The following is a 57,543-nucleotide window of genomic DNA, read 5'->3' as shown; positions in this document are numbered from 1 at the left end:
CCTGGTCGTACGCGAGCGGCAGCCAGTCGTAGATGACCTGGTCGTAGCCGCTGACGATCAGCAGGCCGACAGCCGCGACCAGTAGTGCCGTATACAAGAGCGTCCGTTCCTGATGAATCAGGAACAAAATGCAGGCATATAGACCGTGAAGCAGCAGGATGAAAAAAATGGCGACCTGAAATTGAATGGACAGCTCGCGCATGTGGGCAATGCTGGACTGCGCGCCGAACCGCACCGAGGCCAGCATGCCCCCTTCGTCGGCATCGTCAAAATTCGCGACCCGAATCAGCACCTCCAGCTCCGTCGCGCCTTCGTCGAAATACGTGGCCACATAAGAGGTCTTGAGCGGCACATACGTCGACGGCTCGGAGGACGGCTGTCCGCTGCTCCCCGCGAGCTGCCCGTTGATCTCCACTTCGGAGGCGCTCTGAATGCCGCTCAGCCACAGCGAGACCGGGCGCGCAAGCGGCTGGGTCCGGATGATGAGCCTGTACGTGCCGTAGCCATAAGCATGGTCTTCATCCGAGCGTCCTGGAGCATTCGTCCAGTTGCCCGGCACGGCGACGGTCTCGGCATCAGCGGGCCGCTCGTCCCTGGCATGCAGGAGCGTGCCGGGATAGAACTGCCACTGGCCGTCCAAAAAAAACGGAGGCGCATTCTCCAGCTCCACCTGCTCCATATGGACGATCCCATTCACGCTCGGCGTAGCCGGGGCCGTCTCAAATGCCTGCATCCATAGCCAACGCGCGCCTGCAAGCAGGCCGAGAAACAATAAAAAAAGGGCGCCGTATGTCAAGAACGCCAGCCCTTGCTTCGTGTGTTTGTGCTTCACTGTCGGTATCATCCATTCTTCCTTTGCTGCATCATGCTTTCAAGGCGCAATGCTCTGCCTCTAAATATAGAGGAAATCCAGCGACTCGACAAGTGAAGCGTCCGGTAAGAAGCATCACCAGTCCATACGATCGACGGCGTGCCGCATCTCCTCGTCCCGCAAGTGCGTATAGATCATTGTCGTTTGGATGGAGGCGTGGCCGAGCTGGTTTTTCAATTTCGGCACGTCATTATTCTCCAGATGATACCGGGTGGCGAACGAATGGCGCAGCGCATGCACAGTCAGCGAGGGCTTGCCGTAGGCGGCGGCGTACTGCTGAATGCGCTTCTCGATGGCGCGCGCCGTCAAGCGCCGGCTGTCCCCTTTGCGTCCGATGGCGGCGGCGACGAACAGACAGCGCTCCCGGCTTTTGGGCCGGTACCTGGCATCGCGCACGCGCAGATACTGATGGAGATCCGCCAGCGCCTGCTTGCTGAAATAAACGTACTGCTTCTTGTTGCCCTTGCGCGTGACGCGCACGTACGCACGCTCCAGATCGACATCCTCCAGGTCGATCCCGGCGACCTCGGACAAGCGCAGTCCCGAGCCAAGGATCAGCGATACAATTGCCGTGTCGCGTTCGCGGTTCAGCAGATGGAACTTGCGAATACGCGATTCGTGGGCATGCCGCTCGCCAAAGCCATGCATCACAAAGCGTCGGAATGCCTCAAATTCGGTCTCGCGCAATATTTTTCCGTCGATCGATTTGGCGAGCGTTTCCGGGCTTTCCTTGACCGCGTTCAAGTCCATCTTGGCCATGACATTGCGCTGAATGTACGGCTTGAGCTCGCGGGTTTCCGCGATATTTTGCAAATAATCGAACAGCGATTTGAGCGAGGAAAGCTTGCGGTTCACCGTCAGCTTGTGATTGCCGAGCGTGTATTCCAGATGCTGCAAAAATTGTTCCGCCTTGCGCACCGTGAGCGCTTCAAGCGTGTCCAATGCGATTTCGTCGCTGCTTGCCCCGCTCGCCTCTTGTCCGGCCAACCAGTCGAAAAAAATCAAATAATCGTGACAATAATTGAGCAGCGTCGTCGGCGCAAACGACCGTTTTTTCGTTTCGATGAATTCCGCCACATACCAAGGCAGTCCATTTAGCTTGCGCTCGATCCGCTGCATATACCGCATCCGCAATCCTCTGTCCATTTCGTCGCATGTCCCCTTGATGTCTCCGAATTGTTCCAAGGCTTAAATTACGTCAAATTATGATTTGACGTAATTTAAGTTCTAAAGCCTTCTCCTCATTGGAGACGGCCCTTGTGGGGTAACGCCCACGCTTTGTACAGTGTACCTCATTTTCCTTGCGGCGGGAATGGCCATTACAGCTCGTCGAGAAATTTGAGCGTGCGCACCATCTGGCTCGTAAAAGAATTTTCGTTGTCGTACCATGCCGCGATTTTGACGAGCGTATCGCCCCCCAACCCGGTGACCTTCGTCTGCGTACCGTCAAACAACCCGCCGTACGTCATGCCGATCACATCCGATGAGACAATCGGCTCCTCGGTATAGCCATAGGCGGCAGAGCGGACCTGCTTCATCTGCTGATTGACCTGCTCGGCGCTGACGACGCCTTCCACGACTGCGGTCAATTCGGTGAGCGAGCCCGCCATGACGGGCACCCTCTGCGACGTGCCGTCCAGCTTTCCGTCCAGCTCGGGAATGACTTGCCCGATCGCCTTGGCGGCGCCGGTCGAGGTGGGAATGATGTTCCCCGCCGCAGCGCGCGCCCGGCGCAAGTCGCTTTTGGCGTGGGGACCGTCAAGGGTATTCTGGTCGTTGGTGTAGGCGTGAATCGTCGTCATGAAGCCTTTGCGGATCGGCGCCAGCTCGTCCAGATAATAAGCCATCGGCGCGAGACAATTCGTAGTGCACGACGCAGCCGACACGATTGTGTCTTCCGAGGTCAGGCTGTGCTCGTTGATGCCGTACACGATGGTAGGCACGTCGTTGCCGGCAGCCGTGGAGATCAACACTTTTTTTGCGCCGGCCGTCAGATGCGCGGCAGCCGCGCTTTTCGAAGCAAAAAAGCCCGAGCTTTCCACCACGATATCGATGTTGAGCGACGCCCAGGGGAGCGTGCCGGGATCCTTATGCGCGTAGATCGGAATGCGCACCCCCTCCACAATCAAGTGATCGGCATCGTAGCCGACCTCCTTTTCGTAAGGGCCTTGCGTCGTGTCGTATTTCAGCAGATGCGCCAGCATTTCGGGACTGGTGAGATCATTGATTGCGGCAATCTCGTATCCTGCCTCCCGGAAAAGCTGTCGGAACGCCAGTCTTCCAATACGGCCAAAGCCGTTGATGGCAAGTTTGATGGTCATGGTAAACCACTCCTTTTCTAAAGCAATTGTCGTGTATAGGATGCATATGCAGCACACCTTGTTTAAAATTATAGCACCTGCCTTTTGTGATACAATGCAAGAAGTGAAGGATTTAACTATACAATTTGACAGGAGAAGGCCATGCCCCATTTTGACCGCTATAAAAACAGAAACGTGGACATCGAGTTTTCGGCAAACGAGGATTTTGAAGACCTGCCCTACCCGCATCGGCACAGCCTCGTCTTTGTCACACACGGCCAAATCAAAGCGCGCTTGAACGACCGTCCACTTGTCGTAATGGCTCCGGCCGTGCTCTGCTTGAATGCCGGGGATCGCCTGGAGGTTTTTCAAAAAACAGAAATTGCCGCGCAATCGTTTCGCTTCCACCCGGATTTCTTCGTAACCGCGCGTGTCATCGCATCCAATACCTACAAACCGAGCAATGTGAAAATGCAAACCGGTCTCTCTCTTTTTCAACGGGACAAGGAGCAGAGCGGCGTGCCGCCGATCACGGGCAAAGCCTTTCTGCAGCTGCGGGAGTGGTTTTTTGTGCTGGGCACAGAGGTGAACGCGCATAGCGACGCACTGTGGGTGTGCAGAATAAAAAAATATTTGATTCAACTGCTGCGCATGCTGGAGGACCTGAGCGAAGAAATTGCCCCCTCCCCAATCGATTCGGTGCTGGAATTGATTCACACCGACTACCCCAACAAGGTGACGCTGCAGGATTTAACGCAGTGTGCGCATTTGAACCGCAGCTCGCTCAACGAAACGTTTCAAAAGAAATACGGCTGCACCGCAATGGGCTATCTGCTGGCCTATAGGCTGAAGGTCGCGGGGGAGCTGCTGGTCCATACCGATATGACCTTGGACGATATCGCCCGATCCGTCGGTTTTCAGTATGACACCTATTTCATCAAACAATTCACGGCAAAACGGGAGATGTCTCCCACCGCATTTCGGAATACGTTCCGGAATGCACAATAGTCGCCAGCCGATTCGTCAAGCGGACGCCGATAAAGGAAGGAGGTAGAGAGGCCATGATCTTGGGACCGGAGCTACGAAGCGAAATGCAGGCGCTGGAGCTGAATAGCTGCCTCCTGTACCGGGAAGGCCGGCTGCTGGACACATATGAAGAAGCGCCCGGCGCCTCCGGCGAGCAACTGCCGATCAATTCGTGCACCAAAAGCGTGCTGTCGGCGCTCATCTGCATGGCCATGGCGCAAGGCCGCTTCCCTGCCCCGGAGACGCCGGTGATCGAATGCTTCGACTTCGGCTCCCGTAAGGCCGCCGCCAAAAACGAGCACGATTCGAGAGCGCAGATCACCGTCGAGCATTTGCTTACGCTGACCGCAGGCTTTCAATGGTCGGAATTCGGCGGCAGCAAGTCGTTCCCGACGATGACCCGATCGGCCGATTGGATCGAATACGTGTGGACGCAGCCGATGGCGAATGCGCCCGGCTCGAAATGGGTGTACAACTCCGGCGTCTCCCAGCTGCTGGCGCATCTGCTGCGGCAGGCCGTCGGCATGCCCGTCGCCCGTTATGCCGAGCGCGAGCTGTTCGGCCCGCTGGGCATCCGGCAGTATGCATGGAAGACCGACCCGCACGGCACGCATACGGGCGGATACGGCCTGGAGCTGTCGGCTCTGGACCTGCTCAAGCTGGGCCGGCTCTACTTGCAGAATGGGGTGTGGGAGGGCGATTCGCTGCTGCCCCGGTCACTGACGGACCATTCGGTCGCGCCTGCAATCGCGGTGTCCCCGCCCGAGCGCGGGTATTACGGCTGGCACTGGTGGGCGGACGCCGTGACGCCGGAGGGCGAGGACGCTGCGGCGAAGACGGTCGAGCCGCTATCCTACTTCTATGCGCGCGGCTACGGCGGGCAATTCGTCATCGTCGTGCCGAGCCGCGCGGCGGTCGTCGTTCTGACCCGCAGACCGCGCAAAAAAGGCGAGTCGCCGCACGAATGGTTTCGCCGGCGCCTCGCCCCTTTGCTGGTCTGAAGCGCGAGAAGCTTGATGCGCGTCAGACATTTGCATTCTCCGCAATTTCTTGTTGCTTCATTTAGGCTACATCTACGCCTCTTCGAACAAGCGCTCGCCTCTGTACAATCGCGACGCAATTGTGGCCGTATGCGGCAGCTCTCGCGCGCTCGGCGCATGCGCCGCTGCATAGCGGGCGCAAGCGATCAGACAAGTCCGCCTGGCCTGCTCGGCGAAGGCGTCGGTGCGCTGTTCCCAATACGCATATTCCGCTACGATCGCCTCATACAGCTGGAACGTATGGAAGTCCGCGTCCTCACGCAGCACGGCAAGGCCGAGCGTACCGAGCAGCGCCTGCGGATCCCGTCCGTCCTCCAGATAGGCGGCGACCCAGCCGGCTGCCTCGTCCACCTGCTGCCGGCGATCCATTAGCTCGAGCAGAGCATCCGGCTCCAGGCTGTGCCCGCCGCCCGGTCGCGGCTGTGGCGCCCGCGGCACGTTGAGGAAGCGCTCGTGGTAGAGCGCCATGGCGCCGTCGTACAAGGCCCGGCAGAGCAGCCGCTCCTGTGTGCGCCGCAAGCGCTCGTGCACCGCATGCGCATAAGTGAAGGTGTGCAGAACGGCTATCCAATCGCCGAATTCATTCTGCGTATGGAAGCGGGCAATCCGCTCGGCTGCCGCGAGCGCCAGCAGCTGGGCCAGCCGCTCGGGCGCCTCGCCGCTCTGCAGCAGACCGGTGATGCGGTCGATCGTATCGAGCGGACGGTCCCCCAGCAGCAGATCCACGAATTGTTGTTCGTCGAGCGCCGGCGCCGACGCGGCAGGCGCAGAGCTGTCGAGCTGTGCGAAGGCCTCGCGCAGCGGAGCGACGAGATCGATCGGAGCCTGCCAGTGATGCAGCTCCTCGCTGCGCGTCGGCGAGCCGATGAGCGGCACGAGCGAGGCGAGGATCGGTGCGGTCTGCTCGTCATCGAGCGCGGCCAGCGCTTCCAGCGCCTTGTTGTAAAAATCAAAGGTATGCCCGCCGTCCAGGTACAAATGGTCGGTCACCGCGATAAGCATCATATCGGCCAGCTGCTCGGCCGAAGCGCCGGCAGCAATGGCGGTGAGCAGTACCTTCTCTGCGCCCTGCGTATCGCGCACTTCCACGCAATTGCGATACCACGTCTGCAGGCGCGCCATCGATACGCTCGATTCGGGGAGCGCGCCCAGCAGATGCCGCGGCGCCCGCCCGGCGCTGGCTCTGGCGACATGCACCAGCCCATGGTACAGGGCGAGGATGCGCCCGGTGCGGTCCAGCTTGGGCAGCACGGCGCGCATCGCGGTCAGGATGGTCAGCCCGGAGCCCCAGCCGCTGCCCTGCGACGTGCCGAAGACGATGCCGATCTTGAAGATCTCGTCCGCCGGCACCTTCGCCTCCACGAGGCCCACCACCGCTTTGGCAATCACGATGCCGATATTTTGCTCCAGCCCTTCCCGCAGGCGCTGCTTGAGCTTCTCTGCATCCGGGACGCGCTTCGGCCCGGGGGACACCCAGACCTCGCCGTCCGCCACCTTGACCTCGTAGGTCGGCACATCGTCCGCCCAGGGGTCCAGCGTGCCGCCGCTGCGAATATCGAAGCGTGCATGATGCCAATGGCAGGTGAGCATCCCGTCGCACACGCTCCCCAAATGAAGCGGAAACCCCAGATGCGGGCAGCGGTTGTCGATGGCGCTGACTTGATCCTCGTGATAAAACACGGCGATGCCGCCCTTCACGACCTTGGCGCCCGCCTGCTTCAATTCGTCGAGCGAGCCTGCGCGGATCCAATCGCCTGTCGGCATGACGATCCCCTCCTCGTTCCGTTTCCTCTTATACTACCACACTGTGTCAGGTCTGGGCCATTGCGGCGACGGCCGGCGTCCATTCTCCCGTCGCGTACAGCAGCAGCCGATGCATCGCCCGCGTGCATGCGGTGTAGAGCAGCTTCGGATCGTCGGCCGGGCGGAACGTGTCGGCGGACGCGTCGTAGATGAGCACAGCGTCGAATTCGATGCCTTTGGCGAGATAGACCGGGAGCACGACGAGTCCTTCGCCGAGCTCGGAGGAGTCCTTGGCGATCAGGCGCGGCCGCAGGCCGTCCTGGCTGCGCAACACTTCATAGGCCTCGCGGCTCTCGGCCGCGGTCTTGGTGATGACGGCGATCGACGGATGTCCCTCGCGCTGCAGCGCTGCGATGTCGGCCAGGATGCGCGCCGCGCGCGCGGACGCGTCGGCGAGCCGGATGAGCTGCGGCTGCGGTCCGCTGCGGTCGAAGGGCACGACTCCCGCCGCTTCCGGCTGCAGCGCCTTGGTGAACGCCACAATCTCGCGCGTCGAGCGGTAGCTGCGCTCGAGCCGGATCACGCGCGTGTCCTCCGCGCCGAAGAGCCGGGCGAGCGGCGAGTCCGTCGCATCGAGCCGGGTCGTCTGCGTGAAGATCGCCTGCCCGAAGTCGCCGAGCACCGTCATGCGAGCGCGCGGGAACAGCTTGTGCATATAGGCGTATTGGAACGGCGAATAATCCTGCCCCTCGTCGACAAAGACATGACGCACCTCGCTGTTCGTTCGCACCCCCTCGATCAGCTCCTTGAAATACAGGTACGGCGTCGCATCCTCGTAGAACAACGCCTTGCGCGCGAGCTGCGCGGCGGTCTGGCGGCACACCTCGGCCCATAATTGCGGCAGCGCCGCGGCGCCCGTGCGCCGGATGTAGCCGGCCTCATCCTCGAAGAGCCGCGCGTACATGGCCGGCACATCGACAAAGGCCAGCTCGCGCACCGCCTTGCGCAGCGGCTTGAAGTGCTCCTTGGCGATCCGGCGGCTCAGCCACGCTTCCTCGCGCTCGGCGAAGTCAAAGTCCGCTTCGTCGCCGCGGCGCGGCCCGCCCTGCTGCTCGCGCACGGCCGCATAGCGCTCGGCCAGATCGAACGCCTCCTTGTCCTTGTGTAGCTCGCCGAACGCTTCGGCGTATACCTCCGGATCGAGCGCGTCCATCTCCTTGCGCACCCAGGACGACCCGCGCGCGCGCCGCTCGAGCCGCGTCAGCTCCTCCAGCAGCCACTGGCGCAGGTGATCGAGCCGATAGGACAGCCGCATCCCGGTATCATATCGGTCCAATTGCGTCTGCATCTGCTCGGCGGTGATCAGCTCCCGTCCATGCAGCGCAATCGGGACGAACGCGAGCCCTTCCGCGCCGAGCCATGCCGCGTAGCGCTGCAGATCGTGCATATACGCCTCGGACGACTTGAAGGCCATGCCCTGCTGGCGAGCCGCATAGCCCGGCTCGGCATGCGCGGTCAGCCCGTACTCCATCTGATCGAACGGATGCTCAGGCACCAGCGTGTCCCGCAGCCAGTAGTCGAGGTACTCCTGCCACGTCGTCTGCTGCATATTGTCCTCGCCGAGCTCGGGCAGCACGGTGGAGACATAGCTGTTGAAGATCGGATTGGGCGAGAACAGCACGATCTGGTCGGCGCGCAGCGTCTCGCGATGGCGATAGAGCAGGTAGGCCACACGCTGCAGCGCCGCTGAGGTCTTGCCGCTGCCGGCGGCGCCTTGCACGACGAGCAGCCGGCTCTGCTCGTCGCGGATGATAGCGTTCTGCTCGCGCTGGATGGTGGCGACGATGCTGCGCATCTGCGCATCCGCACCCTTGGCCAGCATGCGCTGGAGCAGCTCGTCGCCGATCGTGACCCCCGCATCGAACAGGCTGACGAGCTCGCCCTCGCGGATCTGATATTGCCGCTTGTGTGTGAGCTCGCCGTCTATCCGGCCGACAGGCGTGTCGTAGCCGGCGGGGCCGGGAGGATAGTCGTAATACAGCCCGGCAATCGGCGAGCGCCAGTCGTAGACGAGGAAGGTCAGGCCGTCATCGTCGACGAAGGCGGATACGCCGACATAGACCGATTCGATGTTGCCTTGTCCCTCCTCTGCGAAGTCGACGCGTCCAAAGTAAGGCGACGGATACAGCCGATTGAGCCCCTGCCACTCGCGCGTCAGCACCTGATGCGTGCGTTCCCGTTCGGACAGCAGCACGGCCTGCTGGCGAATCGTATAGAAGGTCTCGATGTATTCCTCGTCCGTGTTCGTATTGACGGTAACCTCATCCCAAAAGCGCTTCTTCATCTCCGACGCCTGATCCTGAAGTCCGGCGACCTGCGGCTCCAGCTCGGCCATACGCGCCTTCATTTTTTCTCTGACGCGGTCCAGCCGCTCCTGTTCGCGCTGCCACTCCTTGTTCTCCATCGATTCCAGCACGCTCCTCTCCCCCGTTCGGGGTACCGAATGATCTTTTTGAATTAAAATCTTGACAGCTTTCGTAGATGTGGCTTAGAATAAAAATAGAAGGATACGCACATGGCTCTTCAAGTCGCGATTCAATTTCTGACCTCCTTTCACGCTTTCGAAATTGATCGTTGACAGGTCGGCAGACTTCGGGTTATACTTGATGTAGGAAAAGAAAATAAACACCAATTTGACATGATTTTAATGGAGGAAATCCATTTTATCATGTGTTTTTTGCTTTGTAAATATTTTTTTGAATATATAGAATTCAAAATTCCAAAAGCTCCTCCTCTTCCCCGCTTGGCGGGTGGCGAGGGGGAGCTTTTTTACACCACGGACGAGTTGAAGCGGTTTGCTTTAGTGTGCTTCCGCGTTTATTCGTTCAAATACGTTTGCGCCCGGCTCTGCATCGCCTTCGTCACGGCTTCGGCGGTCTTTTCGCCCGCAAAATACGGAGCGGCTTCTTCTTGCATCATCTGCATGAGCCGTGGGTCGCTGTTGTAGAAGCGGCCAGGCTGCGAAGCCAAGCGAAAAATTTCCTCCTTTTGATCCTGCGAGAGCGCCGCCTTTTCCATAGCCGAGGTTCCGCCGAACGCGCCGTCGCTCTCTTTTTTGCCTTGGGCCGGGGCCAGAATGGCGTTCTCAAGCTGATGCTCCAGCGCCGCCTTGTTGAGCGGAAAGGACATGAACATCGCCGGGTTGGCTTGCATCTCTTCGGAAAGCAGAAACAGCAGAAAATCCCACGCCTCCGGTTTGACCTGCGATTTTTCGTTCAAGGCAAACACCATATTCGACGCAAACACCACCCCCTCCTCCGCGCCGTCGCCCGGCATGCGCAGCAGCTGTCTGCCGCTCTGCATCGTCTCCACCAGTTGCGAGGCCGAATAAAGCGTATCCGCGCGGAAAACGTCCCTCCCCTCAATCAAGGCGTCGTAGGGCTCGGAAACCGTCCCTGTCTCGAACATCGTCCTGATCGTCGTCAGCAGCTCGCGGAACGGCTCGGAATCAAAGTAGACCTGCTTGCCCGTCTCGTCGATATACGTTCCATATTCGGCTTGGACGATGCTCGTGAGCAGCGTGAGCGGATCGATGCCGGCCATGACCGCCAGATTTTCGCCAGGCGCTTGATCGACCAGCGCTTTGCCCGCATCGAGCAGCTCGCGCCAGGACCAATTCGCGTCGTCGCCGGCCTGCGCGGCTGCGTCCATGCCCGTGGTGATCGCTTTGATGGAGAATTGAACCGGCAGAACGAACGGCTTGCCGTCGGTTTTTGCGGCGTCGAATACGTTGATGAAGTAGTCCTCCTCCGCCAGCAGGCCGCTCTCCGCCATCCGCTCGCCGAGATCGGCGAACAGTCCTTTCTCGACATATCGATCCACATCCAGATCGCGGACCGCGATCACGTCCGCGCCTGCGCCGGACATCAGCTCGGTATTGATGGCCGCGCGGTACTTTTCCAGATCGGCGGGGTTGCGATTGCCCTCCAGTGAGAATGCCATCTGGTCCCCTTCCTTCGGCGTTGCAATGTATTCCTCAATGACGACGTCGGTGTCGGGATGCAGCGCTTCATAGGCTTGCTCCGCCTGATCGAGCCAGCCGATCGGGTCCTTCTCTGTCACGGCTATGGTGATCGTCGTTTTTTCGCCGGCGCCGGTCTCGTCGCCGCCGTTGTCGCCTGGAGCCTCTTCGCCACCGCTGCATGCGGTCAGCAGCAGACTCAGCGTCAAGGCCCCCGCCATCCCTCTTGTCCATTCCCGTCTTTTCATCGTCGATCCTTCCCTTCCCTTGAGCTGGTCTATTGTCTGATGCGATCGCCTTCGCTGAGCGGCTCGCTGCTTGCGGTGACGATCTCGTCCTTTTCGGTAATGCCGTTTGCGACGATTTGCGTCCACTGATCTGCTTCGCCGAGCGTGACGTAGCGCTTTTGAATGACGAATTGATTGCCGAGCGGACTTTTTCGCGCATCGACGAGATACACGTAATCGCCTTGTTGATCGTGATGCACCGCATCTTTGGCGATGGTCAGGCCGGCGTAGCCCGGGTCGCGCTCCCATGCCATCTCCACTTGCTCACCTCCCTTCAAGCGCGAATCGTGGATCAGGAAGGTCAGGACCTTGCGCGCGCCGGCGGACTCGCCGTCTCCTCCGCCGGCTCCGGGCATCGGTTCGCCGGCGTCCTCCACCTTCGCTACAGTCGCGGTCAAGTCGGCCGGCGCATCGCCGAGCAGCCGCTGCTCCACCGCTTCGCCGATCGTGACGTCACGGACCTGCTCCGCTTCCACCGTCAGCTGCCACTGCATGCCTTCGTCCCGATTGGCAATCTTCATGACCGGCTGGCCCGGCGTGCCCGGGCTGCCCGGCACGGCGTGGAGCTCGGTCACGATGCCGTCGCACGGGGCGACGAGCGCTTCGGGCGCGACCCGCAGCTTTTCCTTTAACCGCGCGATCGTGCGCGCCTGGATCTCCATGTCCAGTCGGAGCGACTCCATCTCCGTCCGCGCCGCTTGCTGCCCGTCCTCCGGCGCGCCGTCCCGAATCCCGAGCTTGTAGCCGAGCTCCAATTGCTCGAGCCGCAGCTGCTGCTGCTCGAGCCGCGCCTCTTCGTCGAGCAGCGCGTCGCGGTCCCCTGATGCGTCCAGCTCGACCAAGCGCTGACCCTCCTCCACCTCGTCCCCGACCTCTACCGTCACCGCATGCACCGGCCAGCCCGAAGCGTCGTAGATCGCCTCTTCCTTGCGCGGCTGCAGCGTCCCCGATCCTTCGACGGTGAAGGTCAGCTTTTGAAAAGTCGCGTTCTCCGTTTTGACCTTCGGCAGCGTTAGCTGCTGAAAGGTGTTCGAAAAAAAAGTGACAAGCGCCAGCACGCCAAAAAACAGCGCCGCAGCCAGTTGAATCCGTCGTTTGCGCTTTCGCTGCGCCGCTTCCGCTTCCATCGTCTTCTCCCCCTTCCTCTAGCCCTTGACGCCCGATAATTGAATGCCCTGGATCAAGTCGTTCTCGGCATAAAAAAAGACAAACAGTGCCGGCAGCATGTACAAGACCGCGGCGGCAAAGGCCAGACCCCGCTCATCCGCGTTGACGCGGGAGAGGAACACCGACAGCGGCTGCTTGTACGCATCGTGCAAAAACACAATCGGCTGCTCGACCATGTTCCAATAGTCGACGAACACCAGAATGAACAGGGCGGCCAGTCCCGGCCTGGTCATCGCGACGATAATGCGGAAAAAGATCGTGCCGTAGCCGGCGCCGTCCATCTTGGCCGCCTCGGTATAGGCGCGCGGGATCCCGATCATGAATTGCCGCACGAGGAATACGCCGAAGGCCGAGAAGATGCCCGGCAGCACAATCGAAGCGCGGCTGTCCAGCAGTCCGAGCCACTCCATCGCCAAGTAATTCGGCACGAGCGTCACCTGGAACGGCATCAGCATCGTGATCAGATACATCAGGAAAATGCTGTCTCTCCCGCGGAATCGAAATTGCGAGAGGGCATACGCAGCCATCGTCGCAATGGCGGTCTGCCCCAGCACAATCGGCACGACGAGGGCGACGGAATTCCAGAACATGAGCAAAAACGGCAAGCGTTCCAGCAGCAAAATCCGGTATTGATCGAGGCTGACCCGATCCGGAATCCATTTCACTTGCATCAAGGTGTCGCTATCCGTGCTGTAGTTGAACGCAATTTCCGACTCGCTCATGAAGGAATGGCTGATCGTCAGCAGGAGCGGCAGCAGCATGATCAGCGCCGCCGTGCCCACGATTGCGACAAGGATGAAAGTCGAAATGCGACGTCTCATGATCCTCTCCTCATTCGGTGTACGCCTGGAAGCGGCGCTCGATGCGAAGCAGCACCGCCACCAGCAGCACGATGCCCGCCGCCATCAAAAACGAGGCCGACGTCAGCTTCTGGTAATCCAGCGACTGAAACATATTGTTCATGTAGTGCTGCAGCATGTAAATGCTATCATGGGGGTAATCCCCGGCAATCAGATACGTCTCCCGGAACACCTTGAACGATTGGACAATCGACATCGTCAGGACAAAAAAGGCCGTCGGCGTCAAATACACCAGCGTGATCGAAAAAAATTGGCGCAGCCGCCCCGCTCCGTCGATGCTGGCCGCTTCGTAATAGGAGTCGGGGATGTTCTGAAGTCCGGCCAGAAACAGAATCATGTTGTACCCGGCCGTCTTCCACAGGAAGACCAGCATGACCACCAGCCGGGCCCATGGCGAATGCATCCAATCGACCGGCGCCCCGCCCCATCCGGCCACCAGGGCGTTGACTGCGCCCTGGGCGTCGAACAGCAGCTGCCAGAGCAGCACAATCGAGGCGACCGGCACGACGAGCGGCAGCACGAAGGCTGCGCGCAGGCCCGCGCGCAGCGGCAGGCTGCGATTGAGCAGCAGCGCGAGACCCAGAGCCAGACTCATCGCGAGCGGAACGCCGACCCCGGTAAAAATCGCCGTATTCGCCGCCGCCTTGCGAAAGGACGCGCTCTGCAGCAGCTGCCTGTAGTTGTCCAGTCCGACAAAAGTACCGTGCGATGGACTGTCGAGCAGGGAATATAAAAAGCCGGCTCCGAATGGAAAGAGGTAAAACACCGCGAATCCGATCAGGCTGGGCGTCAGAAACAGCAGCGCGACGGGCGTATCGGTACGAAACCGCCTCGTCCTCCGGTTGCGCAGCATCCGCAGCATCGTGCGACCTCCTTTCATCGCTGTCTGATCGGTGGTTGTCAATTGGTGACGCCTTGGTCAGACGCTAACCGCAACCATCATCGACTTCTTCTTGTTGGCTGCTCCATCACCCGATTTCTATCATAGCGGTCATGCATGAAAATGAAATGAAGGCCGTATGAATTCCAGGAGAATAAGCCTGCCAACTGGCGATTGCACACCATAGCGAGCTTCATCGTCCGAGAAGAAAAACCGGCAGGCGAGATGGCAGTAGCGCGAACAAGTCACGCTGCTGTGTGGGAGGGGCTGGGATGCGCACAACGCAGCATAAGCCGCTGCCCGAGGGCTAGCGGCTTGGCGGCGGGAAGGCGATGGTGAAAAGCACCCCATCCTGGTCGTTGCGAAGATCGTACGCCGCGTCATGCGCGTCCAATACATTTTTGACGATATATAGGCCGAGTCCGCTGCCGCCGGTGGTGCGGCTTCGCGACTTGTCGACCCGGTAGAAGGGTTCGAACAAACGGGGGATTTCCGACGTCTCGAGCTGCGCTCCTGCATTGTGCACGTGCACCTGCGCGGCGCCGTCGATCGATTCGGCGCGGATGCGGATGCGCTGCCCCCTGGTTGTGTAATAGGCCGCGTTGGCGATAATATTCGACAGCGCCTTGGCGAGCAGGCGCGCGTCCCCCGACACCGGCAGATCGGGCGCAATATCGGCTTCGATTGCAATGCCCTGCAGCTCGCAATAATACCGGATCGGCTCCGCCGCTTCGCGCAACAGCTCCGACAGATTGAGCGGCTTCATGAGCGGCTCGAAGCCCCGATTCTCGAGCTGCGAAATCTCCAAAATTTCGAAGACGAGCTTTTCCATCTGCTTGACGATGCGGTGGGTTTGCGCCAAATATTTTTCCCGGTCCCGGTAGGGACCTACGTTGTGGATCATGGCCTCGAGCTGTCCGGAGATAGCGGTCAGGGGCGTTTTGAGTTCATGGGAGAGCGTCGCGACGAATTCGCTGCGCAGCGCCTCTGTCTCCTCCTTGCGCTGAATATCGTCCTTGAGCGCCCGATTGGCCGTGGTCAGCTCCTGCATCGTGCGCTCGAGATTGACCGCCAGCCCGTTGAGCGAGCGGGAGATCTCGCCGATCTCATCGTCGGAGGCGTAGCGTGCGCGCACGCTGAAGTCCAGTCCCGCCATGCGCCTCGCCACCCGGCTCATCTCCACGAGCGGGCGTGCGAACATGCGGGCGTAGCTCGAAGCAGCCACAATGGCGAGCAGCAGAATAATGAGCGCCATATAAGGCGTCAGCTTGAGCAAGACCTCCGCTGCTTCGTCGATCGGCTGAAGCGAGGCGGCGACATTCATCGTATAGTCTTCGGCTTGGGCATGACCAGGCAGTACGACGTTTTCGCGCACCAGCATCTCCGGCGCCGCGCTTGTCTTTCCTCCCACACCGATCACCTGGTTCTCGTTCAGGAAGTCTGCCCCTGTCAGATCGGCAATCCAGACCTGGATGCCCGCGCTCGTTTCGGATGCCTGGAGGCTCACTGCCGGATGCAAGGGGCTTTCTTGCAGCGGCGAGGTCTGCTGCACCTTTTCGAATTCTGGGAAGATCAGGCTGCCGCTTGCGTCCCGGACCGTCACGCTCGCATTATGTTGAATCGCAAAATCGCGAAAGCGTATTTTGGCCGTTGCCCAATCGCTGCCCGGATACGCCTGAACCAGTTCGGCGATGCCCCGGTCCAGCTCGCTTTGCTTGCTGTGCAAGTAAAACGACGGCAAAATGAAATACAGCGTGCCGTACACAAGCAGCGCAAATGCGGTCAATACGGTGCTTGTTATAACAAACAACTTGAAGGCGACGCTCGTCCGTCGACGCTTCCACCCGCCTGTTCGGGACCACGCGCTTGTCCAGGCACTCATGACGGCATGCCCGCGACGAGATAACCGATGCCTTTGACGGTCTGTATGTAGGCAATGTCCAATTTTTTTCGGATGTTTTTGATATGGGCGTCCACGAGCCGGGTATCGCCGAAAAAATCGTACCCCCACACCCGGTCGAGGATCATCTCGCGCGTCATCGTGCGCCCGGCATTCTCGATCAGATAAGCCAGTATGGTAAATTCGCGCACCGTCAGCTCGAGCGGCTCGTCGTCTAGGTAGGCCTTGTAGGTATCGCAGTCCAGTCTTAGCCGTTCGTATACGACCAATGCCCGCCTGGCGTCCGGCTGCGTCCGCCGGAGCACGGCCTCGACGCGCTTGACGAGTACGTTGAAGGAGAACGGCTTGGCAATATAGTCGTCCGCCTGCACGTCGAACGCCTTGAGCTGGTCTTTCTCTTCGCTGAGCGCCGTCAGCATAATGACCGGGGTCGCGCCCTGACTGCGAATCATACGGCAGATGGAGTACCCGTCCATACTGGGCAGCATCACATCGAGCAGCACGAGCCGGAATTCGCCTGCTTTGAATTTGCGGTATCCTTCTTCGCCGTCGCTGGCAGTCTCGACCGCATAGCCCTGGGCCTTGAGATACTCGGCGATCAGTTCTTGGATATACTGGTCGTCTTCGACGACCAGGATGGAGTCGGACATTGGGCCACCTTCCTTATGCTTCGGTGTTCTACAATGTCCATCATACGCGGGTAATATGAAATCTATATGAAAGTTTCCAAATTCCAGACCGAAATTTGAGCATGAGCGCCATAGTATACGATTATTGAAAATAAGACCTATGCAGTTGCCTCAGGCATACCCGTAGAACGCATCCTTTTTGATCTTCTTTTTGGAGATCCCCTGCTGCTGCACATCGGCCGCTATGGCGTCCACGCCCGGCTTAGGGCCGGCGATGAGATAGGTAGCGCTGTTAGAATGCGCTGAAATAAAGGAGGCGATGCGCCCATGCAAGGCCTCTGATGAATCCGGACTGGTCAGCGTCACGGCACGATTCGCGGTGGCCTCCAGCTCCTCCCGGTACAACCCGGTGTTGTCGCGATCCAGATAGAGCACTTGTATGGGCGGGTGCTGGCGGGTGCGGCCCGCTGCATGCGCGCCCTTGAGGATGGCGCGGATCGGCGTAATGCCGATGCCGTCTGCGACGAGCAGCGCGGGCGCGTCTTCCGGAAGTGCGAATGCGCCTGCCGGCCCGCTCATTTTGACGGACATGCCCGGTGTCAGCTCCAGCAGCGCGCGCTTGAATTCGCTTGGTTGCTCCCCGATGCGCGTAGTCAGAGCCACGACCTGTTCGTCCGGTACGGACGCAATGCTGAACGGCTTCGTGCCATTTTTGATCTTCCGGTGCGTGATGGCGAACAGCCCGTATTGTCCAGGCTCCCAGATCAGATCATTCGGTTTCTGGAATCGAAATGTATAAATGCCTTCCGCTTCTTTCTGAATGTCTCGCACAACTAGATCGCGCTTCTTGAATATTGCGAGCGTATCTTTGACCAGTCCCATACATCCATCCCCTTCACGTTCGCTTTATTTGGACACCTTTTAGTAACGCGTTAATTATAAGACACCTTTTGGTGTCTGGTCAAGTGCTGAACCGGCTGGTCCATGCGAAAAACGAATTCTAACGGACAGGAGCGACGCTTAGCGTGTCGAATCGGGCGAACTGCAATTGTAACGGTCACCAGAGACGCTTAGCGCCCCAATCCCAAAGGAAATTGCGGCGAATGCGCTTCTAAGCGTCGCTGATGTCCGTTACAGCCAGCGGGATGCGCAAAAAGAGCTCTAAGGTCCTCCTGTGACCGTTAGAGCCCTTCTGCGCTAACCTACCTCAAATACCGCCCCGTAATCGAGCCTTCCGCCTCGACGATCTGCGAGGGCGTGCCCTCGAAGACGACCTGCCCGCCGCGGCTGCCGCCGTCCGGCCCCATGTCGATGATCCAGTCGGCCTGACTGATCACGTCGAGATTATGCTCGATCACGACGACCGTATTGCCCGTATCGACGAGCCGGTTCATGATCGTCACCAGGTGGCCGATATCCGACATGTGCAGCCCCGTCGTCGGCTCGTCCATGACATAGATGCTGCCTTGCTTGTGCAGCTCGCTGGCGAGCTTGATGCGCTGGCACTCCCCGCCCGAGAGAGAGCTGAGCGGCTGGCCGAGCGTCAGATAGGTCAAGCCGACATCGCGCATCGCTTCCAGCTTGCGCAAGATCTCCTTGCGATCGAAAAATTCGAGCGCCTGCTCGACCGTCATCTCCAGCACGTCGGCAATCGACTTGCCGCTGAGTGTATACTCCAGCACTTCTTCCTTGAAGCGCTTGCCGCCGCACGCCTCGCAGGGCAGCTTGACGCTGTCCAGGAACGACAGATCGGTGTACACGACGCCCAATCCTTGGCAATTCTCGCAGGCGCCCTTGGAATTGAAGCTGAACAAGCCCGGGCTCACCTTGTTCGCCGTGGCGAACGCCTTGCGCACATCGTCCATGATGCCCGTGTAGGTCGCCGGATTGGAGCGCGTCGAGACGCCGACCGCGGACTGGTCGATCACGATCGCGTCCGGATGCTGCCCGAGGAACACGTCGTTGATCAGCGTGCTTTTGCCCGAGCCGGCGACGCCCGTCACGACCGTCAGCACGCCGGTCGGGATGTCGACGCTGACGTCGCGCAGATTGTGCAGCGTCGCATGGGCGATCTCAAGCTTGCCAACCGGCCGTCGGCACGCGGACTTGAGCTGCAGCGGGCGCTTCATGTGCGTGCCGGTCAGCGTATCGGCCTCCAGCAGTCCTTCGTAGCTGCCTTCGTACACGATGGTGCCGCCGCGGCTGCCGGCATGGGGGCCGACGTCGACGATATAGTCGGCGACCTTGATCACGTCCGGATCATGCTCGACGACGATGACGGTGTTGCCCTTGTCGCGCAGCTTTTGCAGCAGTGCATTGAGCCGGTGCACATCACGGGGGTGCAGGCCGATGCTCGGCTCGTCGAAGATGTAGGTCACGTCGACCAGGCTGCCGCTGAGATGCTTGACCATCTTGACGCGCTGCGATTCGCCGCCGGACAGCGTGTCCGTCTCGCGGTCCAGCGTCAAATAGTCGAGGCCGATGTCGACCAGATGCTGCAGCCGCTCGGCGAGCGACTTGACGATCGGGGCGGCGACCGGATCGTCGATCTCGCGCACGACGCGGATGAGCGCGCCGACCTCCATTGCCGACAGCTCGGCGATGTTGCGGCCGCCGATGCGGCAACCCAGGATCGCCGGGTTCAGCCGCGTCCCTCCGCAGCTGTCGCAAGGACCTTCCGTGATGTACGGGGCCACGGTTTTTTGCGTTCGCTCGGACTTGGCCTTCAGGTCCTGCTTGATATACTTGTTGGTGAATTTTTCGATGACGCCTTCGACCGTCAGGTTCATCGCCTTGCCGGCGAAGTCGACCTTTACTTTTTTGGCCTTGCCGTGCAGCAGCTCCCGCAGCTCCTCCTCGGCGTAATCGCTCAGCTTTTGGTCCGGATCGTAGGAGCCGGACTGGATGATCATGTTCCACTCCCAGCCGTCCACCTTGTAGTCCGGCAGCATGAGCGCGCCCTCGCGCAGCGACTTGGACAGGTCCACCGCCTTGGCCAGATCGACGCCGAGTCGCCGTCCGAGACCGCTGCAGGCGGGACACATGCCCTGCGGGTCATTGAAGGAGAACATATGCGCCGGACCGACCTCGGGCCGGCCGACGCGCGAGAAGAGCAGCCGCAGGATCGGCGCGATATCGGTAATTGTGCCCATCGTCGAATGCGAGCCGCCGCCGAGTCGCTTCTGATCGACAATGACCGCCATGCTCAGGTTCTCGATGCCGTCGGTATCCGGCTGCGGGACGCGGGGCAGGAAGGTGCGCACGAACATGCTGAAGTTCTCGTTGAGCAAGCGCGTCGACTCCGCGGCCACCGTGTCGAATACGATGGAGGACTTGCCGGAGCCGGAGACGCCGGTGAAGATCGTGATCTTGCGCTTGGGGATGCGCAAGGAGACGTCGCGGAGATTGTTCTCCCGCGCCCCCGAGATGACGATGAATTCCTGCTTCGCTTCCTTTACTACGTTCGCTTCGTTCGCTTCGCTCATGCTACCGTCCTTTCGGGCGCTGATCGGCCCCGTTCGTTTGATTGCCGGACCTGATTATAGGACACCTTCGAGTGGCGTGTCAATCCTTTTTTTCGAACATACATTCTAGTTCCGTCTTTCCATCAGGTGCTGCAGCGCCGCTTCAGACGGCATTTGATCTTCCAATCGCTGTGCCGTCTTTCGCGCTAACCTGCCTTTATTAATGGATCCGTTGAAATTGCTTCGGCGAGCGCCCCGTCCATTTTTTGAACACCTTGCTAAAGTACTTCTCGTCGGCGAAGCCGACCATCTCCGCCACCTGCGCCACCCGCCATTGCGGACTCAGCAGCAGCAGCTTGGCCTTCTCCATGCGCACGCGCAGCAGATAGTCCGAGACATTCTCCCCGAGCTCCTGCTTGAAGCGGCGCGAGACATATTCCCGGCTGAAGCCGAACCGCCCCGCAATGACCTGCAGCGACAGCTCCTCGCGGTAGTGCGTCTCCAGATAATCCGCGATCTCCTTCATCGTCGGGCTCGGCGCCGCCGCGCGCAGCTCCTCCGCCATCGCCTGCAGCACGCCCTCGACCTCGCGCTGCCATTGCGCGATCGACAGTCGCCCGGAGGCGTCGACCGGGATCAGGTATGCACCAGGGTCCATCGCCCGCATGCGCTGGGCGAGCGCCGGACCTGGCGTGCGTCCCTCCAGACAGCGCGCGCGCAGCACGGCGAATTCGTGCACCCACAGGTCGAGCTGCTCGATCGTCACGGCCTGCAGCGCCCGCACCTCGTCGAACCAGGCGCCCGCCGCCTCGGCGATACGAGACGCCCCGCCGCCGAGCACGGCCAGCCGCAGCGTCTCGCGGTGCCGCTCGAAGCGCAGCGCGGCCGAGCCCGCCAGGCCCTCGCCTTCCGCGTACAGATGCACGCGCTCGCCGCCCTCCAGCAGATTGCGCCGCTTGAGCGCGTAGAGCGCCTCGCGATGCGTCTGCGGCAGCTCGCCCGGAAAGCGACGCACGCCGCCGATGCCGAAGTCGAAGGCGACGCCGTATGTACGGTCGATGCCCGCGTTGATCTCTCGCACCCGCGCCGGCAGCGTCTCGGCGTCCGCCCAACAGACGATCACCATTTCGTGCGCCTTGCTCGCATTGCGAAAGGCGTAGCCGACCCGCCCTTTGCGGCTCAGTATTTCGTTTGCAATATTGGCGATGGCATACGCGAGCAGATCGAGATTGGAGGCGAATCGCTCCTTGATCGTGCGCTGCATCGTCTCCAGCGTCAGCACGGCGACGCGGGCCAGCCGGGTGTCTTGCGCCAGCCCGAATTCGGCCTCCAGCTCGCGCGCCAGTGCCGCGTAGGCGTCCGGCTCCTCGGTCAACTGGGTGAATGCCTTGTCCCAGTAGATCGGCTGAATCGCATTGAGCTTCATAGTGCGGCTGCGGTCGCGGTCGCGCGACTGCTCTTCCGCATGCCATTCGTCCACCGCCTTGCGCAGCACCTCGTTGAGCTGCTCCTCGTCGATCGGCTTGAGCAGATAGTCCGAGCCGCCGGATTGCATCGTATGACGCACATAGTCGAAATCGTCGTGGCCGCTGACGACGATGGTCTTGCATGCCGGATGATGCCGACGAATCCACGTCAGCAGCTCCATGCCGTGCATAAGGGGCATCAGCATGTCCGTGAAGACGATGGCCGGCCGCTCCATCTCGATCAAGCGTGTGGCGGCCTCGCCATCTGCCGCTTCCAGTACCGCCGCGATGCCGTAGCTGTCCCAGTCGATCAGCATCCGGATCGCCTCGCGCACATGCCGTTCGTCGTCTACGATCAAGGCCTTCATGGTCGTTCTCCCCCCTCTGTCTCCGCATGCTCCGGCGCGATCGGCGGCAGCGGGAGCTCCAGCCGGACCCGCATGCCCCGCCCCGGCGAAGCCTCCAGCGTCATCGCCGCAGCCCCTTCGTAATACAACTGCAGCCGCGACTGGACATTGCTCAGGCCGATATGCAGCTCGCCGGACCAGTCGCCCCCGCCGCGCAGCCGCTCGAGCCTCGCCTGCAGCGCTTCCAGCGCCTGCGGCTCCATGCCCGCGCCATTATCTGCCACTACGACGATCAAGCGGTCCGCGTCGACATCCGCCGTCACCCGGATCTCGCCTGCCTGCGTCTGAGTCAGGCCGTGCTTGAAGCAATTCTCGACGATCGGCTGCAGCAGCATGCGCGGCACCTCGACCCGCTTGGCCGTCTCGCCGATTTCCAGCTCGTAGGCGAAGCGTTCCTCGAAGCGCTGCGCTTGCAGCGCAAGATAAGCCCGCACGTAGTCGACCTCCATGGCCAGCGGCACCGCCGATTCGGCGGTGTTCATCTGATAGCGCATCATTTTGCCGAGCGCGGCGATCAGCGAATAGATTTTCTTCTCGTTTTTTTGCAGCGCCAGCGTGGCGATCGACTGCAGCGCATTGTTCATGAAGTGCGGATTGACCTGGGCCTGCAGCGCGCGCAGCTGATTCGTCCGATTGGCCAGTTCCAGCCGATACTCGCGATTGATATGAAGGTTCAGACGCCTGATCATCTGCGAGAAGCGATGCGCCAGCACGCCGATTTCGTCCGAGCGCCGCACCGACAGCTCCGCATCGAGCTGGCCGGTCTCGACCTTGTTGATATAACGGATCAACCGCTTGATCGGCGACGTGAAGTGCAGCGAGACGAAGGCGGCGGCGATCATGGCGACCGCGAGGAAGGCCAGCACGATCGAGCCGTTGATCAGCGTCAGCCGCCGCGCGTCCCGATAGAGCACGTCATAGGGAACGAGCTTGACCACGTACCACTCGGCGAAGGGCAGGCGGATCGATTCGTACAGATATACGCCGCGGAATGCCCCGCTCGTCGCATCCGCGTGCCCCGACGCTGCAGACGAGGCGAGCATGTCCGGCAGCCAGGCACGCGCGATCTCGGCGGCCGCTACGTCGGAGCCATAGACGAGCGCCCCCGTGCGGTCGAATAGCACCAGCTCCTCCTCGCCCTGCGCTACCAGCATTTCGCTGATCTCGCGGATGCGCTGGGCGCGGATATCGATCGAGAGCGTGCCGAGAATTTCGTCGGTCGGCTGGTTGAGAATTTGGCGATGAATGGTCACGACCTCCTCCTCGATCTCGAAGGAAAAGCGCGACACGCCGAAGTCGTGGCTCGTATGCGTCGGCTCGAGATAGGCATCGCTCCCCTCCGGGAAGCTCGGCGCATACGAGGCGCCGGGCGAGCTGCGCAGCAGATTGTATGCGAAGCGATACGACCGGCCTGCGCGTTCGCTGTACAGATGCACCTGCTTGCCTTCGGCCAGCGAGTTGACGATATATTGCAGGTTGACGTAGAGCTCTTTATCGTCGGCGAAGCCGAGCTCGCGCTTTTCCACGAGATTGTAGAGGCTGCGCGCGTTGCCGGCATTGCGGTAGATGAGCAGCGACGCCTGATTGAGGCGTTCCAGATAATTGCGCAGGTTGGCTGCGCCTTGATAGAGCAAGGTCGTGTTTTCTTGAATGTAGGAGTCCTTGACATTGGTTCTGGCGAAGAAGTAAGTGACGATGATCGAGGTCGCAATCGGCAGCACGATGGCGGCCAGCAAAAACAGCACGAGTTTCTTTTGCAGGCTATTGCGGATTGCCGCCATGACGCATTCGCCTCCTAAGGGGAACAAGATTGACGCTTCCAGTGTAGCAGACGAGATCAATATCTTCCACTTTTCTTGTCAACGCTATCGGTGTTTGATTCGCGTGCAAGTGTCTATACTGAAGACATAGCCGATCCCGGCAACCAGCATGAGGGGAGTGATACCCATCGAAGCGATCAATAAGAAAGCGCGTGCAGAGTGGATCAGACAGCTTGTCTTCGTCGGCCCGGCTGTCGTGTTTTTCACCCTGATCATTGCCGTCCCGTTCGTGCTCAGCATTTACTACGGGTTCACCAGCTGGAACGGCGTCACCGCCAACGTCAAATGGGTCGGATTGGACAACTACAAGCAGGTGTTCCTGGAGGACGACGGCTTCCGCACCTCGTTCTGGTTCACGGCCCGCTATACGGTCGCCGCGGTTCTCCTGACGAATCTGGCCGGCTTCGGGCTCGCGCTGCTCGTGACGCAGAAGATCCGCACCAGCAACCTGCTGCGCACGATCTTCTTCCTGCCCAATGTCATCGGCGGTCTGCTGCTCGGCTTTATCTGGAGCTTCATCTTCGTCAAAGGCTTCGCCGCCATCGGAGAGCTGACCGGCATCGGATTTTTCGAGCTACCGTGGCTCGGCACATCGGGGACCGCCTTCTGGGGCATCGTCATCGTCACCGTATGGCAATACGCCGGCTATCTGATGGTGATCTACATCGCCGCGCTCATGAATGTGCCGCCCGAGCTGATGGAGGCGGCCCGCATCGACGGCGCCACGCGGCTGCAGCTGCTGCGCTCGATCATCGTGCCGCTCATCATGCCCGCCGTGACCGTCAGCCTGTTCCTGACGATCTCCTGGTCGTTCAAGGTGTTCGATCTCAACCTGTCGCTCACCGGAGGCGGCCCGTACGGCTCCACCGAGTCCGTCGCGCTCAATATCTATCAGGAGGCGTTCCGCAACAACCGGTACGGCATCGGCACCGCCAAGGCGCTCATCTTCTTCGTCATCGTCGCGCTCATCACGATGCTGCAGGTGTATGTGACCAAGAAAAAGGAGGTCGAAGCCTGATGACGCGTTCCTATTCCGTGCAGCGGCTTGGCCTTGACGTGCTGGGCCTGGCGATCGCCCTCGTCTTTTTGGTCCCGTTCTACTTTGTCGGCGTCAATTCGCTCAAGAGCTTCGGCGACGTGCTCGCCAATCCGGCCGGCTGGCCGGAGGCGGTGCAATGGGGCAACTACAGCCGCGTCTGGGAGATCATGCGCTTTCCGAGCGCCTTTGCCAATTCGCTCCTGATCACCGTAGGCAGTAACCTCGGATTGATCGTGATCAGCTCGATGGCCGCTTACCGCATGGTGCGCCATCCCGGACGGATCAACAACACGCTGCTGCTGCTGTTCGTCGCGGCCATGGTCATCCCGTTTCAGTCGATCATGATTCCGCTCGTGCGGGTGGCCAGCACGCTCGGCATCATGAACAGCCTGTGGGGACTGGGCATCGCCTACTTCGGCTTCGGGGTCTCGCTCAATCTGTTCCTGTATCACGGCTTCATCAAGTCGATCCCCAGAGAGATCGAGGAGTCGGCCGTCGTCGACGGCTGCAGCCCGTACGGCGTCTTCTGGCGCATCGTATTCCCGCTGCTGAAGCCGATGACCGTAACGATCGTGCTGCTCAACAGCCTCTGGATCTGGAACGACTTCCTGCTGCCGCTGCTGTTCCTGTACGATCCAGGGCTGCGGACAATCCCGCTTGCGACGTATTCGTTTTTCGGCCAGTATACCAAGCAGTGGGACCTGGCGCTCGCCGGACTCGTGCTCGGCGTCGTGCCGATCGTACTGTTCTTCCTGGCGATGCAGCGCCACATCATCGCCGGCATCACCGCCGGCTCGGTCAAGGGCTGAGCGGCGACGATTGACCAGAGGAAGCTGCAACTTGACAAGGTTACGCCCTATTCTGCTAGGATTCCAATACGGGAGGTCTTTACACATGAAAAAATGGATGACGGCCACACTATCGACTGCCATGACGCTGTCGCTCGTCCTGTCCGGCTGCGGCTCGAACTCGGGCGGCTCTGACGGCGGCTCCGGCTCCGGAAGCGGCGGCGACGGCGAGCAAGTGACGATCAAGATGTTCCAGTTCAAGGTCGAGATCGCCGAGCAATTGACCAAGATGATCGAGGCATACGAATCGGAGCATCCGAACATCAACATCGAGCTGGAGACCGTCGGCGGCGGCGCGGATTACGGCGCGGCGCTCAAGGCGAAGTTCAATTCCAACGACAAGCCCGACATCTTCAACAATGGCGGCTTCAGCGACCTCGACCTGTGGGTCGAGCATCTCGAAGACCTGTCCGACGAGCCCTGGGTCGACCAACTCGTCGACGTCGCCAAGGAGCCGATGACCAAGGACGGCAAGCTGTACGGCCAGCCGCTCAATCTCGAAGGCTATGGCTTCATTTACAACAAGGACCTGTTCGAGCAGGCCGGGATCACCGAGCTGCCCACGACGCTCTCCGAGCTCAGGGCGGCGGCAGACAAGCTGAAGGCAGCGGACATCCAGCCATTCATCAACGGCTACGGCGAATGGTGGGTGCTCGGCAACCACTTCGTCAACATTCCGTTTGCGCAGCAGGACGATCCCGATGCCTTCATCGCGTCCCTCAATGACGGGACCAGCTCGATTCCGGGCAACGAAGTGTTCGAGCAATGGACGCAGCTGTTCGACCTGACGCTTGAGTATGGCGGCGCCAACCCGCTGCAGACCGACTACAACACCCAGGTCACCGAGTTCGCACTTGGCAAGGCCGCGATGACGCAGCAGGGCAACTGGACGCAGGTGGCGATCTCCGAGACGAATCCGGACATCAACATCGGATTCCTGCCGATGCCGATCAACGACGACGCCGCGGCGATGGATAAGCTGCCGGTCGGCGTGCCGAACAACTGGGTCGTGCACAAAAACTCGGCCGTCAAGGAAGAAGCCAAGGCCTTCCTCGACTGGATGGTCAGCTCCGAGGTCGGCCAGCGCTACATCACCGAGGAATTCAAGTTCATCCCGGCCTTCACCAACATCGAAGCCGATGATAGCCTGCTCGGTCAGCTCGCTGCGGACATTATCGCCTACAGCCAGGAAGGCAAGACGCTGAGCTGGAACTGGTTCAAGTTCCCGGGCGGCGAAGCGACGAGCAACGCCTTCGCCGATGCGATGCAAGCCTACGTCGGCGGACAGCTCGGCAAGGACGAGATGCTGCAGCAATTCCAGAAGACGTGGGAGCAACTGTCCAAGCAATAAGCTTGAAAGTTGAACGCAACAAAAGAACCTTCCTCCCGATCAGGGGGCGAAGGTTCTTTTGTTATTGTATTGGAGCCCGCCAAGTGAATAGCGGCAGACGAACGAAACGCGCATCGCCGCCAAAGATGAAGTTAGACGTCGCGCAACGCATGCGCATCGCCGCTGAAGGGGCGTTAGACGATTTTGTTTTGTCTTGCGGGTGAACCGTCAGGCCGCGCGATAGGCGACACACATTCTGATTGTTACGCCGCCAGCACCTCGTTCAATTGGCCGCACCACTGTGTCCAGCCATGCTTGGCGCCCGCCAGCCCCTGTTCGTTGGTAATGCCGGTCTGCTCGAGGTGCAGATTCACATGCCCGTCGCCCAGATCTCGAATCGTCCAGGTCACGACATGCTTCTCTTCCCCGACAGCCCATGAGTAAGACAGCTTGCGCGGCTCATCGACGAGCAGCACTTCTCCGTCAATGATGCCGTCCCAGAATGGATTCGGCTCGTTGCGGAACTGAAAGCGATGGCCCTCGATCGGTTTGAAATTGTTCGGCAGCACCCACTTCTCCAGCTTGCCGGGATCGGTCAGGGCCGACCACAGCTTGGGAATGGTCGTCTTGTATTGATAGTCCAGCGTCAGAGACAGGCTCATTCTTCTTCCTCCTCCAAAAGTTGGCCCAGGCGCATCAGATTAGCGTTCCAAAACTTGCTGTAGTGCGCGACCCAATCCTGCACCTCGCGCAGCGGCGCGGGATTGAGACGAAATCGGGTCTCCCGCCCGACCTTGCGATCGCGGACCAGGCCCGCTTCCTTCAGAATCGTCAAATGCTTGGACACCGCGGTCCGTCCCATCTGAAATTGCGGCGTCAGCTCGTGCAGCGGCCGTTCCTCCGCTCCGGCAAGCAGATGAATCAGCTCGCGCCGGGTCGGATCTGCGATGGCCTCGAACACGTCGCGCACGTGGGCGGTCTGCATGACCCCCACCCCCTTCTGGCTTGGCTAGTCATTTCGTGCAGCATCGGTATATGCGCTTATTGACGCGGCTGGCGCGAATTCGGCGCAATAGCCTCACATTTTGCGCTTATTGACGCGGCTGGCGCGAATTCGGCGCAGTAGCCTCACATTTTGCGCTTATTGACGCGGCTGGCGCGAATTCGGCGCAATAGCCTCACATTTTGCGCTTATTGACTCGGCTGGCACGCATTCGGCGCAGTAGCCTCACATTTTACGCTTATTGACGCGGCTGGCACGAATTCGGCGCAGTAGCCTCACATTTTGCGCTTAATGACGGGTTTGGCACGAATTCGGTGCAGTAGCCTCACATTTTGCGCTTATTGACGCCGTCTCTACTTGACCCTCCGGGTCAATGCGACTTCTTGGCAAAAGACTCGCCAGACGTTTACTCCATTAGATACCATTTGGTGTCTCATTCACTATAGGACACCTGAGACTCCAATGTCAATTTTGATTCAGTCCATTCAGATATTCGAATCGACTGCGCTCGCGTGGAATGCGTTTAGCGACTACGACTGTAACGACTGCGCCCGCGTAGACTGCGTTTATAGCGACTACAACTGTATGGACTGCCGTGTGGCCTTCTTTTATATCGCCTGCGAACGTGCGGACTGTATTCATACGGACTACGACGGTACGGACTGTATTCATACGGACTGCGACGCGATGAATTGGATTCTTTTCACTGCAGCCGAATGGACATCGCCTGCCTTTTCCAACTCAGTCCTTGAGCTGCTGCTTCTCCGTCCACAGCCGGATGCGGTCCGCGTAGGAGGCGAGCTCGTGCTCGCGTCCGAGCTCGCCCGTCAGCGCGAGGATCAGGAACTTGCGCGGCTCCGGCTGGCGCCCCTCCTCCCGCAGCAGGTCCAGCACTTGCTCCAGCTCGCGCTTGCGCGCATTGGGCACGCTCAGCTCCCCGATCGTCGTGCGGATCATCTCGTAGAGCATGCCCGCACAGCGAGCCGCGCACCGTCCGGCCTCCTCGGAGGACTCATCGACAAAATCCGTCATGACCGCCTCCGGCAGGAGCGGCGGCTTGCCGCGACGGACCAAGCCTTCCACAATGTCGTCCATACGGTCCACCAGATACTCGGCCAGCTCCGGCACGCTCAGCGGCTTGTCGTAGAGAATGATCAGATGCAGGCATTCCTTGGCGATGGCGTTCAGGATGACGACCGCCTCCCAGCTGTACGGCTCCAGTTCCGCGCCGTAGCAATCGATCACGACATGCCGGTTGACCCCGAGCAGCCTCCCCTTGATGCGCTGCACATGCGGCGCGATCTGGTCCTTGGGAATCGGCGGCGCCTCGCGATGGGCATTGCGCAAAAAAAAGCCGTGACGTAAAAAAAAGGACATTTGATATTCGGTGATCCGCACGAATTGCTCCCGCTTCGTCAACGCAGCATCGCCGCGAATCCGTTCCACTTCCTCAAGCATCGTCGAATGGCGATGCTCCAGCAGTTCAATATAAAGGGCCTCCTTCGAGGAAAAAAACTTGTAGAGCGATCCCTTCGCGACGCTGCAATCGTCGGCGATGTCCTGAATCGAGGTCGATTCATACCCTTTTTCCGCAAACAGCCGCTCGGCCGAGACCAGTATTTTATTCTTTGCAATGCTCATGGCAGCCTCCAGGCAAATAAAAGTTGACAACCGCCCATCATCCGAGTATAACTATGCCTATACCGATTGTGACCTGTTGGTTTTTTAGAAAACTGTAAGGTAAAAATACCGCAATCGACGGTTGGTGTCAACACAGGCACCCGGAAAGAAAGGAAGAACGCGCTATGACCGGACCCAAAGCGTCCTCCCCGGCGGGGCACGCAGCGACGGAGGCTGAATTCTCGCTTCTCAAGCTGCTGCCTCCTCTACTTGCCATCATCATCGGGATGTTCATGGTCATCCTCGACACGACGGTCGTCAACAATGCCATACCGTCGCTCGTCATCGAATTCGACACGCCGCTGCACACCCTGCAGTGGGCGGTGACCGGCTATACGCTCGCGTTATCCGCCGTCATCCCGCTGGCGGGTTGGCTCAGCGACCGCTTTTCGCCCAAGCGTGTATTCGTCGCCACCATCATTCTGTTCACGATCGGCTCGGCGCTGTGCGCGCTGGCGACTAATCCGACGGAGCTGATCATCTATCGCGTCATCCAGGGACTGGGTGGCGGCATGGTGGCGCCGATCGGGATGGCGCTGGTCTTTCGGCTCTCGCCGCCCGACAAGCGCGGCGCCGTGATGGGCGTGCTGGGCATTCCGATCCTGCTCGCGCCGGCGCTCGGTCCGGTGCTCTCGGGTTATTTCGTCGAATATGTGTCGTGGCAATGGATCTTCCTAATCAACGTGCCGATCGGCGTCGCCGCCGTGATCGTCGGCTTGCGGTATCTGCCCGTATTCGACCGTGCCAAGCCGCCCGCACTGGATATCCTCGGCATGATCCTCGGTCCGATCGCATTCGCCATGCTGGCGTTCGGCGTCAGCGAGGGCGGCGCGGACTGGGGCTCGGCCCGCACCTTGAGCGGATTGATCGTAGGGGGCGTGGCGCTGATACTGTTCATTATCGTCGAGCTGCGCCATCGCCAGCCGCTACTGGAGCTGCGCGTGTTCCGCAGTCTGGCCTTCACGCAGGGCATCGTTTTGCTCTGGATTCTGTTCGCGGCCTTATTCGGCTCGATCATCCTGTTCCCGCTGCTGCTCCAGCAGGTCAAGGGCTTCTCGCCGCTGGAGACCGGACTCATCCTGCTGCCGCAGGCGCTGGGCTCGATGCTGTTCATGCCGATCGGCGGCCGCCTGTACGACAGGATCGGTGCCAAGCCGATTGTCATTGCGGGCACGGTCTTCATCGCTACGGCGCTGCTCATCATGTCGCAGATTACGCTCGATCGTCCGACCTTTGCCATCATGGCGAACCTGTTCCTGCTCGGGGCCGGCATGGGGCTGTCGATGATGACGATGAATACGTACATTCTCAGCGCCGCGCCGCGCGAGCTGGTGAATCGCGTCACCCCGCTTACCAATTCGGCGCAGCAGGTGGTCATCTCGTTCGCAGTTGCCGGACTGACCGGCTACCTCTCGTCGCACACCGAGTCGCTGATGGCGAGTTATACCGGCTCTAATCCATTGGAGGCCGCGGTGACGGGCTTCGGCGATACGTTCCTGCTCACCTCGGGCCTGGCGATGGCGGGCTTCGTGATCGCCTTGTTCATGCGGCGCATTCAGCCCGCGCCCAAGGACGCCAAGCAAGCCGGCGCCGCTGCGGAGAGCGCGATGGCCAGTCATTAAGGAAGCGTAGCATTTAACGCAAAACAAGCACCTGCGCGCGGGAAGAACCAACCGACGCGCAGGTGCTTGCGTTGTTTGCAAGGACGCAAGGACGCGAAGCTTTAGTACGCTGTCCAGCCCGCGTCCGCCGTGACGACCGCGCCGTTGACAAAGGCGGAATCCTCGGAGGCAAGGAATAGCGCCACCCTCGCAATCTCCTCCGACTCGCCGGAACGGGGATTCGTTCCGATGCCGGCCATTGCTCGCTTGGAGCCAAATTCATTAGGCGCATTCATCGTAGTGCCGATTAATGAGAATATCGACGCTTCCGTACGTATCGACCGTAGTCGCAAAAAGCCGCTGCACGTCGTCTTCTATCGCCACGTTAGCGGAGATGCCAATCGCGCTGCCTCCCTTTTCTTCAATGGCCCGCGCGACCTCGTTTGCGCTTTCCAGACGCAAATCCGAAACGACGACTTTCGCGCCCTCGGCGGCGAACAACTCGGCAATCGCCTTTCCCATACCTGAAGCGGCTCCAGTGACGACTGCAACTTTACCGGTTAATTTCATTCGAAACCTTCCTTGGAAATTTTTTGTCCGACCACATCCTGCTCGATCTGCTTCATCGCGTAGAACGCGCCGCGGCGGGCCATCAGCTCGTCATAGCTGCCGGACTCGGCCACCCGGCCCCGGTCCAGCACGAGGATCTGGTCCATCCGCTCCAGACCGGCGAGCCGGTGCCCGATCCAGACAAGCGTGTCGCCGCGGGCCCGCTCGAACAGGCGGCGGACGATGCGCGCCTCGGTCACCGCATCGAGCGCGGACGTCGGCTCGTCTAGCAGCCACAGCCGTCCGCGCCTCAGCATCGCGCGCGCCAGCGCGAGCCGCTGTTTCTCGCCGTCGGACAGATTCTCCGCTTGTTCGAGCACCGGATCATCCAGCGGCACGGCTCCGAGCTGCGCGTCCTCGAGCGCCGCCCTCATCGCCTCGTCGCTCGTATGCACATCCGCTGCGAGCAGATTGTCGCGGATCGTTCCGCGAAAAAAATGATTGCGCTGCAGCACGACCCTTGATGCGCGCCAGATGCTTGCATCGTGCAGGCAGCCGGTCGGCGCTCCGCCGAGGCTGACCTCGCCTTGCTGCGGCAGGTACAGCTTGAGCAGCAGCTCCAGCACCGTCGTCTTGCCGGCGCCGCTCGGGCCGACGATCGCGGTCTTGGACCCTGCGGCAATGCGCAGGCTCGCCCCGTCAAGGGCGGGCCGCCACGCGTCCGCATAGCGAAAGGTCACATCTCGCAGCTCCAGCATTGGCGGGCCGGCTTCGCCTGCGTCCAGCTCGCGCAGCGGCGCCGCGGCTGGGGCCGCTGCACCTGCTGGGTCTTGCGCTGCGTCATGATAAGTATCTTTGGTTGCGCCTCTAGCTGTGGCTGCCGCCGCGCGTCCTCCAGCTGCCGCCGCGCCCCTGTGCTGCTCGATGCGATCATCCGTCGTGACCGTCTCCGCCAGGCGCTGCGCGGCGTGCTCGCTGTCCTGCTTGTACGCGGGGAGCGTCGCGACGGCCGCCGCCTCCTCGAAGACGGTGAAGGCGATCAGCACCAGCATCGCCAGGTAGATGCCGGCCAGCGCGCCGCCTGCGATCAGATACGCCCCCGCCGCGAGCACCGCCCAGGTGGTCCCGTGCGTGACGAGCGCATGCAGCGTCTGCCCGCGCAGCAGATTGAGGCCGGACGCCCGCTGCGCGGTCGCCAGCTCCGCCGCCGCCTCGTGCAGCGCGCGCTCGCGCCGCTCCGCCTGGCCGTACACCTTGAGATCCCGGTAGCCGTAGAGCAGCTCGGTCATGTCGGTCGACAGCGCCGCCCGCTGCAGGCGCACGCGCCGCTGCCTGGCGCGCTGGCCGCGCATGACGAGCGCCGGAACCAGCACCGCCGCCGCCAGCAGACCGAGCACGAGCAGGCCCGCGATCGTCAGCGAATAAGCCGAGGCGAACAGGATCGTCGCCAGGAAGACCATCGCCAGCACGAGCGGCGGATACGCCACCCGCAGGAAAAAATGCTGCAGACTCTCCACGTCGCCGACGACCCGGGCCAGCAGATCGCCGCTGCGACTGCGCCGGAAGATCGCCGGCGCCAGCGGGACGAGCCGCTTGAAAAAATCGACCCGCAGCCGGCTCAGGATCGAGAAGGTCGCCCGATGGGTATAGAGGCGCTCGCCGTAGCGGCTGCCTGCGCGCAGCAGACCGAGAATCTTGACCAGCGAGGTCAGCACGATCAGCGTGTATAGCGGCGGCGCGAATGCCGCCCGCGACACCATATAGCCGCTCGCGGCAAAGAGTCCGACGCCGCCGGCACCGGCTAAAAATCCGCCGGCAATGGCGATCGCGATATCCCGTCGTTCCCGCAGCATCGCCTTGCCCAATACCGTCCATTCGCTCACGCTCCATCGCCTCCCGCCTGCAATCTGACCATCTCGGCGTAGGACGGCAGCGTGCGCAGCAGCTCCTCGTGCCTGCCGCTGCCCGCCAGTCGCCCCTCCTCCAAATAGAGGATGCGGTCCGCGGCGCGTATCGTGTGAAGCCGATGCGCCACGGTAATCATCGTCGCCCTGGCCGACAGCTCGGCAATGGCCCGCTGCAGCACCTGCTCGGTATGCAGATCGAGCGATGCCGTCGGCTCGTCGAACAGCAGCACCCCCGGCCGGTTCACGAATGCCCGGGCCAGCGCCAGCCGCTGCCGCTCGCCGCCGGACAGGCCCCGTCCGCTCTCGCCGACGGCCGTGTCCAGTCCTTGCGGCAGCTCGTCCACCAGCGTGCCGAGTCCGGCCGCCTCCGCCGCCCGGCGGATCGCCGCGCGGGACGCCTCGCCGCGCGCGCCGATGGCGATGTTGTCTGCGATCGTGCCGGTGAATACGTACGGATGCTGCGTGATATAGCTGATCCGACGGTACCAGGCATCCGCCTCGTAGGCAACCAGCGGATGACCGTCGATCCGCAGCTCGCCGCGATCCGGCGGCAGCAGCCCGGCGAACAGATGGAGCAGCGTCGTCTTGCCTGCACCGCTCGGGCCGACGATCGCGACATGCTCGCCCGGCGCGATGCGCACCGTGCCCACGTCGAGTGCGAACGCGCCTGGACCGTAGGCGTACCGCGCCTCGTACAGCTCCAATGTTGGCGGCGCATCTTGGGGAAGCGTCAGCTTGCGGCTTGCGCTTGGCTTGGCAACTGCGTCTGCGCCACGGTTCGCACCCTGCGGCACCGTCAGCTTGTCGGCGGCGCTTGGGGCGGCAACTGCCGAGACGGCATTTGCTGCCGTTCCGAGCTCCGCGCTGTCCTGGACGGGTTCGACAGCCGCGCCACGGTTCGCTCCCTGCGCCGTATCGTCCGGGCGAGGCGCCATAGCTGCGTCGCGGCGCGAGGATGCCACGGACTCGACCGCCCCCCGCCCATCCGCCTCCAGCAGCTCCTCGACCTTCTTCAGCGCGCCCAGGCTCGTACGGCCGCTGTGGAAGGCGGTGCCGAGGTTTTTGATCGCGCTGTAGAATTCAGGGGCGAGCAGCAGGATGAAAAAGGCCGCCTCAAACGAGACGGATTGCTGAATCAGCATGCGAAAAGCCAGCTCCAGCGCGACGACGCCGATGCTCAGCATGACCACAAGCTCCATCATCAGCGTGTTCGTAAAGGCGATGCGCAGGATGCTCATCGTCGCCTCGCGAAAGCCGTTGCTGCTGCGCTCGATCTCCTGCTCCTGGCGCTCGGCCTTGCCGTACAGCTTGAGCGTCGTCAGTCCCTGCAGCGCTCCGAGGAAGGCGCCGGAAAAGGCGGCCAGCTCCTCGAACTTCTCCTCCGACTTGCGTTTGGTGCGCAGCCCGACCAGGATCATGAAAATCGGGATGAACGGCGCAGTGAGCAGCATGATCAGCCCGGACGGCCAATGTACTGCGAACACGACGATCAGCAGCAGCGGCGGCACGAACGCGGTCTCCAGCATGCGCGGAATATATTGACTATAGTAGCTGTCGCCTTCGTCGACGGCATCCATCACGACGCTGACCTTGGCGCCCGTCTCGCCGCGCAGCGACGCAGCCATCGGGTCGCGGGCCAGCTTGCGGATCGCGGCTTGGCGGATCGCCGTCTTGGCCCGTGCGGCCAGCGTCAGGCCGATGCGGCCGCTGCCGTACAGGCAGAGCACGCGCACAGCAATGACGGCCAGCAGAGTGCCGAGCGGCGCCAGCAGCGCGGCGGGCTGCGCCCGCTCCAGGAACGCTTGATCGACAATGGCAGCGATCAGCGCCGATTGCCCGACGATCGCGGCGCCCAGCACGAGCGCGAGCAGCCCCAGCAGCAGCAGCGAGGGTCTGGCTGCAGCCAGTTGGGCCGACCACAGGCGTGGTTTTCGCTTCATGACGGATCGCCTCCTCTGGCATGCTGGATTGGCCTACTGCTCCGGCATTTGCCCTGCGCTCCGGCAGGACATGCGGTGCAGCGCTACTTCTTGCCCTTTACATAATCCGCATCGAACAAGAACAGCTTAAAGACGAGAATCAGCGACGGAATCAGCAGGCACAATCCGCCGATAAACGCGGCCACCAGCGCAATGCCCATCGATTCGTGGGTCGCGCCATCCGCGATCGTGATATACGGATCGAGGATATACGGGTAGTGCCCGATCCCGTAGGCGAAGAAGGCGCACAGGAACTGCAGCATGACGCAGATGAAGGCCAGCCCGTAGCGGCGCCCGCTGTAGAGCAGCCACATCGCCGCCATGAATAACGCCACGGAGATGCCGAACAGCCACCACAGGTCCATCATGTTGTCGAAGTGGCGCGCATTGTGCTGACTCAAAAAAATGAAGGTCGTCAGCGCGGCAATGATCGTCGGCGTGCTCCAGAACAAGGCGTACGACCGCAGCAGCTTGAGCGCGGGCTGATCGTCGGCGCGCGAGGCGTAGAAGGCCAGAAACGCGCCGCTGATGAACAGGACGGACACGATGGCCAGCGCCACGATGCTCCAGGACAGCGGACTCGTGAACAGCGTATAATACTGCAGCGCCACGACGCCGTCCGTCTCGACGATGAAGCCGCCCTCGGAGAGCGTCAGCGCCACCGACAGCGACGCCGGGATCAGCAGGCCCGTCGCCCCGTACAGGAACAGGTACAGCGTATTCTCCTTGGAGCCGTAATTCTCAAAGGCGTAGAACGAGCCCCGAATCGCCAGCAGAATGATCGCAATGCTGCCCGGGACGAGCAGCGCCGAGCCGTAATAATGCGCCGTATCCGGGAAAAAGCCGACAATGCCGACGAAGAAAAAGACGAAAAAGACGTTCGTAATCTCCCAGACCGGAGACAGGTAGCGCGAGATCAAGCGGTTGATCAGATGGTCCTGCTTCGTCAAGCGCGCATAAAAGGCGAAAAATCCGGCGCCGAAATCAATCGAGGCCACAATCAGGTACCCGTACAAAAACAACCACAGCACCGTGATGCCAAGCAGCTCATAGCTGATCATCGCGCGTCACCCCCTCTGCTGGCCGCTTGCTCCTGCAAATGCTTCTCGAGCTCCGCCTCGGCCGGATTGTGACGGAACAGACGGCGCAAGACGATCACCGAAATCGTGCCCAGCACAATGTACAGCAGCAGGAACAGGAAGAAAAGCCAGACGACGGATGGCGAGGTGGTCGCGGCCTCCTCGACCCGCATGTACCCGCGAATGATCCACGGCTGGCGTCCGACCTCGGCGTAGAACCAGCCCAGCTCCACCGCGAGGAAGGCCAGCGGCGCGCTCCATAGCACGGCCCGCATCAGCCACTTGTTGTAGGCGTCCCGCTTCTTCCAGAACTTGAACAGGAAGTAGAGCAGCGAGATGCCGAGAATGACGAAGCCGATGCTGACCATCAGATCGAATAAATAGTGCGAGACGAGCGGCGGCCACTCGTCTCGCGGAAACTCCTCGAGTCCCCGCACCTCGGCGTCGAAGTCGCCGAAGCCGAGAAAGCTGAGCGCCTTCGGAATGCGCAATACGCCGACGGCCTCAAGCTGATCGTTCAACCAGCCGAACACGAGCAGATCCGCGCCGCGCTCGGTCTCGAAGTGCCATTCGGCCGCGGCCAGCTTCTCCGGCTGATGCTTGGCCAGATACTTGGCCGACACATCGCCCGCCAGCACGGTGAGCGCACTGAACACGAGCACGACGGCCATCATCAGGTTGAGCGCCTTTTTATGATACGCCGAGACGCCTTTCTTTAGTATGACCAGAGCGGCGATGCCCGCCAGCAGCGCGGCGCCCGTCATGTAGGCCGAGCTCAGCACGTGGAATACCTTGGACGGCGTGGCCGTATTGAGCATCGCGGCCACCGGATCGACGGCGGCGAAGCTGCCGTTCTCCAGCGCGAAGCCCTCCGGCTGATTCATGAAGCCGTTGACCGTCGTGATGAAGAAGGCCGACATCCCGGCTCCGATGACAATGGGGAACGTCAACAGCCAGTGCACATACGGATTGCGGAATCGATTCCAGGTGTACAAATATATGCCGAGGAAGATCGCTTCGAAGAAAAAAGCGAACACCTCCATGAACAGCGGCAGCGCGATGACGTTGCCGGCCAGCTGCATAAAGTTCGGCCAGACGAGGGCCAATTGCAGCGCAATCGCCGTCCCGGTCACCACGCCGACCGCTACGGATATAATGAAGCCGCGCGTCCAGCGCTTGGCCATCAGAATATAATGCGGGTCCTTCTTGCGAATGCCGACGAACTCGGCAATCGCGATCATGAGCGGCACGCCGACGCCGATCGTCGCATAGATGACATGAAAGGTAAGCGTCAGTCCGGTCAGCAAGCGGCTCCATAGTACTGTATCAATGTCCAATGTCCGGTCGTCCCCTCTCGTTCGTTTTTTTTTAAAATTATCGCCGCCAAAAGACGGCGGTGCCGTTTCGCCTTGAAATTATAGGAAGTATATGATTTCCTCTATACTTTTCTAAATTTCTCGGAACGAAACGCGCATCGCCGCCAAAAGACGGCGGTGCCGTTTCGCCTTGTCTCCTACTATACGCAATTAACCGGCTAAAACCAATCCAGAACGGCGAAGTTCCCAAAAACCTTCAAATCTTTCTGACAACTCTGTGAAAAAAGTCACAACCAGGCGAAACCAGGCGAAGTAAAAGACTGTCATTTTTTGACGAATCGTTCCGAGAACAGACGGAGCAGACAGACGAAATGCAAATCGGGCGAGTTCTCGATAGGAGAACCCGCCCGGTCTTTAGCTTGTATATATAGAATCTATAAGTTGGCCATCAAAAATCATCCTTTCCATATTTTTTTATTCGTGTGCGCGTTAATGCACGCGGCTCGCCAGATCTACCCCTGCGGTGGCCAGCGCGCCCGCGGCGATCGTCCATACCAGGACGCCGATTGTCATCCATAGCGCCACGTATTGTCTGGAGGCGCCGGATACGAGCGAAATGAAGGCGCCGATGTGATGGCCGAAGACGAGCGGACCGATCAATGCCACACCGGGCACACCGTACTTGTTAAACAACTTGCGAGCTTTTTCCATTCGTTTTTTGGAACGTTCCGATTCCGGTTTATCCCGCTTGCGCTTTCTGAGCTTGCCATACAGCGCCACAACCGCCATCACGGAGAGCCAGTTGCCCAGCGAGGCGGCCACAATCGTCGGAATCGCCGGGAATCCGATAAAGATTCCGGCCGGCGCCGCGACGTACCCTTCCAAAAAAGGAACCAGCGAAATCAGAAACACGACCCCGAGCTGCATAAGCAGCGGCGCTTCTCTGACGCTTTCGAAAATACTTTCCATGTCCAAATTGTTACACCTCCTTATTCAAAATAAAAAAGGTCTTCAAATTTTTTGTCGAGGGCAATGCAAAGGATCAGGGCAAGCTTGGCGGTCGGATTGAATTGGCCGGTCTCGATGGAGCTGATCGTGTTCCGGGAGACGCCGACCAGCTCGGCCAGCTGCGACTGCGAAAGCTTGCTCTCGCTGCGGGCTTCCTTGAGACGATTGCGCAAAATGAGCTGATCGTCCATCCGCTCACCCTGCCAGACGCGCGACATCGTAATCCAGCAGCTCCAGGATGTGCAGCGCCGTCAAGAGCAATGTAGCCAAAGTAAAAGCGATGGCGAGCGCGATGTCGCGTCGCCGCTTCATGCGAAACGCTTTGTACAAAAAGCCGGCGGCGGAAACGGAAAAAATAACAGCGTACAAACCGAAATCCCAGTTGTCCTTCACCACGACCTGAGTCACGAACAGAACCGTTGCCAGCAAGCTCGCCGCCAGCGAACCGATACTGCCCGCCTGGACCTGCACCTCGATTTTGTACAAATCACGGGCCTTGTTTTCCTTGCGGCTTCTCGCCAAAATCTCTTCTTTGCGAATGGCAATCCCCCCACTTTCGCTTCATGCTGCCATGAAGCGGGCATGTTGTGTGCTGGTCGCATGCTGTGTGCTGCTCGCATGTTGTGTATTTTTCGCCAAGTTTACTTGGCACAACCAATCATACATCTGCCAAGTTTACTTGTCAAGCTTACAAGTGAGCTTGCGCTGACAAATTCGATCAAGTGCCACCCTCCCGTGAGCGGGGTCACAACTGCTGATGCCCGGTGCGAATGAGCGTCGAAAAGCTGATACAAGCGGCCAGCCCGCTTTAGCTGTGAGGAAGCCAACCGTAACGGACATGGTGAACGCTTAGCGGTGATTTTTGGCCGTGTTCGCACAGCAGCTCACCATTCGCACCGATCCAATCGCTTCACGGCTTTTTAGTTTACATAATATTAGTTATGTCTACTTATAGCGGAGGGTAATTTTAACCCCTTGTGCTTGACGCGGCAAGGCGAAACGACTCCCGCCGTCTTCTGGCGGCGTGGCATGTAACGTTCAGAGAAATTCAAAAAAAACCGACTGACAGCACCGCGTGCGGTGCCGCCAGTCGGGCGGTTAATTCAATCCTGGTGAAATCTTGGTGCAGAGCGCTGACCGGAATGCAATCAGCAGCGCACATAACTGCGCTTGAAGCCGAGCTGCCCGCGCGCCAGCGCCTTGTGAATGCCCTCGGCGGCATGAAGCACGGTGCTTTTCTTATGACCTTCTTGCCGGACTTCGATCGGGCCGAGCGACTCGGCCAGCTCCAACGCCCGCCCGTGCAGCGGCACGTACGAGATCGCGACGGTATAGAGGAAGTTGTTCATGGCGTGCTGCGCGCGCGGCGGCGCCGTGCGAAGGGTCTGCTCTACCTGATCCAGCATCGCCGCTAGCTTAGCCGCATCGAACTGCTCGTCCGGACGGCTGCCGAGCAGCCAGCAGTAGCAGCTCCAGCCCGCCGATCTGCGCAGCTCGTCGCCGCTGGCGATCCACTTGTCCGCGACCTGCTGCGCGATGTCGGTCTCGGAGAGCGTCACCGCCACGACATAATCGGACACCATGAAAAAATACGCCTCGTCCATCCAGCGCTCGAAATCATCCGCCGTCATCGCCGCCGGATCCGCGATCACGCCGGCGAAATACATGGCGTCGTAATTGCCGGTCGCGTACAGCTGCTCGGCCAGCGCCTGATCCTTCTTGATGCGCCTTGCCATCGGCTTCATCGCGCCGGTCGCGACGCCGTAGAGCGGCTCGCGCGCCCCGTTGCTCAAGTACCGCTTTTTCATCATCGGCTTGGCCAGAGACTCGAGCTCCTGCATCGTCGCTTCCAGATTCATCGGTGGCCTCCCTCCTCTAGTCCGTCCTTGCCCGCGATCTGGGGCCGCCCATACCGCCGTCCACATGCGTTGCGGCTACGTAATCGAAGCCTCGTAGATGGACTGGATCGAGCGCGCCAGCAAGGCGTCGAATTGCTCGTCCGTCTGCTGGTCCGTCAGCCCTTCTGCCAATGCTCTGGAGAAGCTCGCGATCAGTCCGCGATTGCGCGCCAGCATGACGTTGGCTTCATCTCGCTCATAGCCGCCCGAGAGTGCGACGATGCGCACGACATGCGGATCGTCCATGAGCTCGCGGTAGAAATCGTCCGTCGTCGGAATCGAGAGCTTCAGCATAACCTTGTCTTGCGGCGCCAACGCGGCGAGCTGACGCGCCAGCTCCGTCTTCAGCAACGCTTCGGATTCGGCCTTGTCCGCACTGTGGATATCCACCTCGGGCTCGATGATCGGTACCAGACCGGCGGCGATGATCTGCTTGCCGATCTCGAACTGCTGTTCTACCACCCGTCTGATCGCTTCGGGATTGGCCTGCTTGATGACCGAGCGCATCTTGGTGCCGAAGATATGCCGTTCATTCGCACGCTGCAGCAGCTCGTCCAATCCCGGGATCGGCTTCATGAGCTGGACGCCGTCTTCTGGCTCGGCCAGCCCCTTGTCCACCTTCAGGAACGGCACGATGCCCTTCTCCTCCCACAGGTAGTCTGCCGTGTAGCGGCCGTCGATCTCGCGGTCCATCGTGTTCTCGAACAGGATGGCGCCGAGGATGAGCTCCGCGTTGAACGACGGGCTCTTGATAATCCGCGTCCGCATCGCGTGCACCATGGCGTACATCTCCTCGTCGCCGGAATAGCGATCCTCCGTTACCCCGTATTGCAGCAGCGCCTTGGGGGTGCTGCCTCCGCTCTGATCCAGGGCAGCTATGAAGCCTTGGCCCTCGGCGATCCGTGTCAATTGTTGTTCATTCATGCAATCCGCTCCTTCATTGATTCATATTGGCTGGTTTGACGGCCTGTTTTCCTATTGTACAACACTTCCCCGCCACCTCCAAGCGTCGAGGGCTGGTCGAAACCGCGCTTGGCGTGCTATGATGCTTTATAGATATAATCCGAGCGCATCCGAGAGGAGGAAGAACATTATGCCCCATTATGAAGACAAGCAACGAAGCGCTCACGCTTCCCGCCGAGCAAGCCCCTCTCAATCGCCGCGTACATCAACACCGCCTCACCCATTGCTTCAGCTCCAACGCAGCGCAGGGAACCAGGCCGCTCTGCAGCTCAAGTCCGACACCGTGATCCAGAGAGGTGGCGGCAAGGACGGAGTAACCGGCGGGGGCGGCGGATGGTTGGGCGGCATGTTTTCGGGTATGCCCAAATTTTCTGGAATGTCGTGGGGGAATTTCGGGCAGGACACGATGAATCAGACGGTTCGAGAGGCGGTTTCCGCTGGATTCGGCTCTGACTCGGTGGATATCTACGATATGTGGAAGCTGCGAAACGATCCAGCCAAACTCGACCAGTTTATGCGCGACCGCATTTACAGAATGGATGGCGGCTATCAATAAAATTGGGCGACGCAGCAAAGAAGGCGCCTTGACCGAAGCTCCGGGAGCGATCGGCAAGGCGCTTTTTTTTGGTAACCGCAAAGCCTATGAATGATACCGATTGATTTCGCAGCGTAGCCGCCGTCAATCGGCGGCTCGATGCCTGTAATATAGGCGGACTCTTCCGAGGCGAGGAACAGCGCCCCGTTGGCAATGTCCTTGAGGAAGACATTGCGCCGCACAAGCTACAACGTTCGCTCAAGGAAATGCTGCTTGCATACGTGCGTCCAAACCAGTGATCGGAGATTTATTTGAAACCGATGCAAAGCGATTGCGTAGACATAGTGGTACTACGCTTCATAATGAAGCTTTTGTCTATACAGCGATCTGTCTCAGGCTTGAGAACGCTATCGGGTGGTGGTAATGATGCAATCAAAAAGTTGACCTTTCCTATAGACGCCATGTCGCGAAGGCCAATTCATACATGCGGAGGTGAATCCCTCACTGAGGGAATTGCTTGGACATTATCCTACTTGCCAACTTGGTTGTGCTTGCGCTTTTAATTGTATTCACCGCTTTTTTTGTGGCCTCGGAATTTGCTGTGGTCAAAATTCGCATGTCGCGAATCGACCAGTTGATCGCCGAAGGCAACAAAAAAGCCTTCACCGCCAAAAAGGTCGCCGGCGACCTGGACTACTACCTCTCCGCTTGTCAGCTCGGCATTACCGTCACCGCGCTCGGGCTGGGCGCGATCGGCAAGCCGGCGGTCGAGCGGCTGCTCTACCCCTTCTTCGACTGGGTCAATGCGTCGAGCACGACCTCTTCGATTGCCTCTTATGCGATCGCGTTTTTTCTCGTGACATTCCTGCACGTCGTCGTCGGCGAAATGGCGCCGAAGACGCTCGCCATTCAATTCGCCGAAAAAATGACGCTGCTGCTCGCGCCGCCGCTCTACTGGTTCGGCCGCATCATGTACCCGTTCATCTGGGCGCTCAACGGCGCGTCTCGCGTCATGCTGCGCACCGTCGGCGTCAAGCCGGCCGCGCATGAGCAGGCCTACTCCGAGGAGGAGCTCAAGATCGTCATGGCCCAAAGCTACGAGGGCGACGAGAACAATCGGACCAAGCTGACCTATATCGAGAACGTCTTCGCCTTCGACGAACGGGTCGCCAAGGACATCATGGTGCCGCGCACCGAACTGGTGACGCTGGACAAGGCGATGCGCTACGCCGAGATCGTCGAAGTGCTGGAGGCGAATAATTATACCCGGTACCCCGTGACCGAGGACAACAACAAAGACCGCATTCTCGGCGTCGTGAACGCCAAAAAAATGCTGCCCCACATTATTGCCGGTCGCACGCGCGGCCTGGACGAATTCATGCGCAGCCTGCCGCTCGTGCTCGAGGTTACGCCGATCCGCGAGGCGATGGTGAAGATGCAGCAGCAGCGCGTCCACATGGCGCTCGTGATCGACGAATACGGCGGCACCTCCGGCGTCATCGCGCTCGAGGATATTCTGGAGGAGCTGGTCGGCGACATCCGCGACGAGTTCGATGCCGAGGAAGTGGCCGACCTGCGCCAGACCGGCGAGCTCGAATACACGCTGCACGGCCGCGTCCTGCTCGACGATCTGGAACGCCAATTCGGATTAATCTTCGACAATCGCGAAGAAATGGATACGATCGCCGGCTGGATTCAGTACCACAAGGGCACCGAGGTTCAGGCCGGCGAGACGATTCAAGAAGAGACCGCCACCTGGACGGTTGCCGAGGTCGACAACTATCAGATCAAGCAAGTGGTGCTGAAGCTGACTGCGCCAAAGGAAGAAGCAGCCCGCTAACCCGGATAAAGCTGATCGCTAAAAGCAACCCGTCAACTCAGGAAAGCAACACCCGGCATTTAAAGCAACACCCCACACTTAATATGGAGGTGAATCCCCCGCATTGGGGGAACCATTGGACGGACTAATTGCGTTAAATTTGTTTCTGGTGGCGGTATTCATCGGCTTGACCGCGTTTTTTGTCGGCGCCGAGTTCGCCATTCTCAAGGTGCGGATGTCGCGTATCGACCAGTTGATCGCCGAAGGCAACAAACGCGCGGTCAAGGCTAAAAAAGTCGCGCATGAGCTGGACTACTATCTGTCCGCCTGTCAGCTCGGCATCACGATTACCGCACTGGTGCTGGGCGCGCTGGGCGAACCGACGGTAGAAAAAATGCTGCATCCGGTATTCGAACGCTTCGACGTGCCGGAAGCGGCGGCGACGGCGCTCTCCTACCTGATCGCGCTCTCGATCATTACGTTCCTGCATGTCGTGATCGGAGAGCTGGCGCCCAAGACGTTGGCCATTCAGTTCGCAGAGCGCATGACCCTGCTGCTGGCAGGTCCGTTGTACGCCTTCGGCAAAGCCGCCGCCCCGTTCATTCATGCCCTGAACGGTTCCGCCCGGCTGCTGCTGCGCATATTCGGCGTCAAGCCCGCTGGCCATGACACGGTACACTCCGAGGAAGAGCTGAAGTATATCGTGGACGAAAGCTACAAAGGCGGCGAAATCAACAAGACGGAACTGACGTATCTGCAAAATCTCTTTGCCTTCTACGACCGCAAGCTCCATGAAATTATGATCCCGCATGCGCGCATGGCGACGATCGATTCGCACATGCCGATGGAGCGAATCATGCAGGCGCTGAACGCGCATGATTACACGCGCTATCCGGTGCGCGCGGGCGAGCGATATATCGGCTATGTGAATACGAAGGAAATTCTCACCCGGATCGCAGCCGGCAAGGAAGCGCCGCTGTCCGAATTCGTGCATGACATGCCGCGCTTCGGCGAGCAGGCCTCGATCCAGGACGTGCTCATCAAGATGCAGCAGGTCCGGGTGCACATGGCGCTGGTCACCGGCGTCGACGGCCGCGTCGTCGGACTCGTGACGATGGAGGATATCCTGGAGGAGATTGTCGGCGACATTCGCGAGGAAGCGGATCGCGGCGATGCGCGCCCGGCCGTGCGTCCGGTATAGGCCAGGCGCCTCGCGAAGGGCTAACATGACCGGCTGAACAATTGCCGCTAAACGCCGTTCAAGCGCCGCGCAGCCAGCGATCTGAGCGGCGCAGAGCGGCAGATCGTCAGTGCGATGACAGGGCAGCCTGGCGACAGTTCGTCAGTGCGATGACAAGGCAGCCTATCGATTGTCCGCGCGCGGAGGCTTCGCAGCCCTCGCGCGGGGACCTTCAGCGTAGCGGCGGCTGGCCAACGAGAGCCACGAACTGCAAAAGCTCGGCAAACCGAAGCAATAAACTGCACTTGTGCAGTTCAAATAGCAGTAAGGGTCAAAGCACGACCCGCATTGTCGCCATCCGCTCGCAAAAGGCTGCGTCATGCTCCACGAACAGCAGCGTCGGCCGATGCTCCAGCAGCAGCTCCTCGATCTGTATCCGCGAGAACACGTCGATATAATTCAGCGGTTCGTCCCAGACGTGCAGATGCGCTTCCTCGCACAGGCTGGCGGCGAGCAGCACCTTTTTTTTCTGACCGGCGCTGAATGCGTCCATATCCTTGTCGAATTGCGCACGTGCAAAATCGAGCTTGCGCAGGATCGCTTTGAATTGGCTCTCGTCCAGCGCACGCCGTTGGGCGTAAGCGGACAAGCCGCCTCGCAGCTGCGAGGTGTCCTGCGGCACGTAGGCAATCTTGAGACCGCTCGCGCGCTCCATCTCTCCCTCGTGCGCTACCGCCTCGCCGCAGATCAGCCGGAGCAGGCTCGACTTGCCCGAGCCGTTGGGCCCGGAGAGCGCGATCCGCTCGCCCTGCTCCACGGTGAAGCTGACATCGCGACACACCGCATGCTCGCCGTAGCGCACAGCCACCTCCCGGAGCTGCACGAGTTGCGCTTTGTGATGCTTGAGCTGGTTCAGCTTCAGGCTTTCGGCGCGCTCCACATTCTTGAGCAGCTCGCCCTTCTCGGCGATGGCGCTCGCTTGCCGCTGCTGCATCGATTTGGAGCGCTTCATCATTTTGGCGGCCTTATGGCCCACATAGCCCTTGTCGACCTTGGAGCCGGAGTTGCGGGTGCCGTTCTTGGACCGCTCCACCTCGTCGGACCATTGGCCGGTGCGCCTGGCCGCCTGATCGAGGCGCTTGATGTCCTTGCGCAGCTTGTCGTTCTCGGCCAGCTCGTATTGGTCCTGGCGTGTCTTGTTCGCCCACCACGACGAGAAGTTACCGCGCTGCACCTCGATATTCGTCTTGTTGATCGACAGCATATGATCGACGCAGCGATCGAGGAAGGCGCGATCGTGCGAGACGAGAATATAGCCGCGCTTACCGTCAAGGTAGCGGCCGAGCACGTCGCGCCCCCTCCGGTCGAGATGATTGGTCGGCTCGTCGATTAGCAAGAACCGGTTATCGTTGAGGAACATGGCCGCCAGCATCACCTTCGTCTGCTCGCCGCCGGACAGCGCGTCGAACGGCCGGTAGAGCAGCTCCTCGCCAGCCTCCATCAGCGTTAGCTCGCGCACGAGCTGCCAGTGCTCGTAATCCGGACAGACCGTCTCGACGGCATGCATCGTCAACATCGACGGGTCTTGCACCGTATATGGAAAGTAATCGAATGCGACAGACGCGGCGATCGTGCCGCTGTAGGCATGCTCACCGCGCAGCAAGCGCAAAAAGGTTGTTTTGCCGCGCCCGTTGCGTCCGGTGAAGCCGAGCTTCCACTGCGTATCGAGCTGAAAGCTGACCTTGTCAAAAATGATGTCGTAGCTGCCCTCATAGGTAAAGCTAAGGTCTTGCACCTGTATAAGAGCCATTCGGCATTCCTCCCTTGGCAGTCGCAGCCGGGCCCGGTGCGAGCCTGCAAGCCGCGAATAACGAAAAAAAGACTGCAAGAAAGGCGTTCCTTTCTTGAAGTCCATTCGCCGATCGAAGGAAATTGGCCGCTGACGCCGAGGACAAAAGCCTGACGTCCGCCTGAACGGACATGGCTTGGCCGGCAGCGGCGCCGTATCGGTCGAAATGAAGAGAAGGAAGAACCCTTTCTTGCGCACAGGCGAATAGACAGACGGAACGAACCAGCACCAGCTGCGCTGCGTTCTGCGTCCCGACATGCGTCCACCGCGTGTCCTCGTCGCAAGAAAGCATCCTACATTCCCTTCAACTCCAATCTTCTTTGGTAACATCAGTGTACCATGCGCAAAAAATGCGGGCAAGTCGTTTACAGCATCAGAATATTCAGATATATTTAGATATAATAAGATATATCTAAATATAAATTAAAGATATTAAGGAGCGAGAATCCGTATGACGAATACACACCACGATGATTTCAAAAAACTTTCCCTTCCACGTGATCCCCAAAGCTACGCCGACAGTCCGTTGTCCCGCGCCTTTGCTCAGCCACTAATGCTAGGGCTTTTTTTGCCTCTTCAAACGGGTGGATGGTCGCAATCGACGCTGCCGCGGGATACCGATTGGTCGTACGCCTACAATGCCAGGCTGACAAAGAAAGCCGAGCAGTTGGGCTTTGATGTCGTATTCGGTCTGTCTCAGTGGCTACCGAAAGGCGGCTTCGGCGGCCAAACGAAATACCGCGATAACTTTCTCGAACCGTTTGTCTCCACAGTCGCGCTTGCCGCCGAAACGCGGCGAATCCTCCTGCTCGGCACGATACATATTCTGTACGGTCCGTGGCATCCGATGCATTTGTCGCGCTTTCTGGCGACCGCCGATCATCTTTCGGGCGGACGTTTCGGCGCGAATATTGTCACCGGCTATGCCGAGAACGAGCCGCGCATGTTCGGGGCGAAGCGGCTTGAACACGACCTCCGTTATATCCAGTCCGAAGAGTTTGTCTCCATTTGCAATGCACTTTGGGAAGGCAGCGACAATCTCGACTTTAACGGTCGATTCTACTCGCTTGAACAAGCCTATATTACCCCGAGACCTTGCTACGGCCGTCCCGTGCTGGCCTCTGCCTCGGGTTCTCCGGCGGGCTTTGCCTATGCGGCCAAATATTCGGATATCGTCTTCGTCTCAAGTCCCGCCGGGGAACGGCTTGACGACGCGCTGCCGAAGTTGCCGGCGCATGTGTCCGCGGTCAAGGATGCCGCTATCGCTGAAGGCCGTCAGGTGCGGGTAATTATTAATCCGACAATTATCGTTCGAGACACAAGCGAAGAGGCCCAGGCCTACTACCAAGCGATCATGGATTATGCAGACCTGGAAGCTATCGGTTCCTTTTCGGCACGTCACACAGCCGGCGACAGCAAATCCTGGCTGGAGCATACCAACAGAGGCCGCGCCGTCGGTGGTCATATTCATATCGTCGGTTCACCGGACGAAGTGGTGGCGCAGCTCATTCGTCTTCATGCGACGGGCATCGACGGCATACAAATTACCTTCTACGATTATGAGCCGGAATTGGCTTACTTCGGCGAACGTGTAATTCCGCTGCTGGAGCAGGCCGGACTGCGATTACCTGTGCCCGAACTCGATTAACGAATGCGCCGCCTATGGTTGTGCCATAGCGCGAATCGCGTGATCAAGCGGCTGCGGCGGGCGACCGAGCAGACGTTCGAGATCGTCGCTCGCCGTGGCCAGAGCGCCCTCGCGAATCGCTTTTTGCATATCGGTGAACACCGCGACCAGGAACTCCGGCAGCCCTGCTGCGCGCAGCCCTTGGGCGTATGCTTCGTCGTCGACCTCGAGCACCCGAGCCTCCACGCCGAGCACTTCGCCGACCAGGGCGGCTAGCTCGGCGGTGGTGCGCAGCGGTCCTGCCAGCTCATAGATCTTGTTGGCATGTCCATCCTGTGTCAGCACGGCCGCGGCTGCGTGCGCATAGTCCTCTCGCGCGGCCCATCCGACCTGGGCCGCGCCTGTAGCATGCACCCAAGGCATGCCTTGCAGCACGGCCTGGATGCCGCCCTGTTCATTCTCGACGTACCAGTTATTGCGCAAAAAGACGTACGACATGCCGCTTTCGCGGATATACGCTTCGGTGGCCCGGTGATCGTCCGCCAACGCGGCCTTGCTCGCTTGCGCATTGACAATGCTCGTATAGGCAACGAACTGGACCCCGGCTTCGCGGGCGGCGTCGACCGCAGCTTGATGCTGCGCCTGTCGATGCTCCCCGGCGGTGGAGATCAGCAGCATCCGACTGATGCCGCGCAGCGCCTCCCTCAGCGTCTCCGGCTGATCGAAGTTGCCTTGACGCACGTCCACGCCCTTTGCCTGCAGATGCGCCGCCTTGCTCACGTCTCGCACACTTACTGCCAGCTCCGTCGCAGGCACCGTCTCCAGCAGCTTGTCCAGGACGAGACTGCCCAAATGCCCGGTCGCGCCAGTAACCAAAATTTTCATCGTATTTTCCTCCTTATGTTCATGAAAGTGAAATCAAGACGATCTGCCCGCTCTGATAGAACCAAAATAGTTACAACAAGTTCAGCACGTCAGGTCAGGACGGCGCTCGCTCCCGTCCGACCTGGTCCATCAACCGGCGGATCGTCGTTTGGCTCAAACGCTGTTCCATTGCGCGCTGGGCTTCGTCGAATTCGCGGCGCATCGCGCCTGCGATCATGCGTCCGACCGGACAAGCGGGGTTGGGATGCTCGTGCATGCCGAACATGCTGTTCCCTTCGACGATGTCGACGGCGTGATAGACGTCGAGCAGCGTGATCCGATCCGGATCGCGGAGCAGCTTGGAGCCGCCGACCCCGGGGCGCACCTGGATCAGGCCGGCTTGCTTGAGCATGCGCATGATGCGGCGGATGACGACAGGATTCGTGTTGACGCTGCCCGCGATGACATCGCCGGTAGGCGCGGGCATGGTTCCGATCAGGCACAGGATATGCACGGCCATGGACAACCGACTGCTCATTTGCTTCACGTCATCACCACCTGTTGTAACCATATTAGTTCTAACAAGGAAGCCTGTCAATGCGAACACATGTTTCAATTTTCCGATGTGCCATTTCATTACTGTTTACATAATAAATATTATGTCTCCTTATGCAATTGATCTTCACATTATAAAGCTTGCGTAAATCGGACATCAAGACAGATAATGGAACTACAAGGGAACTACACATTAATGGGAGGGATGGCGATGTATCGACGCATTTTGCTGGCGGCAGACGGGTCCAGGTATGCGGTGAGAGCCGCCGAGGAAGCGGCCAAAATCTATAGGCTGGCAGGGGACGCTACGGTGGAAGTCCTGTATGTGGCGGATCTGTCCAACATTAAGGGCGAGGTGCTGGAGGCGCGGACGCATGCGGAAATCCAGCGCAAGCGCATGGATAAGCTCGGCCCCATCGTCGAAGTGCTCGACAACGCGCAGGTCGTCTACAACGTCTCGATCATTCCCGGCGATCCCGGGCCGACGATCGTGGACTATGCCAACCGCCACGTCTTCGACCTCGTGCTCATCGGCAGCCGCGGCCTGAACCGCTTCCAGGAATTCGTACTCGGCAGCGTCAGCCACAAGGTCGTCAAGCGCGTGCAATGCCCGGTGATGGTCGTCAAATGACGACGTCCGGCGTAGCCGTCAGCCCGGGCGATAGACGGCCCGACACATGCCAAGAAGCCCCCGGTCAGATCGTCCGGGGGCAAAACCAAATGTGCGGCGCTCGGACACAGCGTCACGATAGGCTGTCGGTCCGAAGCTTCACGTCGAAGCGGGCCGGATCCGGATGCTGCGTCTCGCCAGAGAGGACGACGTCCCATTGCCGACAGACGAGCCGGCGCAGCGCCAGCGCCTCCAGGCGGGTGAGCGGCAGATCCCGAACGCCGGGTCCTTGCTCGCTGGGCGCATAGTCGCGTCCCTCCTCCCGCCCAAAGCGGAATAGCAGCAGCCGCTTGAGTCCGTTCAGATGAAGGAAGCCGAAGCTGTATCCCTCGCGCATCGCCTGCCGCCACGGCAGGCCCATCTCCTCGGCGAGCCGGGCCCGGTCGGCAAAATCCATGTCCGGCGCCTTGCACTTGGAGGCAAGCGCGCTGAAATCGACGCTGGCGATGCACGCCATAATCGTCGCGTCGTCCAGACCGCTGGTGCGGCAATTCTCGATGAGCAGCCCGACCGGCAGCGGCAGCTGCACGCGGGCGGGCACTGCGGCGTCCGCTGCGGATGACGCGTCTGCCGCCGCTGCGTCCAGACGGACGTCCGCCTGCAAATAATGCGCCAGCCAATCATTGGTCTGCCTCAGCGCATCGATGCGCACGCTCGGCTTGCCCGCCTTCATGAAGGCATGACCGCCGGGGTAGCGGATCAGCCTTGCCGTTTTGCCGTGCCGCTTGAGCGCCACGTACCATTGGTCGGCCTGATCGATCGGACAGCGCATGTCCTGCTCGCCATGCATGATCAGGATCGGCGCTTCGACCTTGCGCGCATGCGCCAGCGGCGAGCGCTCCCACAGCAGCGCCTGATCGTCCCACGGATTGCCGCCGGCGATGCCCTCGGTGTACGTGAGTCCGATGTCGCTCAGACCGTAGAACGAGAGCCAATTGGAGATGCAGCGCTGCGAGACGGCCGCGCGGAAGCGCTCCGTGCGGGCCACGAGCCAATTCGTCATCAGCCCGCCGTAGCTGCCGCCCGCCACACCGACGCGCGAGGGATCAATGCATGGAAAGGCCCGAATCGCCCATTCCACCGCCTCCAGCAGATCGCGTGCGTCGCCGCCGCCAAAATCGCCGCGGCAGGCGGCTGCGAAGGGCTGCCCGTAACCGAAGCTGCCGCGCGGATTGACGTACAGCACGGCCATGCCTGCGGCGGCGAGCGTCTGCATCTCGTGACTGTAGCGCCCCGTATACATCGCGTGCGGGCCGCCGTGCACGACGAGCGCCAGCGGCACGCGCTCGTCCCTGGCCAGCCCCGGCGGCTCGACGAACCAGCCCTGCATGCGGTAGCCGTCCGAGGTGTCCAGCCACAGACACTGAGGCGGACTGACCTCGAGCTCCTCCATGAGCGCATCGTTGCAGGCGGTGAGCCGCGCCTCTTCCCCGCTGCGCAGATCCATCCGGTACAGCTCCTGCGGCCGGCCGTCCTCCATCGCGGCGAAGACCGCGCCAACGCCGTCCGCCGTGCAAGCAAGCTGGAAAATGTCCTTCTTGCCTGCCGTCAGCGGGATCGGCTGGACCGGCCATGCGCCCTCCAGCGGGATGCGATACAGGTGGACGCCGCCGTGCAGCGTGCCCAGCACGTAGAGCGTGCGGCCGTCCGGCGCGTATACCGGCCCCGGCTGCGCCGCGCCGGTCTTCATATCGCTGAGCGCCCAGTTGCCGTATTGAATATCGGAGGCCGCCGTCACGGCTGCAGGCCGCGGATCCCCGAATCGCACCGCATAGATGCGGCTCATCGTGCCGCTGCCGATGCTGCGGTCGTCCGCGAGCAAGGCGTAGCCGGAGGCGTCCGGCGCACAGGCGTACTGACTGATCAGCAGCGTGCTGTCGGTCAGGCGCTCGGCCTCGCCGCCGTCCACGGCGACCGCGAACAGATCGTTGAACAGATGCAGGTCCGGATCGACCGTCTTGTCTTCCACCCGCTTGGCGAGGAAGGCGACAGCCCGGCCGGTAGGCAGCCACGACGGAGCGGATGCATCGTACCGCCCGCGCGTGAGACGCCGCGTATGGCCTGTCTCCAGCTCGTACAGGAACAGATGCGTGTACAGCCCGTCCCACAGCCCGGCGCCCTCGGCCTTGGGCACGGTCCGGTCGTAGACGCGGCCCGGTCCGGCCATCGCAGACGCGCCGGCGGTCTGACCGGCCTCCTGCACCGCGGCGGCATCGTCCGCCGGCTGCGCCGGGGTCTCGCCGGGCTCGCCGCTGCCGGTCTTCGCGGCGAAGACGAGCATGCGGCTGTCCGGCGACCAGGCGAAGCTGCCGGCGCCGCGGGCGGCGGCGGTGCGCTGCACCGGCTCGCCGCCGCCCGCGGCGATGGTGAAGATCTGCTTCTTGCCTTCGACGGGGCGGTGGAAGGCGAGCTGCAGACCGTCCGGCGACCAGACGGGATTCGTATCCTGATCGCCGCCCGTGAACGGCTCGTCCCGCTCGCCGCCGAGCGTCATGCGGCGAATCTCCGTGCGATAGCCGTCCTGCTCCAGTCGGATCGTGCGGCGCGTGTACGCCACCTCGTCCGCCCCGGGCCGCACCGCCGGATCGGCAGGCCACACGTAGCGGGCCAGCGTCTCCGGGACGATGCGCGCCTTGGCCGCCCTCATGCCTGATCCTCCTCCGGCAGGGTCTGCAGCGCCTGCTCCAGATCGGCGATGATATCCTCTGCGGACTCCAGTCCGATCGACAGGCGCAGCAGGCCGTCGGTGATGCCCTGCTCGTAGCGCACCTCGCGCGGCATCGAGAAATGCGTCATGCTGGCCGGATGCTGGACGAGCGTCTCCGGATCGCCGAGGCTGAAGGAGATCATCGCCAGCTCCAGCCGGTCCATGACCTGCTTGGCCGCGCCCTCCCCGCCATGCACCTCGAAGGAGACGATGCCGCCCATCTCCTTCATCTGACGTCTGGCCAGCTCGTGCTGGGGATGACTCGCCAGCCCCGGATAATGGACCTTCATGACGTTGGGATGCGCATCCAGGTAGCCCGCGACCGCAGCCGCATTGGCGCAGTGCTCCCGTACGCGCAGACCGAGCGTCTTGAGCCCGCGCAGGATCAGGAATGACTCCCAGGCGTTGAGATTCTGCCCCAGATCGCCGGAGACGCGCATCCGGACGAAGTCGACGACGTCCTGACGGCCGACGACGAAGCCGGCCAGCACGTCGCCGTGCCCGTTCATGTATTTGGTTGCGCTGTGCACGACGACGTCCGCGCCGAGCTCCAGCGGCCGCTGCAGACACGGCGTCATGAACGTATTGTCGACGATAAGCGGCAGCTTGTGCGCCTTGGCTACCTCTGCCAGCGCCTTCAGGTCGAGCACCGTGAGCAGCGGATTGGAGGGCGTCTCGACAAAGATCGCCTTCGTGTTCGAGATGATCGAGGCTTCGACTACGGCCGGGTCGGTGCAATCGACGAAGCTGTGGCTGATGCCGAAGCGCGGCGCCATTTTGGTAATGAAATTGTACGTGCCGCCGTATACGTCCTTGGTGACGATGACGTGGTCGCCCGCTTGCAGGAAGGCCAGCAGCGCGGAGGAGATCGCGGCCATGCCGCTGCTCAGTCCGATGCAGGCCTCGCCGTTCTCCAGACAAGCGACCTTCTCCTCCAGCGTACGGGCGGTAGGATTGCCGTAGCGGCCGTAATACGTGCCTTGGCGCTCGCCGGATACGCATGCCGCAGCCGATTCCGCATCGGCAAAGGCATACGCAACCGCCGGAACGACCGTTTGCGAGATCGCCCCCGTCTCGGGGTCCGGGCGATGACAGGCGTGAATGGCCTTTGTGTCGAATTGCCAATGGTTATTGTTCATGCTGGCCTCCCTTGTCTGCGATGCTCCAATGGTCGCGCAAAAAGTGCAGAATGCGATCGACGGCGCGCGCGACGAGCTGTTCGCCCTTCTGCGCCGAGGCGATGGTCGAATTGCCCATTGTGCCCCACTTACTGTTATCGGACAATTTGCCGTATTTCATAATCTCGGGGTACAAATCGGGCTGCGCGCGCTTGACATCCATCGTGCGGGTGAGGTCCACCAGCTCCGGGCAGACGGCCAGCAGCACGGACGTGCCGGCCTCGCCGGCGTGGGAATGCGCCAGCGCGCCAGACTCGAGGATGCCCTCGTCCACGGTCTTGATGAAGCGCCAGACGTCGATCTGCGCCATCCGGATGCCGCCGCGCTCGCGCAGCGCATACGCCAGCTGACTGTACATCGGCACATTGCCGGCGTGGCCGTTGATCACGAGCAGGTCGGTGAAGCCCCACTTGAGCAGGCTCTCGACGACATCGGACACATATTGCTTGAAGCTCTCGGGCCGAATCGCGATCGTGCCGGGGAATTCGGCCAGCATCGACGAATCGCCGGCCTCCAGCACCGGTCCGATCAGCCCGCCCGTACGGGCGGCGACCAGCTCGGCGAGCCGGGTCGCGACCAGCGTGTCGGCGCCGAGCGGCAGATGGGGGCCGTAGCCCTCCATCGCCCCGGCCGGCAGGATCGCCAGCTGCGTCGCTTGCTTGCGGGTCTCGAATGCGGTCCAGCTCATATGCTTGATGTGATGGGTGCGTGTCGTCATGCGTTGTCCCCTTCCTGAAGCGGATAATGGCAGGCGCTATAGGTCCCGCCCGGCTGCTCGGTCAGCAGCGGCGTCTCGATGCGGCAGCGCGCCTGCGCGCGCGGACAGCGCGGATGAAAGGCGCAGCCCGGCGGCGGATCGGCGGGACTGGGCAGCTCGCCGGTCAGCAGCGTGCGCGGCTTGCGCTCGTGCGGGCTGTCGACCGGCACCGCCTCCAGCAGCGCGGCCGTATACGGGTGGCGCGGCTGCTCGAACAAGGTGTCGCGGTCCGCGATCTCGACGACCCGGCCCAGATACATGACCGCGATGCGGTCGCTGATGTGCCGGACCGAAGGCAGGCCGTGCGCAATAAAAACATACGTCAGCCGGTATTCCGCCTGCAGATCCTTGAGCAAATTGAGAATCTGGGCCTGGATCGACACGTCGAGCGCCGACACCGGCTCGTCGCAGACGATCAGGCGCGGCCGCAGCGCCAGCGCGCGCGCAATCCCGATCCGCTGGCGCTGGCCGCCGCTGAATTCGTGCGGGAAGCGCTGCGCCTGGTGCTCGCCCAGCCCAACCGCCTCCAGCAGCTGCGCAACCTCGCGACGCAGCGCCTGCCCGGACGCGACCCGATGCACGATGAGCGGCTCGGCGACGACATCAAAGACGCGCATCCGCGGATTGAGCGAAGCGAACGGGTCCTGAAAGATGAATTGGATGTGCTGCCTGAGCCGCCGCAGCTCCTCGCCGCGCACGTGAGTGACATCGCGTCCGTCGAAGCGAAGATGACCGGCAGTAGGCTCGATCAGGCGCGTGATCAGCTGGCCCATCGTCGACTTGCCGCAGCCGGATTCGCCGACGATGCCGAGTGTCTCGCCCTCGGATACCGCTAGATCCACCCCGTCGAGGGCGCGTACAGCCCCGCTCTGGCGACGCAGCCAGCCCGAATGAATCGGGTAATGCTTCTTGAGTCCGCTGATCTCCAGCAGCGGCGCGGCCTCCTGCGATGCCGCCGCGGCAGCGGTCTTCGTCGTTGTATTCATCGCTTCACCTCCTCGGCGCGGTGGCAGCTCGCCAGGTGGCCCGGCGCATGCTCCAGCAGCTCGGGCTTGATCTGGCGGCAGCGGTCCTCCGCATAGGCGCAGCGCGGATGGAACGGACACCCCTGCGGCAGCTCGAGCAGGCTCGGCACCATGCCGGGGATCGCGTCCAGACGGTCCCTGCGCTCGCGCAGACGCGGCAGTGAATTCATCAGCCCGACCGTATACGGATGCATCGGTCGATCGAATAGGTCGTTCACCGGCGCTTGCTCGACGATCTCGCCGGCGTACATGACGGCTACGCGATCGGCCATCTCCGCGACGACGCCGAGATCGTGGGTGATCAGGATGACGCCGGTATTGGCCTCTTGGCTGAGTGCGCGGATCAAGGTCAGGATCTGCGCCTGAATCGTTACATCGAGCGCGGTCGTCGGCTCGTCCGCGATCAGCAGCTTGGGTCGGCAGGCGAGCGCGATGGCGATCATCACCCGCTGCCGCATGCCGCCGGAGAGCTGGTGCGGATAGCTGGCCGCGATCCGCTCGGCGCCGGAGATGCCGACCTTCTCCAGCATGTCCACGCTGCGCCGGTGCGCCTCGCGCTTGTCCACCTTCTCATGCTTGCGGATGACCTCGGCGATCTGACGCCCTACCCGGAATACCGGATTGAGCGAGGTCATCGGCTCCTGAAAGATGATCGACAGCTTGCTGCCGCGCAGACGCCGCATCTCGCGCCTGGAC

At 60.9% G+C, this 57,543-nt stretch carries 48 protein-coding genes and 1 pseudogene (2 of these 49 only partly in view); 11 read left to right on the top strand and 38 right to left on the bottom strand.

Going from position 1 to position 57,543, the window contains the following annotated elements; translation table 11 throughout:
- The 3 genes from IDH44_RS09550 to gap all read right to left on the bottom strand — a co-directional run.
- A protein-coding gene (locus IDH44_RS09550) for a hybrid sensor histidine kinase/response regulator (RefSeq protein WP_317890145.1) crosses the window boundary here: on the bottom strand, positions 1 to 832 show its beginning. The gene continues 2,339 nt to the left of window position 1, outside the view; 832 of the gene's 3,171 nt are visible here — the first part of the coding sequence; it begins with the start codon at positions 830 to 832; the stop codon falls past the left edge of the window.
- A gap of 114 nt (positions 833 to 946) precedes the next feature.
- Positions 947 to 2,017, bottom strand: a complete 1,071-nt coding sequence (gene xerS, locus IDH44_RS09545; protein WP_190917034.1) for a tyrosine recombinase XerS — start codon at positions 2,015 to 2,017, stop codon at positions 947 to 949.
- Between the two features lie 173 nt (positions 2,018 to 2,190).
- The gene (gene gap, locus IDH44_RS09540; protein ID WP_190917032.1) at positions 2,191 to 3,192 is read right to left on the bottom strand and encodes a type I glyceraldehyde-3-phosphate dehydrogenase; all 1,002 of its coding nucleotides are present in this window, start codon (positions 3,190 to 3,192) and stop codon (positions 2,191 to 2,193) included.
- A gap of 141 nt (positions 3,193 to 3,333) precedes the next feature.
- Between gap and IDH44_RS09535 the strand changes: the two genes are divergently transcribed.
- On the top strand, positions 3,334 to 4,179 hold the full coding sequence (locus IDH44_RS09535; RefSeq protein WP_190917029.1) for an AraC family transcriptional regulator: 846 nt from the start codon (positions 3,334 to 3,336) through the stop codon (positions 4,177 to 4,179).
- A gap of 53 nt (positions 4,180 to 4,232) precedes the next feature.
- Entirely contained in the window at positions 4,233 to 5,198 is a 966-nt protein-coding gene (locus tag IDH44_RS09530; RefSeq protein WP_190917028.1) for a serine hydrolase domain-containing protein, read from the top strand.
- 72 nt (positions 5,199 to 5,270) lie between these two features.
- On the opposite strand, the gene IDH44_RS09525 is transcribed toward IDH44_RS09530, so the two are convergent.
- The 12 genes from IDH44_RS09525 to IDH44_RS09470 form a co-directional block, all read right to left on the bottom strand.
- A complete protein-coding gene (locus tag IDH44_RS09525) occupies positions 5,271 to 7,001 on the bottom strand; it encodes a Rieske (2Fe-2S) protein (RefSeq protein WP_190917026.1) in 1,731 nt (576 codons plus the stop codon).
- Between the two features lie 46 nt (positions 7,002 to 7,047).
- Complete coding sequence (helD, locus tag IDH44_RS09520; RefSeq protein WP_317890144.1) at positions 7,048 to 9,456, bottom strand: RNA polymerase recycling motor HelD; 2,409 nt, start codon at positions 9,454 to 9,456, stop codon at positions 7,048 to 7,050.
- Positions 9,457 to 9,857: 401 nt separating this feature from the next.
- Positions 9,858 to 11,249 (bottom strand): ABC transporter substrate-binding protein, encoded by a 1,392-nt coding sequence (locus IDH44_RS09515; RefSeq protein ID WP_190917024.1) that lies wholly within the window; start codon positions 11,247 to 11,249, stop codon positions 9,858 to 9,860.
- A gap of 29 nt (positions 11,250 to 11,278) precedes the next feature.
- Positions 11,279 to 12,415 (bottom strand): efflux RND transporter periplasmic adaptor subunit, encoded by a 1,137-nt coding sequence (locus IDH44_RS09510; RefSeq protein WP_190917022.1) that lies wholly within the window; start codon positions 12,413 to 12,415, stop codon positions 11,279 to 11,281.
- An 18-nt stretch (positions 12,416 to 12,433) separates the two neighbouring features.
- Positions 12,434 to 13,276 carry a carbohydrate ABC transporter permease gene (locus tag IDH44_RS09505; RefSeq protein WP_190917020.1) on the bottom strand — a complete coding sequence of 281 codons (843 nt, stop codon included), beginning with the start codon at positions 13,274 to 13,276 and terminating at the stop codon, positions 12,434 to 12,436.
- 10 nt (positions 13,277 to 13,286) lie between these two features.
- A complete protein-coding gene (locus IDH44_RS09500; protein WP_190917099.1) occupies positions 13,287 to 14,168 on the bottom strand; it encodes a carbohydrate ABC transporter permease in 882 nt (293 codons plus the stop codon).
- Between the two features lie 334 nt (positions 14,169 to 14,502).
- Complete coding sequence (locus IDH44_RS09495) at positions 14,503 to 16,005, bottom strand: sensor histidine kinase (protein ID WP_190917018.1); 1,503 nt, start codon at positions 16,003 to 16,005, stop codon at positions 14,503 to 14,505.
- 68 nt (positions 16,006 to 16,073) lie between these two features.
- On the bottom strand, positions 16,074 to 16,745 hold the full coding sequence (locus IDH44_RS09490) for a response regulator transcription factor (protein WP_190917016.1): 672 nt from the start codon (positions 16,743 to 16,745) through the stop codon (positions 16,074 to 16,076).
- 150 nt (positions 16,746 to 16,895) lie between these two features.
- Complete coding sequence (locus IDH44_RS09485; protein ID WP_190917014.1) at positions 16,896 to 17,606, bottom strand: ferredoxin--NADP reductase; 711 nt, start codon at positions 17,604 to 17,606, stop codon at positions 16,896 to 16,898.
- A gap of 320 nt (positions 17,607 to 17,926) precedes the next feature.
- Positions 17,927 to 20,209, bottom strand: a complete 2,283-nt coding sequence (locus IDH44_RS09480) for an ATP-binding cassette domain-containing protein (RefSeq protein WP_190917012.1) — start codon at positions 20,207 to 20,209, stop codon at positions 17,927 to 17,929.
- Positions 20,210 to 20,408: 199 nt separating this feature from the next.
- Positions 20,409 to 22,022, bottom strand: coding sequence for a response regulator (locus IDH44_RS09475; RefSeq protein ID WP_190917010.1), 1,614 nt, complete (start codon positions 22,020 to 22,022; stop codon positions 20,409 to 20,411).
- Complete coding sequence (locus IDH44_RS09470; protein WP_190917008.1) at positions 22,019 to 23,842, bottom strand: cache domain-containing sensor histidine kinase; 1,824 nt, start codon at positions 23,840 to 23,842, stop codon at positions 22,019 to 22,021. The genes IDH44_RS09475 and IDH44_RS09470 overlap by 4 nt, the downstream gene beginning before the upstream one ends.
- Before the next feature lie 157 nt (positions 23,843 to 23,999).
- Here IDH44_RS09470 and IDH44_RS09465 point away from each other — a divergent pair, with 157 nt between their 5' ends.
- From IDH44_RS09465 to IDH44_RS09455, 3 genes are all read left to right on the top strand, one after another.
- On the top strand, positions 24,000 to 24,899 hold the full coding sequence (locus IDH44_RS09465) for a carbohydrate ABC transporter permease (RefSeq protein ID WP_397326757.1): 900 nt from the start codon (positions 24,000 to 24,002) through the stop codon (positions 24,897 to 24,899).
- Positions 24,899 to 25,729 (top strand): carbohydrate ABC transporter permease, encoded by an 831-nt coding sequence (locus IDH44_RS09460; protein ID WP_190917005.1) that lies wholly within the window; start codon positions 24,899 to 24,901, stop codon positions 25,727 to 25,729. The genes IDH44_RS09465 and IDH44_RS09460 overlap by 1 nt, the downstream gene beginning before the upstream one ends.
- Before the next feature lie 85 nt (positions 25,730 to 25,814).
- On the top strand, positions 25,815 to 27,119 hold the full coding sequence (locus IDH44_RS09455; protein WP_190917003.1) for an ABC transporter substrate-binding protein: 1,305 nt from the start codon (positions 25,815 to 25,817) through the stop codon (positions 27,117 to 27,119).
- A 242-nt stretch (positions 27,120 to 27,361) separates the two neighbouring features.
- Here IDH44_RS09455 and IDH44_RS09450 read toward each other — a convergent pair whose 3' ends face one another.
- The 3 genes from IDH44_RS09450 to IDH44_RS09440 form a co-directional block, all read right to left on the bottom strand.
- Positions 27,362 to 27,760, bottom strand: a complete 399-nt coding sequence (locus IDH44_RS09450; RefSeq protein ID WP_190917001.1) for an SRPBCC family protein — start codon at positions 27,758 to 27,760, stop codon at positions 27,362 to 27,364.
- Positions 27,757 to 28,083, bottom strand: coding sequence for an ArsR/SmtB family transcription factor (locus IDH44_RS09445; protein WP_190916999.1), 327 nt, complete (start codon positions 28,081 to 28,083; stop codon positions 27,757 to 27,759). The genes IDH44_RS09450 and IDH44_RS09445 overlap by 4 nt, the downstream gene beginning before the upstream one ends.
- Positions 28,084 to 28,842: 759 nt before the next feature.
- Positions 28,843 to 29,742, bottom strand: a complete 900-nt coding sequence (locus IDH44_RS09440) for a TetR/AcrR family transcriptional regulator (protein WP_190916997.1) — start codon at positions 29,740 to 29,742, stop codon at positions 28,843 to 28,845.
- A gap of 164 nt (positions 29,743 to 29,906) precedes the next feature.
- Between IDH44_RS09440 and IDH44_RS09435 the strand changes: the two genes are divergently transcribed.
- Positions 29,907 to 31,403 (top strand): DHA2 family efflux MFS transporter permease subunit, encoded by a 1,497-nt coding sequence (locus IDH44_RS09435; protein ID WP_190916995.1) that lies wholly within the window; start codon positions 29,907 to 29,909, stop codon positions 31,401 to 31,403.
- 101 nt (positions 31,404 to 31,504) lie between these two features.
- Here IDH44_RS09435 and IDH44_RS27370 read toward each other — a convergent pair whose 3' ends face one another.
- The 11 genes from IDH44_RS27370 to IDH44_RS09380 form a co-directional block, all read right to left on the bottom strand.
- Positions 31,505 to 31,642, bottom strand: a complete 138-nt coding sequence (locus IDH44_RS27370) for an SDR family oxidoreductase (protein ID WP_397326756.1) — start codon at positions 31,640 to 31,642, stop codon at positions 31,505 to 31,507.
- A 22-nt stretch (positions 31,643 to 31,664) separates the two neighbouring features.
- Positions 31,665 to 31,952 (bottom strand): SDR family NAD(P)-dependent oxidoreductase, encoded by a 288-nt coding sequence (locus IDH44_RS27365; RefSeq protein WP_190916991.1) that lies wholly within the window; start codon positions 31,950 to 31,952, stop codon positions 31,665 to 31,667.
- Positions 31,949 to 33,814: a thiol reductant ABC exporter subunit CydC gene (cydC, locus tag IDH44_RS09420; RefSeq protein WP_190916988.1), complete on the bottom strand. Its 1,866-nt coding sequence runs from the start codon at positions 33,812 to 33,814 to the stop codon at positions 31,949 to 31,951. Before cydC ends, IDH44_RS27365 begins: the two co-directional genes overlap by 4 nt.
- Positions 33,811 to 35,778, bottom strand: a complete 1,968-nt coding sequence (locus tag IDH44_RS09415; protein WP_190916987.1) for an ABC transporter ATP-binding protein/permease — start codon at positions 35,776 to 35,778, stop codon at positions 33,811 to 33,813. The genes cydC and IDH44_RS09415 overlap by 4 nt, the downstream gene beginning before the upstream one ends.
- Before the next feature lie 83 nt (positions 35,779 to 35,861).
- Positions 35,862 to 36,878: a cytochrome d ubiquinol oxidase subunit II gene (locus tag IDH44_RS09410; RefSeq protein ID WP_190916985.1), complete on the bottom strand. Its 1,017-nt coding sequence runs from the start codon at positions 36,876 to 36,878 to the stop codon at positions 35,862 to 35,864.
- Positions 36,875 to 38,233: a cytochrome ubiquinol oxidase subunit I gene (locus IDH44_RS09405; protein ID WP_190916983.1), complete on the bottom strand. Its 1,359-nt coding sequence runs from the start codon at positions 38,231 to 38,233 to the stop codon at positions 36,875 to 36,877. The genes IDH44_RS09410 and IDH44_RS09405 overlap by 4 nt, the downstream gene beginning before the upstream one ends.
- A 468-nt stretch (positions 38,234 to 38,701) precedes the next feature.
- A complete protein-coding gene (locus tag IDH44_RS09400) occupies positions 38,702 to 39,181 on the bottom strand; it encodes a small multi-drug export protein (protein ID WP_223869526.1) in 480 nt (159 codons plus the stop codon).
- A gap of 20 nt (positions 39,182 to 39,201) precedes the next feature.
- Positions 39,202 to 39,411: a helix-turn-helix transcriptional regulator gene (locus IDH44_RS09395; RefSeq protein WP_190916979.1), complete on the bottom strand. Its 210-nt coding sequence runs from the start codon at positions 39,409 to 39,411 to the stop codon at positions 39,202 to 39,204.
- A gap of 4 nt (positions 39,412 to 39,415) precedes the next feature.
- Complete coding sequence (locus IDH44_RS09390; protein WP_317890150.1) at positions 39,416 to 39,745, bottom strand: DUF6442 family protein; 330 nt, start codon at positions 39,743 to 39,745, stop codon at positions 39,416 to 39,418.
- Positions 39,746 to 40,368: 623 nt separating this feature from the next.
- A complete protein-coding gene (locus IDH44_RS09385; RefSeq protein ID WP_190916975.1) occupies positions 40,369 to 41,079 on the bottom strand; it encodes a DNA alkylation repair protein in 711 nt (236 codons plus the stop codon).
- Between the two features lie 75 nt (positions 41,080 to 41,154).
- Positions 41,155 to 42,042 (bottom strand): fructose bisphosphate aldolase, encoded by an 888-nt coding sequence (locus tag IDH44_RS09380; protein ID WP_190916973.1) that lies wholly within the window; start codon positions 42,040 to 42,042, stop codon positions 41,155 to 41,157.
- A 169-nt stretch (positions 42,043 to 42,211) separates the two neighbouring features.
- Between IDH44_RS09380 and IDH44_RS09375 the strand changes: the two genes are divergently transcribed.
- Positions 42,212 to 42,637, top strand: a complete 426-nt coding sequence (locus tag IDH44_RS09375; protein WP_190916972.1) for a hypothetical protein — start codon at positions 42,212 to 42,214, stop codon at positions 42,635 to 42,637.
- Between the two features lie 104 nt (positions 42,638 to 42,741).
- Here the strand turns inward: IDH44_RS09375 and IDH44_RS26460 are convergent.
- Positions 42,742 to 42,858, bottom strand: a pseudogene (locus IDH44_RS26460) (SDR family oxidoreductase); the annotation flags it as partial.
- 275 nt (positions 42,859 to 43,133) lie between these two features.
- Between IDH44_RS26460 and IDH44_RS09365 the strand changes: the two are divergent.
- Complete coding sequence (locus IDH44_RS09365) at positions 43,134 to 44,456, top strand: hemolysin family protein (protein ID WP_190916970.1); 1,323 nt, start codon at positions 43,134 to 43,136, stop codon at positions 44,454 to 44,456.
- A 115-nt stretch (positions 44,457 to 44,571) separates the two neighbouring features.
- On the top strand, positions 44,572 to 45,636 hold the full coding sequence (locus IDH44_RS09360) for a hemolysin family protein (RefSeq protein WP_190917095.1): 1,065 nt from the start codon (positions 44,572 to 44,574) through the stop codon (positions 45,634 to 45,636).
- 310 nt (positions 45,637 to 45,946) lie between these two features.
- Here IDH44_RS09360 and abc-f read toward each other — a convergent pair whose 3' ends face one another.
- Positions 45,947 to 47,425, bottom strand: a complete 1,479-nt coding sequence (gene abc-f, locus IDH44_RS09355; protein WP_190916968.1) for a ribosomal protection-like ABC-F family protein — start codon at positions 47,423 to 47,425, stop codon at positions 45,947 to 45,949.
- A 490-nt stretch (positions 47,426 to 47,915) separates the two neighbouring features.
- Between abc-f and IDH44_RS09350 the strand changes: the two genes are divergently transcribed.
- Positions 47,916 to 49,112, top strand: a complete 1,197-nt coding sequence (locus tag IDH44_RS09350) for an LLM class flavin-dependent oxidoreductase (RefSeq protein ID WP_190916966.1) — start codon at positions 47,916 to 47,918, stop codon at positions 49,110 to 49,112.
- 12 nt (positions 49,113 to 49,124) lie between these two features.
- Here IDH44_RS09350 and IDH44_RS09345 read toward each other — a convergent pair whose 3' ends face one another.
- Entirely contained in the window at positions 49,125 to 49,976 is an 852-nt protein-coding gene (locus IDH44_RS09345) for an SDR family oxidoreductase (RefSeq protein ID WP_190916963.1), read from the bottom strand.
- Between the two features lie 94 nt (positions 49,977 to 50,070).
- On the bottom strand, positions 50,071 to 50,493 hold the full coding sequence (locus tag IDH44_RS09340) for an Rrf2 family transcriptional regulator (protein ID WP_223869525.1): 423 nt from the start codon (positions 50,491 to 50,493) through the stop codon (positions 50,071 to 50,073).
- A 228-nt stretch (positions 50,494 to 50,721) separates the two neighbouring features.
- Here IDH44_RS09340 and IDH44_RS09335 point away from each other — a divergent pair, with 228 nt between their 5' ends.
- Positions 50,722 to 51,141: a universal stress protein gene (locus tag IDH44_RS09335; protein ID WP_190916959.1), complete on the top strand. Its 420-nt coding sequence runs from the start codon at positions 50,722 to 50,724 to the stop codon at positions 51,139 to 51,141.
- A 112-nt stretch (positions 51,142 to 51,253) separates the two neighbouring features.
- Here IDH44_RS09335 and IDH44_RS09330 read toward each other — a convergent pair whose 3' ends face one another.
- The 5 genes in view from IDH44_RS09330 to IDH44_RS09310 are tightly spaced (each overlapping or abutting the next) and all read right to left on the bottom strand, a layout consistent with a single transcriptional unit that may run on beyond the window.
- Positions 51,254 to 53,827, bottom strand: a complete 2,574-nt coding sequence (locus IDH44_RS09330) for a S9 family peptidase (RefSeq protein WP_190916957.1) — start codon at positions 53,825 to 53,827, stop codon at positions 51,254 to 51,256.
- On the bottom strand, positions 53,824 to 55,026 hold the full coding sequence (locus tag IDH44_RS09325; protein WP_190916955.1) for a trans-sulfuration enzyme family protein: 1,203 nt from the start codon (positions 55,024 to 55,026) through the stop codon (positions 53,824 to 53,826). The genes IDH44_RS09330 and IDH44_RS09325 overlap by 4 nt, the downstream gene beginning before the upstream one ends.
- Positions 55,016 to 55,783 (bottom strand): creatininase family protein, encoded by a 768-nt coding sequence (locus IDH44_RS09320; protein WP_190916953.1) that lies wholly within the window; start codon positions 55,781 to 55,783, stop codon positions 55,016 to 55,018. Before IDH44_RS09320 ends, IDH44_RS09325 begins: the two co-directional genes overlap by 11 nt.
- A complete protein-coding gene (locus IDH44_RS09315) occupies positions 55,780 to 56,808 on the bottom strand; it encodes an ABC transporter ATP-binding protein (protein WP_190916951.1) in 1,029 nt (342 codons plus the stop codon). The genes IDH44_RS09320 and IDH44_RS09315 overlap by 4 nt, the downstream gene beginning before the upstream one ends.
- On the bottom strand, positions 56,805 to 57,543 hold the 3' portion of the coding sequence (locus IDH44_RS09310) for an ABC transporter ATP-binding protein (RefSeq protein ID WP_190916949.1). The gene runs 239 nt beyond the window's last position; the window shows 739 of its 978 coding nt (coding positions 240–978); its start codon lies beyond the right edge, outside the window; it ends in the stop codon at positions 56,805 to 56,807. The genes IDH44_RS09315 and IDH44_RS09310 overlap by 4 nt, the downstream gene beginning before the upstream one ends.

The organism is Paenibacillus sabuli, from assembly GCF_014705605.1.
In the GTDB taxonomy this organism is placed as follows: Bacteria; Bacillota; Bacilli; order Paenibacillales; family Paenibacillaceae; genus Paenibacillus_D; species Paenibacillus_D sabuli.
The sequence above is the reverse complement of the archived record's forward strand: the minus strand, read 5'-3'. Positions and strand labels throughout refer to the sequence as shown.

Excerpts from the sequence above, each read along its gene's own strand:
- IDH44_RS09480 (WP_190917012.1), bottom strand. The coding sequence starts at position 20,209 with ATGAGCGAAGCGAACGAAGCGAACGTAGTAAAGGAAGCGAAGCAGGAA.
- IDH44_RS09525 (WP_190917026.1), bottom strand. The coding sequence starts at position 7,001 with ATGCCGACAGGCGATTGGATCCGCGCAGGCTCGCTCGACGAATTGAAG.
- IDH44_RS27370 (WP_397326756.1), bottom strand. The coding sequence starts at position 31,642 with ATGGCCGGCATCGGAACGAATCCCCGTTCCGGCGAGTCGGAGGAGATT.
- IDH44_RS09440 (WP_190916997.1), bottom strand. The coding sequence starts at position 29,742 with ATGAGCATTGCAAAGAATAAAATACTGGTCTCGGCCGAGCGGCTGTTT.
- IDH44_RS09535 (WP_190917029.1), top strand. The coding sequence starts at position 3,334 with ATGCCCCATTTTGACCGCTATAAAAACAGAAACGTGGACATCGAGTTT.
- IDH44_RS09500 (WP_190917099.1), bottom strand. The coding sequence starts at position 14,168 with ATGCTGCGCAACCGGAGGACGAGGCGGTTTCGTACCGATACGCCCGTC.
- IDH44_RS09395 (WP_190916979.1), bottom strand. The coding sequence starts at position 39,411 with ATGGACGATCAGCTCATTTTGCGCAATCGTCTCAAGGAAGCCCGCAGC.
- IDH44_RS09375 (WP_190916972.1), top strand. The coding sequence starts at position 42,212 with ATGCCCCATTATGAAGACAAGCAACGAAGCGCTCACGCTTCCCGCCGA.
- abc-f (WP_190916968.1), bottom strand. The coding sequence starts at position 47,425 with ATGGCTCTTATACAGGTGCAAGACCTTAGCTTTACCTATGAGGGCAGC.
- IDH44_RS09530 (WP_190917028.1), top strand. The coding sequence starts at position 4,233 with ATGATCTTGGGACCGGAGCTACGAAGCGAAATGCAGGCGCTGGAGCTG.
- IDH44_RS09445 (WP_190916999.1), bottom strand. The coding sequence starts at position 28,083 with ATGCAGACCGCCCACGTGCGCGACGTGTTCGAGGCCATCGCAGATCCG.
- IDH44_RS09505 (WP_190917020.1), bottom strand. The coding sequence starts at position 13,276 with ATGAGACGTCGCATTTCGACTTTCATCCTTGTCGCAATCGTGGGCACG.
- IDH44_RS09450 (WP_190917001.1), bottom strand. The coding sequence starts at position 27,760 with ATGAGCCTGTCTCTGACGCTGGACTATCAATACAAGACGACCATTCCC.
- IDH44_RS09330 (WP_190916957.1), bottom strand. The coding sequence starts at position 53,827 with ATGAGGGCGGCCAAGGCGCGCATCGTCCCGGAGACGCTGGCCCGCTAC.
- IDH44_RS09460 (WP_190917005.1), top strand. The coding sequence starts at position 24,899 with ATGACGCGTTCCTATTCCGTGCAGCGGCTTGGCCTTGACGTGCTGGGC.
- IDH44_RS27365 (WP_190916991.1), bottom strand. The coding sequence starts at position 31,952 with ATGAAATTAACCGGTAAAGTTGCAGTCGTCACTGGAGCCGCTTCAGGT.
- IDH44_RS09400 (WP_223869526.1), bottom strand. The coding sequence starts at position 39,181 with ATGGAAAGTATTTTCGAAAGCGTCAGAGAAGCGCCGCTGCTTATGCAG.
- IDH44_RS09345 (WP_190916963.1), bottom strand. The coding sequence starts at position 49,976 with ATGAAAATTTTGGTTACTGGCGCGACCGGGCATTTGGGCAGTCTCGTC.
- IDH44_RS09470 (WP_190917008.1), bottom strand. The coding sequence starts at position 23,842 with ATGGCGGCAATCCGCAATAGCCTGCAAAAGAAACTCGTGCTGTTTTTG.
- IDH44_RS09415 (WP_190916987.1), bottom strand. The coding sequence starts at position 35,778 with ATGAAGCGAAAACCACGCCTGTGGTCGGCCCAACTGGCTGCAGCCAGA.
- IDH44_RS09320 (WP_190916953.1), bottom strand. The coding sequence starts at position 55,783 with ATGACGACACGCACCCATCACATCAAGCATATGAGCTGGACCGCATTC.
- IDH44_RS09490 (WP_190917016.1), bottom strand. The coding sequence starts at position 16,745 with ATGTCCGACTCCATCCTGGTCGTCGAAGACGACCAGTATATCCAAGAA.
- IDH44_RS09380 (WP_190916973.1), bottom strand. The coding sequence starts at position 42,042 with ATGAATGAACAACAATTGACACGGATCGCCGAGGGCCAAGGCTTCATA.
- xerS (WP_190917034.1), bottom strand. The coding sequence starts at position 2,017 with ATGGACAGAGGATTGCGGATGCGGTATATGCAGCGGATCGAGCGCAAG.
- IDH44_RS09510 (WP_190917022.1), bottom strand. The coding sequence starts at position 12,415 with ATGGAAGCGGAAGCGGCGCAGCGAAAGCGCAAACGACGGATTCAACTG.
- IDH44_RS09350 (WP_190916966.1), top strand. The coding sequence starts at position 47,916 with ATGACGAATACACACCACGATGATTTCAAAAAACTTTCCCTTCCACGT.
- IDH44_RS09410 (WP_190916985.1), bottom strand. The coding sequence starts at position 36,878 with ATGATCAGCTATGAGCTGCTTGGCATCACGGTGCTGTGGTTGTTTTTG.
- IDH44_RS09475 (WP_190917010.1), bottom strand. The coding sequence starts at position 22,022 with ATGAAGGCCTTGATCGTAGACGACGAACGGCATGTGCGCGAGGCGATC.
- IDH44_RS09515 (WP_190917024.1), bottom strand. The coding sequence starts at position 11,249 with ATGAAAAGACGGGAATGGACAAGAGGGATGGCGGGGGCCTTGACGCTG.
- IDH44_RS09315 (WP_190916951.1), bottom strand. The coding sequence starts at position 56,808 with ATGAATACAACGACGAAGACCGCTGCCGCGGCGGCATCGCAGGAGGCC.
- IDH44_RS09340 (WP_223869525.1), bottom strand. The coding sequence starts at position 50,493 with ATGAGCAGTCGGTTGTCCATGGCCGTGCATATCCTGTGCCTGATCGGA.
- IDH44_RS09335 (WP_190916959.1), top strand. The coding sequence starts at position 50,722 with ATGTATCGACGCATTTTGCTGGCGGCAGACGGGTCCAGGTATGCGGTG.
- IDH44_RS09485 (WP_190917014.1), bottom strand. The coding sequence starts at position 17,606 with ATGGGACTGGTCAAAGATACGCTCGCAATATTCAAGAAGCGCGATCTA.
- IDH44_RS09435 (WP_190916995.1), top strand. The coding sequence starts at position 29,907 with ATGACCGGACCCAAAGCGTCCTCCCCGGCGGGGCACGCAGCGACGGAG.
- IDH44_RS09325 (WP_190916955.1), bottom strand. The coding sequence starts at position 55,026 with ATGAACAATAACCATTGGCAATTCGACACAAAGGCCATTCACGCCTGT.
- gap (WP_190917032.1), bottom strand. The coding sequence starts at position 3,192 with ATGACCATCAAACTTGCCATCAACGGCTTTGGCCGTATTGGAAGACTG.
- IDH44_RS09455 (WP_190917003.1), top strand. The coding sequence starts at position 25,815 with ATGAAAAAATGGATGACGGCCACACTATCGACTGCCATGACGCTGTCG.
- IDH44_RS09385 (WP_190916975.1), bottom strand. The coding sequence starts at position 41,079 with ATGAATCTGGAAGCGACGATGCAGGAGCTCGAGTCTCTGGCCAAGCCG.